Source organism: Xanthomonas sp. DAR 34887 (assembly GCF_041245805.1).
Taxonomy (GTDB): domain Bacteria; phylum Pseudomonadota; class Gammaproteobacteria; order Xanthomonadales; family Xanthomonadaceae; genus Xanthomonas_A; species Xanthomonas_A tesorieronis.
In genome coordinates, this window is sequence record NZ_CP162490.1 from 2,426,447 (window position 1) to 2,483,267 (window position 56,821).

General features: G+C 68.3%; 49 protein-coding genes and 1 tRNA gene (2 of these 50 cut by a window edge). 27 read left to right on the forward strand and 23 right to left on the reverse strand.

Features of this window, described 5'->3' with window-relative positions; translation table 11 throughout:
• A protein-coding gene (gene hutH, locus AB3X08_RS10320; RefSeq protein WP_369938063.1) for a histidine ammonia-lyase crosses the window boundary here: on the reverse strand, positions 1–47 show its beginning. 1,495 nt of this gene lie to the left of the window's left edge; 47 of the gene's 1,542 nt are visible here — the first part of the coding sequence; its start codon is at positions 45–47; its stop codon lies beyond the left edge, outside the window.
• On the reverse strand, positions 44–1,246 hold the full coding sequence (gene hutI, locus AB3X08_RS10325; protein WP_369938508.1) for an imidazolonepropionase: 1,203 nt from the start codon (positions 1,244–1,246) through the stop codon (positions 44–46). Before hutI ends, hutH begins: the two co-directional genes overlap by 4 nt.
• A gap of 87 nt (positions 1,247–1,333) precedes the next feature.
• Between hutI and AB3X08_RS10330 the strand changes: the two genes are divergently transcribed.
• From AB3X08_RS10330 to AB3X08_RS10340, 3 genes are all read left to right on the forward strand, one after another.
• A complete protein-coding gene (locus tag AB3X08_RS10330) occupies positions 1,334–2,707 on the forward strand; it encodes a formimidoylglutamate deiminase (RefSeq protein WP_369938510.1) in 1,374 nt (457 codons plus the stop codon).
• 34 nt (positions 2,708–2,741) lie between these two features.
• Positions 2,742–3,473, forward strand: coding sequence for a histidine utilization repressor (gene hutC / locus AB3X08_RS10335; RefSeq protein WP_369938065.1), 732 nt, complete (start codon positions 2,742–2,744; stop codon positions 3,471–3,473).
• A 172-nt stretch (positions 3,474–3,645) separates the two neighbouring features.
• Positions 3,646–5,634: an SDR family oxidoreductase gene (locus tag AB3X08_RS10340; protein ID WP_369938067.1), complete on the forward strand. Its 1,989-nt coding sequence runs from the start codon at positions 3,646–3,648 to the stop codon at positions 5,632–5,634.
• A 260-nt stretch (positions 5,635–5,894) separates the two neighbouring features.
• Here AB3X08_RS10340 and AB3X08_RS10345 read toward each other — a convergent pair whose 3' ends face one another.
• From AB3X08_RS10345 to AB3X08_RS10355, 3 genes are all read right to left on the reverse strand, one after another.
• A complete protein-coding gene (locus tag AB3X08_RS10345) occupies positions 5,895–6,884 on the reverse strand; it encodes a restriction endonuclease (RefSeq protein WP_369938069.1) in 990 nt (329 codons plus the stop codon).
• Positions 6,885–7,085: 201 nt separating this feature from the next.
• The gene (locus AB3X08_RS10350; protein WP_369938070.1) at positions 7,086–7,718 is read right to left on the reverse strand and encodes a phasin family protein; all 633 of its coding nucleotides are present in this window, start codon (positions 7,716–7,718) and stop codon (positions 7,086–7,088) included.
• 83 nt (positions 7,719–7,801) lie between these two features.
• Positions 7,802–9,076, reverse strand: coding sequence for a patatin-like phospholipase family protein (locus AB3X08_RS10355; RefSeq protein ID WP_369938072.1), 1,275 nt, complete (start codon positions 9,074–9,076; stop codon positions 7,802–7,804).
• Positions 9,077–9,163: 87 nt separating this feature from the next.
• On the opposite strand from AB3X08_RS10355, the gene AB3X08_RS10360 reads away from it, so the two are divergent.
• Positions 9,164–9,883, forward strand: coding sequence for an FFLEELY motif protein (locus tag AB3X08_RS10360; protein ID WP_369938073.1), 720 nt, complete (start codon positions 9,164–9,166; stop codon positions 9,881–9,883).
• A 154-nt stretch (positions 9,884–10,037) separates the two neighbouring features.
• Here the strand turns inward: AB3X08_RS10360 and AB3X08_RS10365 are convergent, their stop codons facing one another.
• Positions 10,038–10,313 (reverse strand): polyhydroxyalkanoic acid system family protein, encoded by a 276-nt coding sequence (locus AB3X08_RS10365; protein ID WP_369938075.1) that lies wholly within the window; start codon positions 10,311–10,313, stop codon positions 10,038–10,040.
• A gap of 119 nt (positions 10,314–10,432) precedes the next feature.
• On the opposite strand from AB3X08_RS10365, the gene AB3X08_RS10370 reads away from it, so the two are divergent.
• Positions 10,433–11,230, forward strand: coding sequence for an FHA domain-containing protein (locus AB3X08_RS10370; RefSeq protein ID WP_369938077.1), 798 nt, complete (start codon positions 10,433–10,435; stop codon positions 11,228–11,230).
• On the opposite strand, the gene msrQ is transcribed toward AB3X08_RS10370, so the two are convergent.
• Both msrQ and msrP read right to left on the reverse strand, forming a co-directional pair.
• Positions 11,199–11,828, reverse strand: a complete 630-nt coding sequence (msrQ, locus tag AB3X08_RS10375) for a protein-methionine-sulfoxide reductase heme-binding subunit MsrQ (RefSeq protein WP_369938078.1) — start codon at positions 11,826–11,828, stop codon at positions 11,199–11,201. The genes AB3X08_RS10370 and msrQ overlap by 32 nt on opposite strands.
• Positions 11,829–11,933: 105 nt before the next feature.
• Positions 11,934–12,902 (reverse strand): protein-methionine-sulfoxide reductase catalytic subunit MsrP, encoded by a 969-nt coding sequence (msrP, locus tag AB3X08_RS10380; RefSeq protein ID WP_369938080.1) that lies wholly within the window; start codon positions 12,900–12,902, stop codon positions 11,934–11,936.
• Positions 12,903–13,053: 151 nt separating this feature from the next.
• Here msrP and serC point away from each other — a divergent pair, with 151 nt between their 5' ends.
• The 4 genes from serC (at position 13,054) to aroA (ending at position 17,254) form a co-directional block, all read left to right on the forward strand.
• Positions 13,054–14,139: a 3-phosphoserine/phosphohydroxythreonine transaminase gene (gene serC, locus AB3X08_RS10385; RefSeq protein ID WP_369938081.1), complete on the forward strand. Its 1,086-nt coding sequence runs from the start codon at positions 13,054–13,056 to the stop codon at positions 14,137–14,139.
• Positions 14,140–14,236: 97 nt separating this feature from the next.
• Complete coding sequence (pheA, locus tag AB3X08_RS10390; RefSeq protein WP_369938083.1) at positions 14,237–15,439, forward strand: prephenate dehydratase; 1,203 nt, start codon at positions 14,237–14,239, stop codon at positions 15,437–15,439.
• A gap of 235 nt (positions 15,440–15,674) precedes the next feature.
• The gene (locus AB3X08_RS10395) at positions 15,675–15,941 is read left to right on the forward strand and encodes a hypothetical protein (RefSeq protein WP_369938085.1); all 267 of its coding nucleotides are present in this window, start codon (positions 15,675–15,677) and stop codon (positions 15,939–15,941) included.
• Entirely contained in the window at positions 15,941–17,254 is a 1,314-nt protein-coding gene (aroA, locus tag AB3X08_RS10400) for a 3-phosphoshikimate 1-carboxyvinyltransferase (RefSeq protein ID WP_369938086.1), read from the forward strand. The genes AB3X08_RS10395 and aroA overlap by 1 nt, the downstream gene beginning before the upstream one ends.
• Positions 17,255–17,340: 86 nt before the next feature.
• Here aroA and AB3X08_RS10405 read toward each other — a convergent pair whose 3' ends face one another.
• Both AB3X08_RS10405 and AB3X08_RS10410 read right to left on the reverse strand, forming a co-directional pair.
• Positions 17,341–17,559, reverse strand: coding sequence for a hypothetical protein (locus tag AB3X08_RS10405; RefSeq protein WP_369938088.1), 219 nt, complete (start codon positions 17,557–17,559; stop codon positions 17,341–17,343).
• Between the two features lie 106 nt (positions 17,560–17,665).
• Positions 17,666–18,328 (reverse strand): energy transducer TonB, encoded by a 663-nt coding sequence (locus AB3X08_RS10410; protein WP_369938089.1) that lies wholly within the window; start codon positions 18,326–18,328, stop codon positions 17,666–17,668.
• 141 nt (positions 18,329–18,469) lie between these two features.
• On the opposite strand from AB3X08_RS10410, the gene serS reads away from it, so the two are divergent.
• The 4 genes from serS to AB3X08_RS10430 all read left to right on the forward strand — a co-directional run bounded on the left by serS (position 18,470) and on the right by AB3X08_RS10430 (position 22,684).
• Complete coding sequence (gene serS, locus AB3X08_RS10415; RefSeq protein WP_369938091.1) at positions 18,470–19,750, forward strand: serine--tRNA ligase; 1,281 nt, start codon at positions 18,470–18,472, stop codon at positions 19,748–19,750.
• A 567-nt stretch (positions 19,751–20,317) separates the two neighbouring features.
• A complete protein-coding gene (locus AB3X08_RS10420; RefSeq protein WP_184410078.1) occupies positions 20,318–21,304 on the forward strand; it encodes a LysR family transcriptional regulator in 987 nt (328 codons plus the stop codon).
• Between the two features lie 129 nt (positions 21,305–21,433).
• Positions 21,434–21,523, forward strand: a tRNA-Ser gene (locus AB3X08_RS10425).
• Positions 21,524–22,036: 513 nt separating this feature from the next.
• Positions 22,037–22,684: a response regulator gene (locus tag AB3X08_RS10430; RefSeq protein ID WP_369938092.1), complete on the forward strand. Its 648-nt coding sequence runs from the start codon at positions 22,037–22,039 to the stop codon at positions 22,682–22,684.
• A 498-nt stretch (positions 22,685–23,182) separates the two neighbouring features.
• On the opposite strand, the gene AB3X08_RS10435 is transcribed toward AB3X08_RS10430, so the two are convergent.
• Positions 23,183–26,776 carry an Rne/Rng family ribonuclease gene (locus AB3X08_RS10435; RefSeq protein WP_369938511.1) on the reverse strand — a complete coding sequence of 1,198 codons (3,594 nt, stop codon included), beginning with the start codon at positions 26,774–26,776 and terminating at the stop codon, positions 23,183–23,185.
• Between the two features lie 403 nt (positions 26,777–27,179).
• Between AB3X08_RS10435 and AB3X08_RS10440 the strand changes: the two genes are divergently transcribed.
• Positions 27,180–28,172, forward strand: a complete 993-nt coding sequence (locus AB3X08_RS10440) for an RluA family pseudouridine synthase (RefSeq protein WP_369938094.1) — start codon at positions 27,180–27,182, stop codon at positions 28,170–28,172.
• Positions 28,173–28,220: 48 nt separating this feature from the next.
• Here the strand turns inward: AB3X08_RS10440 and AB3X08_RS10445 are convergent, their stop codons facing one another.
• The 4 genes from AB3X08_RS10445 to AB3X08_RS10460 all read right to left on the reverse strand — a co-directional run bounded on the left by AB3X08_RS10445 (position 28,221) and on the right by AB3X08_RS10460 (position 31,881).
• The gene (locus AB3X08_RS10445) at positions 28,221–30,026 is read right to left on the reverse strand and encodes a DUF3300 domain-containing protein (protein WP_369938512.1); all 1,806 of its coding nucleotides are present in this window, start codon (positions 30,024–30,026) and stop codon (positions 28,221–28,223) included.
• A 129-nt stretch (positions 30,027–30,155) separates the two neighbouring features.
• Positions 30,156–30,977 (reverse strand): zinc transporter ZupT, encoded by an 822-nt coding sequence (gene zupT / locus AB3X08_RS10450; protein WP_184410074.1) that lies wholly within the window; start codon positions 30,975–30,977, stop codon positions 30,156–30,158.
• A gap of 116 nt (positions 30,978–31,093) precedes the next feature.
• Positions 31,094–31,534: an energy transducer TonB gene (locus tag AB3X08_RS10455; protein WP_369938096.1), complete on the reverse strand. Its 441-nt coding sequence runs from the start codon at positions 31,532–31,534 to the stop codon at positions 31,094–31,096.
• A gap of 5 nt (positions 31,535–31,539) precedes the next feature.
• The gene (locus AB3X08_RS10460) at positions 31,540–31,881 is read right to left on the reverse strand and encodes a 4a-hydroxytetrahydrobiopterin dehydratase (RefSeq protein WP_145706369.1); all 342 of its coding nucleotides are present in this window, start codon (positions 31,879–31,881) and stop codon (positions 31,540–31,542) included.
• A 91-nt stretch (positions 31,882–31,972) separates the two neighbouring features.
• Between AB3X08_RS10460 and AB3X08_RS10465 the strand changes: the two genes are divergently transcribed.
• The gene (locus AB3X08_RS10465) at positions 31,973–32,569 is read left to right on the forward strand and encodes an NfuA family Fe-S biogenesis protein (protein ID WP_003468698.1); all 597 of its coding nucleotides are present in this window, start codon (positions 31,973–31,975) and stop codon (positions 32,567–32,569) included.
• A 16-nt stretch (positions 32,570–32,585) separates the two neighbouring features.
• Positions 32,586–34,289 carry a hypothetical protein gene (locus AB3X08_RS10470; protein ID WP_369938097.1) on the forward strand — a complete coding sequence of 568 codons (1,704 nt, stop codon included), beginning with the start codon at positions 32,586–32,588 and terminating at the stop codon, positions 34,287–34,289.
• A 371-nt stretch (positions 34,290–34,660) separates the two neighbouring features.
• Here AB3X08_RS10470 and AB3X08_RS10475 read toward each other — a convergent pair whose 3' ends face one another.
• Together AB3X08_RS10475 and AB3X08_RS10480 are read right to left on the reverse strand one after the other, a co-directional pair.
• Positions 34,661–35,122 (reverse strand): c-type cytochrome, encoded by a 462-nt coding sequence (locus AB3X08_RS10475; protein WP_369938098.1) that lies wholly within the window; start codon positions 35,120–35,122, stop codon positions 34,661–34,663.
• Positions 35,123–35,129: 7 nt separating this feature from the next.
• Positions 35,130–35,519: a c-type cytochrome gene (locus AB3X08_RS10480; RefSeq protein WP_369938099.1), complete on the reverse strand. Its 390-nt coding sequence runs from the start codon at positions 35,517–35,519 to the stop codon at positions 35,130–35,132.
• A gap of 230 nt (positions 35,520–35,749) precedes the next feature.
• On the opposite strand from AB3X08_RS10480, the gene AB3X08_RS10485 reads away from it, so the two are divergent.
• The 3 genes from AB3X08_RS10485 to AB3X08_RS10495 are packed head-to-tail and all read left to right on the forward strand — an operon-like array spanning position 35,750 to position 43,475.
• Positions 35,750–36,874 (forward strand): efflux RND transporter periplasmic adaptor subunit, encoded by a 1,125-nt coding sequence (locus AB3X08_RS10485; RefSeq protein WP_369938100.1) that lies wholly within the window; start codon positions 35,750–35,752, stop codon positions 36,872–36,874.
• Complete coding sequence (locus tag AB3X08_RS10490; protein WP_369938102.1) at positions 36,874–40,392, forward strand: efflux RND transporter permease subunit; 3,519 nt, start codon at positions 36,874–36,876, stop codon at positions 40,390–40,392. The genes AB3X08_RS10485 and AB3X08_RS10490 overlap by 1 nt, the downstream gene beginning before the upstream one ends.
• Positions 40,389–43,475 (forward strand): efflux RND transporter permease subunit, encoded by a 3,087-nt coding sequence (locus tag AB3X08_RS10495; protein ID WP_369938104.1) that lies wholly within the window; start codon positions 40,389–40,391, stop codon positions 43,473–43,475. The genes AB3X08_RS10490 and AB3X08_RS10495 overlap by 4 nt, the downstream gene beginning before the upstream one ends.
• Before the next feature lie 196 nt (positions 43,476–43,671).
• Here AB3X08_RS10495 and AB3X08_RS10500 read toward each other — a convergent pair whose 3' ends face one another.
• From AB3X08_RS10500 to ykgO, 5 genes are all read right to left on the reverse strand, one after another.
• On the reverse strand, positions 43,672–44,967 hold the full coding sequence (locus AB3X08_RS10500; protein ID WP_369938106.1) for a TraB/GumN family protein: 1,296 nt from the start codon (positions 44,965–44,967) through the stop codon (positions 43,672–43,674).
• Between the two features lie 68 nt (positions 44,968–45,035).
• Complete coding sequence (locus tag AB3X08_RS10505; protein ID WP_369938107.1) at positions 45,036–45,938, reverse strand: carbon-nitrogen hydrolase; 903 nt, start codon at positions 45,936–45,938, stop codon at positions 45,036–45,038.
• Positions 45,939–46,240: 302 nt separating this feature from the next.
• The gene (locus AB3X08_RS10510; RefSeq protein WP_369938110.1) at positions 46,241–47,278 is read right to left on the reverse strand and encodes an agmatine deiminase family protein; all 1,038 of its coding nucleotides are present in this window, start codon (positions 47,276–47,278) and stop codon (positions 46,241–46,243) included.
• 107 nt (positions 47,279–47,385) lie between these two features.
• A complete protein-coding gene (locus AB3X08_RS10515) occupies positions 47,386–47,715 on the reverse strand; it encodes a hypothetical protein (RefSeq protein WP_184410063.1) in 330 nt (109 codons plus the stop codon).
• Positions 47,716–47,843: 128 nt separating this feature from the next.
• Entirely contained in the window at positions 47,844–47,969 is a 126-nt protein-coding gene (gene ykgO, locus AB3X08_RS10520; RefSeq protein WP_005913193.1) for a type B 50S ribosomal protein L36, read from the reverse strand.
• Positions 47,970–48,141: 172 nt separating this feature from the next.
• Here ykgO and cmk point away from each other — a divergent pair, with 172 nt between their 5' ends.
• The 8 genes from cmk (at position 48,142) to galU (ending at position 56,474) form a co-directional block, all read left to right on the forward strand.
• Positions 48,142–48,813, forward strand: coding sequence for a (d)CMP kinase (gene cmk, locus AB3X08_RS10525; RefSeq protein WP_369938113.1), 672 nt, complete (start codon positions 48,142–48,144; stop codon positions 48,811–48,813).
• A gap of 238 nt (positions 48,814–49,051) precedes the next feature.
• Entirely contained in the window at positions 49,052–50,731 is a 1,680-nt protein-coding gene (rpsA, locus tag AB3X08_RS10530) for a 30S ribosomal protein S1 (RefSeq protein ID WP_179564947.1), read from the forward strand.
• 78 nt (positions 50,732–50,809) lie between these two features.
• Entirely contained in the window at positions 50,810–51,115 is a 306-nt protein-coding gene (locus AB3X08_RS10535) for an integration host factor subunit beta (RefSeq protein ID WP_179564946.1), read from the forward strand.
• Between the two features lie 91 nt (positions 51,116–51,206).
• Positions 51,207–51,506, forward strand: coding sequence for a LapA family protein (locus tag AB3X08_RS10540; protein WP_369938116.1), 300 nt, complete (start codon positions 51,207–51,209; stop codon positions 51,504–51,506).
• A gap of 6 nt (positions 51,507–51,512) precedes the next feature.
• A complete protein-coding gene (lapB, locus tag AB3X08_RS10545; RefSeq protein WP_369938118.1) occupies positions 51,513–52,694 on the forward strand; it encodes a lipopolysaccharide assembly protein LapB in 1,182 nt (393 codons plus the stop codon).
• On the forward strand, positions 52,694–53,665 hold the full coding sequence (locus AB3X08_RS10550; RefSeq protein WP_369938513.1) for an MraY family glycosyltransferase: 972 nt from the start codon (positions 52,694–52,696) through the stop codon (positions 53,663–53,665). The genes lapB and AB3X08_RS10550 overlap by 1 nt, the downstream gene beginning before the upstream one ends.
• A gap of 17 nt (positions 53,666–53,682) precedes the next feature.
• On the forward strand, positions 53,683–55,593 hold the full coding sequence (locus AB3X08_RS10555; protein ID WP_369938120.1) for a polysaccharide biosynthesis protein: 1,911 nt from the start codon (positions 53,683–53,685) through the stop codon (positions 55,591–55,593).
• Complete coding sequence (gene galU, locus AB3X08_RS10560) at positions 55,593–56,474, forward strand: UTP--glucose-1-phosphate uridylyltransferase GalU (RefSeq protein ID WP_369938122.1); 882 nt, start codon at positions 55,593–55,595, stop codon at positions 56,472–56,474. The genes AB3X08_RS10555 and galU overlap by 1 nt, the downstream gene beginning before the upstream one ends.
• A gap of 191 nt (positions 56,475–56,665) precedes the next feature.
• Here the strand turns inward: galU and AB3X08_RS10565 are convergent, their stop codons facing one another.
• Positions 56,666–56,821: the final stretch of an acetyl-CoA C-acyltransferase gene (locus AB3X08_RS10565; RefSeq protein WP_369938123.1), read on the reverse strand. 1,050 nt of this gene lie beyond the right edge of the window; the window shows 156 of its 1,206 coding nt (coding positions 1,051–1,206); its start codon lies off the right edge, out of view; it ends in the stop codon at positions 56,666–56,668.

Sequence of the window (56,821 nt, forward strand, 5' to 3'; positions counted from 1 at the left end):
TGCGCCAGGCTCACTGCGCCCGGGCGCAGCACGATCTCGTTGCTCATTGTCCCCTCCAGATGCGCGCATGCAGCGGGTTGAAGCCCATGCGGTAGACCAGTTCGGCCGGTTGTTCGATGTCCCAGATCGCCAGGTCGCACTGCAGTCCGGCGCGCAGTCGGCCGACCTGGTCCTGGCGTGCGAGCGCGCGTGCCGCCTCGCGGGTGAAGCCGGCAATGCATTCGGCCACGCTCATGCGGAACAGCGTCGCCGCCAGGTTCATCGCCAGCAGCGGGCTGGTCAGCGGCGAGGTGCCGGGATTGCAGTCGGTGGCCAGCGCGCGCGGCACGCCGGCGGCGCGCAGTGCGGCGATCGGCGGCAGCTGCGTGTCGCGGGTGAAGTAGAACGCGCCGGGCAGCAGCACCGCCACGGTGCCGGCCGCGGCCATCGCCGCGATGCCGGCGTCGTCGAGGTATTCCACGTGGTCGGCCGAACGCGCGCCGTAGCGCGCCGCCAGCGCCGCGCCGCCCTGGTTGGACAACTGCTCGGCATGGATCTTCAGCGCCAGGCTGTGGCGTTGCGCGGCCTGGAACACCTGCTCGGTCTGCGCCGGGGTGAAGGCCAGATGCTCGCAGAACACGTCCACCGCCTCGGCCAGGCCTTGCGCGGCGACGGCAGGGATCATCCGCTCGCAGACCTCGTCGATGTAAGCCTGCGCCTCGGCACCGGGCGGCACCGCGTGCGCGCCGAGGAAGGTCGGCGATACCGCGACCGGACGCACTTCGCCCAGGCGCCGCGCCACGCGCAGCATGCGCAGTTCGTCGTCCAGGGTCAGCCCGTAGCCGGACTTGATCTCCACCGTGGTCACGCCTTCGGCGAGCAGCGCATCCAGCCGCGGCAGGCTCGCGGCAAGCAGCGCGGCGTCGTCGGCGGCACGGGTGGCGCGCACGGTGGAAACGATGCCGCCGCCGGCGCGGGCGATGTCGGCGTAGCTGGCGCCGAGCAGGCGCTGCTCGAACTCGCCGGCGCGGTTGCCGGCGTAGACCAGGTGGGTATGGCAGTCGATCAGGCCCGGACCGATCCAGCGCCCGCCACAGTCCACGCTGTGCTGCGCGGACAAGGGTTCCGGCAACCGCGCCGCGGCGCCTGCATAGACAATGCGTCCGTCGCGGCAGGCGACCACGCCGTCGCGGACCAGGCCCAGTCCGCCGTCGTCGGCGTCCAGGGTCATCAGGTGCGCGTTGTGCCAGAGCGTGTCGCAGGGCATGGTCACGGGCGGGCTCGTCGGTTATTTTGTATATACAATATTGTGGTCGACGGAGGGTGTCCAGTGCAGACCCTGGCGCAGCAACAGGTGGGCGGGAACGAGCAGGCGAGCGCTTTCTGGTGCGCACAGGCGCTGCTGCCGGACGGCTGGGCACGCGACGTGCGGATCGAGGTGCGCGGCGGGCGCGTCGCCACGGTGCAGTCCGGCGTGGCCGCGGCGTCGGGCGACCGCACGCTGGCGATCGCCGTGCCCGGGCTGGGCAACCTGCACAGCCACGCCTTCCAGCGCGGCATGGCCGGGCTGACCGAGGTCGGCGGCCGCAGCGGCGACAGTTTCTGGAGCTGGCGCGAGCTGATGTACCGCTTCGTGCAGCGGCTGGATCCGGACAGCATGCAGGCGATCGCCGAACAGGCGTATGTGGAAATGCTCGAAGCCGGCTTCACCCGCGTCGGCGAATTCCATTACCTGCACCACGCCGCCGATGGCCGGCCGTATGCCGATCGCGCGGAAATGGCGCAGCGTCTGGCCGCCGCGGCGCGGACCAGCGGCATCGGCCTGACCCTGCTGCCGGTGTTCTACGCGCATGCCGATTTCGGCGGCGCCGCGCCGAACCCGGCGCAGCGGCGGCTGATCCACGACCTGGACGGCTACGCCGACCTGCTCGACGGCAGCCGCCGCGCGTTGCGCGGCCTCGACGACGCGGTGCTGGGCATCGCTCCGCACAGCCTGCGCGCGGTGACTCCGGACGAGTTGGCCGGTCTGCTGCCGCTGTGCGACGGGCCGGTGCATATCCACATCGCCGAGCAGACCCGCGAGGTCGAGGCCTGCCTGGCCTGGAGCGGGCAGCGGCCGGTGCAGTGGCTGCTCGCGCATGCGCCGGTGGACGCACGCTGGTGCCTGGTCCATGCCACCCATGTCGAAGCCGGGGAAGTGCAGGCCATCGCCGCCAGCGGCGCGGTGGTCGGCCTGTGCCCGATCACCGAGGCCAATCTTGGCGACGGGCTGTTCCCGATGCGCGCATTCGTCGAGGCCGGCGGGCGTTTCGGCGTCGGCTCCGACTCCAACGTGCTGATCGACGCGGCCGAGGAACTGCGCCTGCTCGAATACGGCCAGCGCCTGCAGCTGCGCGGGCGCAACGTGCTCGCCGGCGACGCCGCGCAGTCCAGCGGCCGTTTCCTGTTTCAGTCCGCTGCGCACGGCGCGGCGCAGGCGCTGGGCGTGACACAGGGCCTGCAGATGGGCGCGCCGGCCGATCTGGTCGAACTGGATCCCGCGCATCCGGCGCTGTGCGCGCGCAGCGGCGATGCCTGGCTGGACAGCTGGATCTTCGCCGCGCGGCGCGGCGCGGTGCGTTCGGTCTGGCGCAACGGCCGCGAACTGGTGCGCGATGGCCGCCATCATCGCCGCGATGCGGTCGCCGCAGCCTATACGCAAGCGCTGACCGCGCTGCTGGACGCGTGATGTCGCGTCGTCAGACCGCCGTGCAGGAGCGCCGATGAGCCAGTCCCCGCGCGCGGCGACGCTCAACCACCGCATCCGCAGCGACATCGAAGGCCGCATCCGCAGCGGCGAATGGCCGCCCGGCCATCGTATTCCGTTCGAGCACGAACTGATGGCGCACTACGCCTGTTCGCGAATGACGGTCAACAAGGTGCTGGCGATGCTGGCCGACGCCGGCATGATCGAGCGCCGGCGCCGCGCCGGTTCGTTCGTGGCGCGGCCGCATCCGCACATGGAACAGGTGGCGCTGGAGATTCCCGACATTCCGGTCGAGGTCGCCGCGCGCGGCCATGCCTATCGTTTCGAACTGCTCGAACGCTGCCAGCGTGCGCCGCATGCCGCGCTGCCGCAGGAGGCCGACGTGGCTGCCGCCGGCACGCTGCTGTCGCTGCACTGCCTGCACTACGCCGACGGGCGCCCGTTCGCGCTGGAGGAGCGGGTGATCAATCCGGTGGCGGTGCCGGAAGCGCTGCAGATGGATTTCGCGGTCGTCGTGCCCGGCAGCTGGCTGCTGCAGCACGTGCCGTGGACCCGCGCCGAACATCGCATCAGCGCGGTCGGCGCCAGCTCCGCGCAGGCGACGCGGCTGCGGGTGGCGGCCGGCACCGCCTGCCTGCTGATCGACCGCCAGACCTGGCGCGGCGAACAGGCGGTGACCTTCGTGCGCCAGGTGTTTCTCGGCGACACCTACGACCTGGTCGCGCGGTTCTCGCCGGGCACGCGTTGAGCGCCGCACTGCAGGGAAACACGCTGTAGCGCGCGCCGCCGATGCTGCGTTGCCGCACGCTGCGCGCAGGCGCCATACCGCGGCGTGCGTTTGTCCTACCTGCCGCTCTCTGGCAAGTTAGCGCCCAGGACGGGGCGAGGGGCCGCGGCCGCAGCACGAGGGATGGTTCGGCATGACGTATTTCGTTACGGGCGCCACCGGTTTCATCGGCCGTTATCTGATGGCCAACCTGATGCGGCGCAAAGGCCTCATCCACGTCCTGGTCCGCAAGGAGTCGCAACGCAAATTCGATGCGCTGGTGCGCGAGCAGGGCTGGGACGCCAAGCGCCTGGTCGTGCTGCACGGCGATGTCGGCGCCGACTGTTGCGGCCTGGACCAGGCGCAGCGCAAGGCGCTGCACGGCAAGGTCAAGCACTTCTTCCATCTGGCCGCGTTGTACGACCTCACTGCCAAGGCCGAGGCGCAGCGCGTGGCCAATCTCGACGGCACCCGCAACGCGCTGGAGCTGGCGGCGCAACTTGGCGCCGGCGTCTTCCACCACACCAGTTCGATCGCGGTGGCCGGGCTGTACCCGGGCATCTTCCGCGAGGACATGTTCGAAGAGGCCGAAGGCCTGGACGACCCGTACCTGCGCACCAAGCACGATGCCGAAGCGCTGGTGCGCGCGGAAACCCGGATCAAGTGGCGCATCTACCGCCCCGGCATGGTGGTCGGCGATTCGCGCACCGGCGCGATCGACAAGATCGACGGGCCGTACTACTTCTTCCCGCTGATCAAGAAGCTGCGCCAGCTGCTGCCGCCCTGGGCGCCGATGCTGGGCATCGAAGGCGGGCGCATCAACCTGGTGCCGGTGGATTTCGTCGCCGATGCGATGGACCACATCGCGCACAAGCCCAAGCTCGACGGCCACACCTTCCACCTCACCGACCCGGAGCCGTTGCGCGTGGGCGAGGTGCTCAACACCTTCTGCCGCGCCGGCCACGCGCCGGAAATGACCCTGCGGGTCGATGCGCGGATGTTCGCGTTCGTGCCGTCCGGCATCCGCGCTGCGGTCGGCGGGCTGCCGCCGATCCGCCGCTTCACCGGCATGCTGCTGCGCGATTTCCGCATCCCGCGCGAAGTGCTGAAGTTCATCACCTATCCCACGCGCTTCGACAGCCGCGAGACCGAGCGCGCGCTGAAGGGCAGCGGCATCGCCGTGCCGCGGCTGGAAGACTACGCCTGGCGCCTGTGGGACCACTGGGAACGGCACCTGGATCCGGACCTGTTCGTCGACCGCACGCTGAAAGGCAAGGTGCGCGGCAAGGTGGTGCTGATCACCGGCGGTTCCTCGGGCATCGGCCTGGCCACCGCGCAGCGCGTGGCCGAAGCCGGCGCCACCACCATCATCGTCGCCCGCGGCGAGCAGGAGCTGTTCGCTGCGCGCGATGCGATGAACGCCAAGGGCGGCAAGGTGTTCGCCTATACCGCCGACCTGTCCGACCTGGCCGGCTGCGACGCGCTGCTCAAGACCGTGCTCGAAACGCACGGCCACGTCGACGTGCTGATCAACAACGCCGGCCGCTCGATCCGCCGCTCGATCGAACTCAGCTACGACCGTTTCCACGATTTCGAGCGCACCATGCAGCTGAACTACTTCGGCAGCCTGCGCCTGATCATGGGCGTGCTGCCGGGCATGACCGGGCGGCGCAAGGGCCACATCATCAACGTCAGCTCGATCGGGGTGCTGGCCAATTCGCCGCGTTTCTCCGCCTACGTGGCGTCGAAGGCGGCGCTGGACGCATGGAGCCGCTGCGCGCAGGGCGAGCTGTCCGGCAAGGGCATCAGCTTCACCACGGTCAACATGCCGCTGGTGAAGACGCCGATGATCGCGCCGACCAAGATGTACGACAGCGTGCCGACGCTGAGCGTGGAGGAGGCCGCCGACCTGATGGTCAAGGCGATCATCGAGCGACCGAGCCGGGTGGCGACGCGGCTGGGCATCTTCGCCGCACTGGTCAACGCGGTGGCGCCGAAGGCCTACGAGCTGGTGATGAACACCGCCTTCGAACTGTTCCCGGATTCGGCCGCGGCCAAGGGCGACCGCAAGGCGCTACGCGAGGCAAAACCCAGCCAGGAACAGATCGCGTTCGCGGCGTTGATGCGTGGCGTGCATTGGTGAGGAGCCGGGATTGGGAATTCGGGATTGGGGATTCGCAAGAGCGTTAGCTTCTGCGAGTCCATCGTTCCGCTGCTTGCGTCCGGCACGGCAAAGTCGCTTTTACCAATCCCGAATCCCGGCTCAATGTGAGCGGGGATTGGGGATTCGGGATTGGGGATTCGCAAGAGCGTTAGCTCCTGCGAGCCCGTCGTCCCGCCGCTTGCGTCCGGCGCGGCAAATCCGCTTTTACCAATCCCGAATCTCCAATCCCCAATCCCGGCTCAAAACGTCCTACATTGCCGCCAGCGCACCGGCTCGTCGTGGTCGGGGCGCGGGTTGAGCTGGATGCGGACGGTGCGCAGCGAGGGATAGCGCTCCACTTCCTTGCAGATGCGCGGCCACACCTGCGCATCGTCGCCGCTGCGATCGATCACCAGCGTCATCTGGGTCTGCCAGATGCCGCGGATCACCCCGGGCGTCTTGGCCAGGGCCTTGGACACCGACTGGCGGTAGTCGGCCTCGGTGGCGGCGTCGGGTGCTGCGCTGACCGGTTCGGCGTCGGCTTCCGCCACGGTTGCCGGCGCTGTCGCGGCGGCGGGCGGTGCGGCTGCCGGCATGGGGTGCGCAGGAGACGCGGCAGGGAGCGCCGCGACGGAGGCCGCGTCGGCGCTGCGCTGCTGCAGCGCCAGCCCGCCCAGTCCCACCAGCAGGCCCAGGGTCACCGCGGCCAGTGCGGCGATCGCGATATGCCGCTGCGCACGCCGCCGGCTGGCGCCGATCACGCCGTCCTCCAGTTCGCTGGGCAGGTAGCGCTTGAGCATCGGCCAGATGCGGCGGCCATCGAGGATCTCCACCGACTGCTTGTCGGCCGCGGCGATGCCGTCGCGCTGCACCTTGCCCTCGGTGACCAGGATGCCGCCCTGCGCGCCCATCAGCCGCGCCGCCGCGCCCAGTTCGTTGACCGCGGCCGAGCCGATTCGGTAGGCGCGGCCGTGCTTGCACGACAACAGCCAGCGCCCGTCGCCGCGGGTCATCACGAAATCGCTCTGCGGTTCCTGCGAAGCGTCCTCGTCGGCCACCGCGTCGTGCAGGTCGCGTTGCTCGCGCATCGCGCGCCGCACCATGTGCGAGAAATCGCGCCAGTGCAGTCCGGCCAGGGCATGCAGCCCGGCGGTGGTCTCGTTCTCGCGGCGCCGAACCACCCACAGGTAGAGCGTGGCAGCGAGCCATGCTCCCACTGCCAAGACCGTTGCCACTATCCAGGAAAACATGCTCGCACCCGCGGAACGCTATTCGATGACGCCAGTTTATCGCCAGCGTGTCACAGCGCCGGCAAGGCGACAGCGGGGAACGGCGGATAGGAGAAGACCCGCCAGTCCGAAGCCGAGAGGGGAGGGGAGCAAACGGTCTTCAGATGGACTGGCGGGTCCGTCCCGATTGTCGGAAAAAAACTGCTGCTTTGCAACAAAACCTCAATCCGCCGCTGCCGGCGCCGCTGCGCGCTTGCGGCTGGCGCGTTTCGGCGCGGGCGCGGCGCTGGCCACGACCGGACCGGCACGGCGGCGCGCCGGCGCCGCCTGCTTGGCCGGGCGGGATTTGGGTGCGGCGGTCTTTGCCGCCTTCTTGGCTGCCGGCGCCTTGGCCGGCGCCTGGCGTGCGCGGCGGCCGCTGCCGAGGTTGCGCAGTTCGGCGTTCAAAGCGTCTACGCGATCGACCAAGGTGCCGAGGTCTTCGCGGCTGGGCACTTCCAATCTGCGCAACGCGCGTTGCACCCGGTCCTCGAACACCTTCTCCAACCGGTCCCAGGTATCGGCGGCGCGTTCGCGCGCCTGGCCGACCCGGTTCTCCACCACGTCGCGCACCGCATCCACGCCGCCGCCGGCCAGCTTGCGCGTGCTCTGTTCCAGGGTCAGGCCTTCCTTGACCAGGGTTTCGAACAGCTTGCCGCCTTCGGCCTGGGCGCGGCCGAACGCGCCGACCCCGGCCAGCCACACCTGCTGCGCGGATTCGCCCAGGCGCTTGGACGGCTTTTCCGCCTGCGCCTGCAGGCCCTCGTCGGCGGCGGCAGTCTTCTTCTTGCGTGCGGATTTCTTCAGGGTGGCCATGACGGTGCGGTTCCTTCGGCGGTTGGGTGGCTGGATTCGAGACTCACGGCGTTGGTTAGAGTAATCACACCAACGGCGGCGTCTCAGTCGGCGGAAAGCGGCGGTGCGCGCCGCGTGCGGCGGGTGGCGCGGCGCCGGGCGATGACTTGGTCGACGTCGTCGAGCGCGCGACGCAGGCGCGCGGTGGTTTCGGTGGTGCGCCCTGGCTGCACGTCCACGCCGTCGAGGAAGGTGCGTTGGCGATCGTTGAGGATGTCGTGGCGCAGCGCGATGCCGTGCGCGGCCAGCATCGGCTCCAGCACGTCGGCATTGCGGCGCAGGTCGGCGAGCGTGTTGCGATAGGCCAGCTGGCACACGCGGTGGCGTGCGGCATAGCTGAAAAGATTGGTGAAGAACAGTTCGCTGTTGTCGGCGTTGGGCTCGAACACCAACTGGTCCACCCGCGGATACTGCCGCGCGTATTTCTCCAGCCCGACCTGCATGCGCGATTGCAGCAGGGTGCGGAAGGTCTGCGACAGCACCGCCGGCAGGCCGCCGTTGAGCAGCCGCGCACGGTCGATCTGGCCATTGCGGCGCGGCGCGTGGGTGGCGTCGTAGGGCACCAGCGGGTTGATCCCGATCATCAGGTCGATGCCGCGCTCCAGCAGGGTGGAAGCGTGCATCGTGCGCCGCAGCGCGCCGTCGACGTAGTGGCGGCCGCCGATCTCCACTGGCGGATACAGCCCCGGCAGCGCGGCACTGGCCTGCACCGCCAGCGAGATCGGCACCTGGTCCATGCCGGATTCGCCGAAACGCACGGCGCGGCCGCTGTCCAGATCCACCGCGACCACGAACAGATCGGTGTCCAGGGCGCGAAAGTCGTTGCTGCGGCCGCGCCGGCTGAACACGTCCTGCATGAAGCGCTCGACTCCGGCGTTGTCGAACAGGCCGCTGGGCACCAGCCCGCCGAAGCGGGTGATCAGGTCCGACCAGCGGGTCTTGCGCGGCTCGGTCAGCAGGTCGTGCCACCAGCCGTAGGCGAGCTTGGGCAGGGTCGCGGCGCGGCGCAGGTATTCGTAGACGTTGGGGCGCAGGAAATCCTCGGGCCGGAAGTGCGCATCGTCGCTGTTGCCGGTGACGAAGATCCGGCAGATCTCGGCGCTGCTGATGCGATTGGCGAGGCCGGCGGTCAGAAACGCGCCAGAGCTGACGCCGACGTAGCAATCCAGCCGGGTCAGGTCGAGCCCATCCAGGGCTTCGTCCAGCGCGCGCAGCGCGCCGAGTCCGTACATGCCGCCGATCGGGCCGCCGCCGGCGATGGCCAGGCCGATACGGCCGTGGGAACGGGGGCGTGGCGAGGCGCTGTGGAGGGAAAGCATGCGCGGTCCGCGAAGGGCGTTGGCCGGAGTGTAGCCGAGCGGCATGATGCTTGCGGTCACGCGCGACGACCAGCATCATCGGCGCTCATGGCGCGCAGCAATCCCGTCCTGGAACGACTCGGCCGCCGTCTGGCGTGGCATCAGGCCGTGCACGATCCGGTGCACGAGCCGCGCAATGCGCTGCGCTGGCTGCAGGAACTGCGGCGCTGGCAGACGCAGCGGCTGGAGCGCAGCTTCGAGCACTTTCTGGAGGACCCGCAGCGGCGCCCGGCGGCGATGTTCTTCCTCACCGACGTTTATGGCGACCGCGATTTCAGCCGGCGCGATGCCGACATCGTCAAGGTGCTGCCGATGATGCAGCGGCTGATGCCGGCCACGCTGCTGGACACCGTCGCCGACGGCATCGAGCTGGGCGTGCTGACCCACGCGCTGGACCTGCGCATGGCCGAGGCGCTGCAGGCGCTGGCGCCGCGCCGCAAGCGCCTGGACGACGAGCTGTACGCCGAGGCATACCGGCGCACCGGGTTGCGCCGCCTGCGCCTGCATCAGATCGACCTGATCGCCAGCGTGGGCCTGGGCCTGGCCGCCGCGGTGCACACCCCGGGCGTGCGCATGCTGCTGCGCTTTGCACGCGGCCCGGCCAAGGCGGCGGGATTGTCGGAACTGCAGGGGTTCCTGGAACGCGGTTTCGACGCGTTTTCCAAGCTTGGCGATGCCAAAGGTTTCATTGGCGATATCGAGACCACGGAGCGCCAGGTCTCGCGGCGCCTGTTTGCGGGACACCCGGAGCCGTTCGCTTTCGACTGAGTGGGCGGGACCATGGCCCCCTTTTCGGGGGGAAGGTGCCCCGAGGGGCGGATGAGGGCACAAGCGAAGCCTCGTGCACCCAAACTCCGCGAGACGCTTTCGCGCCGCACCCTCACCCCAACCCCTCTCCCGGTGGGAGAGGGGCTTTTGCTGCTCAGCCTAGCTTTTCCGCCAGCACGCGGCGGATCTCGCTTTCCACCGTGCCCTTCAGCGCCGACAGCAGGAACCCCAGCTCGGCGGTGACATGCACCTGCTTGGGCAGCAGTTCGATGCGGCCGTCCACGCCGGAGCGCGAGAACAGCAGCGCGTCGCCCTCCCAGCGCGATTCCAGGTCGAAACGTTCGGACAGCTTCTTGGCGGCGTCTTCGATCGCCTTGCGCGCCTGTGCGGGGGTCTTGCCGTGGTCGTGGCGAATGTCGATGCTGGACATGCTGGCTCCTGTGCGGGCATGCGGCCCGCGGAAAAGATCAGGCATTGTGCGTGTGCGCGGAGTGTTGTCCAGCGGTGGCGCGCTTCTTCAAGCGCGGGCAACCTGCTAGGCTCCCCGCCGTGCCCGACCTGCAAGTCCATTTCAGCAACCGCCAGCAACCCGACCGGCCCCTGCGCGCGGGCGTGCACCGCATCGTGCGGCAGGCGTCCGGGCATGTGCGCGTGGTCGACGACACCCAGGGCGCGCTGCTGCTGGCGCAGTTCTGCCTGGACCGGCGCGGCCTATGGCTGCAGGTGGCCAATGGCGCCCGCGGCATCCACGTGAACGGGCGGCCGGTGCGGCGCATGGCGCTGTTGCGCGCCGGCGACGCGGTCTATGCCGACGGCGTGGAAATGGTGGTGTGCGGCGTATGCGAGCCGCTGCAGCGCCTGCCCGATGCGGCGGAAGGCGAAGGCGACGATCCGCGGCTGGTGCTGCGCGGGGTCGGTGGCCAGCACCATGGCCGCAGCTACACCCTGGACCGGGTGCGCAGCATCGGCCGCCTGCGCGACTGCGACATCTGCATCGACGATCCGGCCTTCGCCGAGCGCCATGCGCGCCTGGAGCGCCATGGCGACCGCGTGCTGCTGCGCGGGCTGGGCGACGCGCAGACCCAGGTCAACGGCCATGCGGTACGCGATTGCTGGCTGCAGCCGGGCGATCAGCTGGTGTTCGACACGCAGCACCGCTTCGTGCTGGAAGTGCCGCAGGCCGCACCCGGCGAGCCGCTCAAACACGATCCGGCGAGCGCCCCGCTGGCCGCCGCAGCGGAGCCCGCGCCACGCCCGGCCACCGCGTTGCGCTGGCCATGGCTGCTGCTCAGCGCCTTGCTGCTGGCGGCCGCGCTCAGCGGGCTACTGTGGTTCGGCGCGCGCTGAGCGCCCGCCAGCCGCGCCAGCCCAGCAGCAACGCCAGGATCGCCGCGTACAGCAGCGGCTCGCGGATGTCCGATTTCACCAGCCACCAGAAGTGCAGCACCGCCAGCACGCCGATCGCGTAAATCGCCTTGTGCAGCTTGCCCCAGTTGCGCTTGAGCCGGCGCATCCAGCCCTGGGTGGAGGTGATCGCCAGCGGGATCAGCAGCAGCCAGGCGACGAAACCGACGGTGATGTAGGGACGCTTGACGATGTCCTCGAAGATCTGCGTCCAGTAGCCGCGCAGGTCCAGGCCCAGATACACGCCAAGGTGCACGCAGGCGTAGAAGAACGCATACAGCCCGAGCATGCGCCGGAACCGCAGCAGTACCGATTGCCCGCTCAGCTGCCGCAGCGGCGTGATCGCCAGCGTGAGCAACAGCAGGCGCAACGCCCACAGCCCGGTGCGGTGTTCGATCTCGGCCACCGGATCGGCGCCGAGCGCATCGCTGCCGCTCTGCCACACCTGCCAGAACTGCCAGCCCAGATAGGCCAATGGCGCCAGCGCGAGCGCATGCAGCAGCGTCTTGGCCGCGATCAACGAAGCGGATGTCTTAGCCATGCGGTCTCAGCAAGTCGGCGGCGGCGAGGCAGATCGGACGCGAGCGCGACGGCCTCACAGCCGCCGCGCGCTTCCAATCCCCAATCCCGAATCCCCAATCCCGGCTCAATACCATTTCTTCAGATCCATCCCCGCATACATCCCCGCCACCTGCTCGGCATAGCCGTTGAACGGGCGGGTCGGGATGCGTTCGGCGAACAGCTTGCTGGCCTTGCCGGCGATGCGGCGTTCGGTCTTCTGGCTCCAGCGCGGATGGTCCACCGCCGGATTGACGTTGGAGAAGAAGCCGTATTCGGAGGCCTGCAACTCGTGCCAGGCGGTCTCGGGCATGCGCTCGACGAAGCGGATCTCCACGATCGACTTGATGCTCTTGAAGCCGTATTTCCACGGCACCACCAGCCGCAGCGGCGCGCCGTTCTGCTGCGGCAGCGGCTTGCCGTACAGGCCGGTGGCGAGCAGGGTCAGCGGGTTCATCGCCTCGTCGATGCGCAGGCCTTCCTTGTATGGCCAGTCGATCGAGCGGTAACGGATGCCAGGCATCTGCTGCGGATCGGCCAGCGTGGTGAACGCCACGTACTTGGCCTTGGCGGTCGGTGCGAAGCGCTTGAGCACAGCGGCCAGCGGCACGCCCAGCCACGGAATCACCATCGACCAGCCCTCGACGCAGCGCAGCCGGTAGATTCGCTCTTCCGGGGTGTTGCCCTTGAGCAGGTCGTCCAGCGCCAGCGTGCCGGGCTTTTCGCATTCGCCGGAGACCTTTACCGACCACGGCGCGGTACGCAGGGTCTTGGCCGCCTTCGACGGATCGGTCTTGTCGGTCCCGAACTCGTAGAAGTTGTTGTAGCTGGTCACGTCCTCGTAGCGGGTCAGTTCTTCGCTGGTACGAAAGCCGCTGCGCGCCTGTTCCGGCGTCACCACGGCCTTCGGCGGTGCCGGCGGCTCGGCCTCGGCGCAGCCGACCAGGCTTATCGCCGGCGCCAGCGCCAGGGCCTGCAGCAGGCGCCGCCGGTCGCGGTAGACCGCCTCGTCGGTGATCTCGCGGCTGGGGATGTTGAGCGCATCGCGCAATGACATGGCTGACTCCTGGAGGGGAAGGGCGACCGCTGGTGACTTCTGCTAAAGACTACGCTTGCGCCGGGCCAATGGATGCAAATGCAACCTAAATTGCCCGGGCCGCAAGCTGGTGCGCTGCGGCATACTAGGCGTCCTGTCCGATAGGTGCCCCATGACACGCGCGTTCAATTTCAGTGCCGGCCCCGCTGCATTGCCGGAATCGGTCCTGCGCCAGGCGCAGGCGGAGATGTTGGAGTGGAACGGCGTGGGTGCCTCGATCGTGGAATTGAGCCACCGCGGCGCCGAGTTCATGGCGGTGGCGGCCGAGGCCGAGGCCGACCTGCGCCGCCTGATCGGCATCTCCGACGACTACGCGGTGCTGTTCCTGTCCGGCGGCGCCACCACCCAGCAGGCGCTGCTGGCGCTGAATTTCGCCGCGCCCGGGCAGACCGTGGACTACGTGGTGACCGGGCACTGGGGCAAGACGGCGATCAAGCAGGTCACCCCGTACGCCAGCGTGCATGTCGCCGCCAGCAGCGAGGCCGGCGGCTTCCATGACATCCCGCCACGCGCGAGCTGGCAGCTCAGCGCCGATGCCGCCTACGTGCACATCACCGCCAACGAGACCATCCACGGCGTGGAATTCCGCGACGCGCCGGACGTGGGCGAGCTGCCGCTGTTCGCCGACTTCAGTTCCAGCATCGCCGCCGAGCCGATCGACGTGTCCAAGTACGCGGTGATCTACGCCGGCGCGCAGAAGAACCTGGGGCCGGTCGGGGTGGCGGTGGTCATCATCCGCAAGGACCTGTTGCAACGCAGCGGCCAGCCGCGCGCCGACATCTTCGACTACCGCTCGCATGCCGCGCGCGATTCCATGCTCAACACGCCGCCGACCTGGAACTGGTACCTGGCCGGGCTGGTGTTCAAGTGGATGCTGGCCGAGGGCGGGGTGGAGGAGTTCGCGCGCCGCAACCAGGCCAAGTCGGCGCTGGTCTATGCGGCGATCGACGGCTCCGGCCGCTTCTACCGCAACGACGTGGTGGCCGATGCGCGCTCGCGGATGAACATCCCGTTCTTTCTGCCGGACGACACGCTCACCGCGCGCTTCGTCGCCGAATCCAAGGCCGCCGGATTGCTGGCGCTGAAGGGCCACAAGGCGGTCGGCGGCATCCGCGCCTCGCTGTACAACGCGATGCCGGTGGCCGGAGCGCAAGCGCTGGTGGACTTCATGCGCGACTTCCAGCAACGCAACGGCTGAGCCGTCCCCACTGTAGGAGCGGCTCAAGGTGGCCTCGGGCCATCAGCCGCGACCGGATGCCTCATGGGCGCTCCGGAACATCGAGGAACCACGATCCATGGCCGCAAAGCCGAACAAATCCCGCAGCGCCGACGCCGAATCGAGCAAGCCTGGCAAGGTGACCAAGCCGACCAGGCCGGGCAAGCCGACATCGACGGCCGTCGCCAAGCCTTCCGCTGCAGCGCCGGCGCTGGCCGACGTGCGCGCCAAGATCGACGAGATCGACCGCACCATCCAGGCGCTGATCGCCGAGCGCGCGCAGTTCGCCCACCAGGTCGGCAAGGCCAAGGGCAAGCTCGCCGCGGCGGTGGACTATTACCGCCCCGAGCGCGAGGCGCAGGTGCTGCGCATGGTGGTGGACCGCAACCAGGGGCCGCTCAGCGACGAAGTGCTGGTGCATGTGTTTCGCGAGATCATGTCCGCGTGCCTGGCGCAGCAAGAGCCGCTGAAGATCGGCTATCTCGGCCCGGAAGGCACCTTCAGCCAGCAGGCGGTGCTCAAGCATTTCGGCCGCTCGGCGGTGGGCCTGCCGATGGCGACGATCGAGGAAGTGTTCCAGGAAGTGGAGAGCGGCAACGCCGATTTCGGCGTGGTGCCGGTCGAGAATTCCGGGCAGGGCACGATCCAGGTCACGCTCGACATGTTCCTGACCTCGAATCTGAAGATCTGCGGCGAGACCGAGCTGCGCGTGCACCAGTATCTGCTGTCGCGCACCGGCCGGCTCGATGCGATCGAGCGCATCTATGCGCATCCGCAGTCGTTCGCGCAGACCGCCGGCTGGTTGCGCGCGCATCTGCCGAAGGTGGAGAAGATCCCGGTGTCGAGCAATGCCGAAGGCGCGCGGCGCGCGCGCAATGCGGAGGATGCGGCGGCGATCGGCGGGGAGAGTGCGGCGCATGTGTATGCGCTGAAGAAGGTGATCATGAAGTCGATCGAGGACGACGACGACAACACGACGCGCTTCCTGGTGATCGGCCGGCAGATCTTTCCGCCGTCGGGGCACGATCGTACGTCGGTGTTGGTGTTCATCCACGACAAGCCGGGCGCGCTGTTCGATGTGCTCAGTCCGTTCGCGCGGCATGGGATCAGCATGAACCGGATCGAGTCGCGGCCGTCGCATCAGGCGAAGTGGGAGTACGGGTTCTTCATCGATCTGGCCGGGCATGTGGAGGATGAGGCGATGAAGCAGGCGCTGGCGGAATTGAAGGCGCATTCGGCGCAGATCAAGGTGTTGGGGTCTTATCCGGTGGCGGTGCCTTGAATCTGATGGTTTGGTTGTGCGGCTGAAGCCGGAAGCTAAAGCCAGAGCCAGAGTCAAAATCTAGAGCCAGAATCTAGAGCTAGAGCTAAAAGCAAAGGCTTTCGCGCGGTGCGCGACTTACTTTTCTTTGAACGGCCAAAGAAAAGTAAGCAAAAGAAAGGCCGCCCCAGTCAGGTCGCCCCGCGCTGCGCGCGGGGTCCGCGAGCAACCTGGGATTTTTCGATGGCACATCCATGTGCCAACGAAAAACGACGCGCATCCTGCGCGTCGCCCCTGCGGGGTTTTTCCCAGGCCGCTCGCCGACCCTCAATGGGGACCCCTGAAAAGCAAACTGCAACAGCAACAACACAAGCAAAGGCAAGGCAAAGGCAAGAGCAGTAGCAGCAAGGTCAACAGCAACAGCAACGGCAACAGCAACGGCAACGGCAACGGCAACAGCAACGGCAACAGCAACGGCAGCGGTAGCCCGCGGGGCGATGGCTGGCACTTTCAGGAATCGTGATGAGCAACGCGCAATACTGGATCGCAACCAAGGGCTCTGCATTGCAGGGGACGTTGAATGTGCCGGGCGACAAGTCGGTGTCGCATCGGGCGGTGATGTTCGCGGCGCTGGCCGATGGGGTGTCGCAGATCGATGGGTTCCTGGAGGGTGAGGACACGCGGTCGACCGCGGCGATCTTCGCCAAGCTCGGGGTCAGGATCGAAACGCCGTCGCCGTCGCAGCGGATCGTGCACGGCGTCGGCGTCGATGGGCTGCAGGCGCCGCACGGAGAGTTGGATTGCGGCAATGCCGGCACCGGGATGCGGTTGCTGGCCGGTCTGCTCGCGGCGCAGCCGTTCGACAGCGTGCTGGTCGGCGACGCGTCCTTGTCCAAGCGGCCGATGCGCCGCGTGACCGAGCCGCTGGCGCTGATGGGCGCGCGGATCGATACCGATGCCAACGGTGTGCCGCCGCTGCGTATCCACGGCGGGCAACAACTGCACGGCATCGCGTTCGCCTCGCCGGTGGCCAGTGCCCAGGTCAAGTCGGCGGTGCTGCTGGCCGGGCTGTATGCCGATGGCGTCACCTCGGTGCAGGAGCCGCATCCGACCCGCGACTACACCGAGCGCATGCTGTCCGCGTTCGGCGTGGAGATCGCGTTCGAACCCGGTCAGGCACGCCTGCGCGGCGGCCAGCGGCTGCGCGCCACCGACATCGCGGTGCCGGCCGATTTCTCCTCGGCGGCGTTCTTCATCGTCGCCGCCAGCATCGTTCCCGGCTCGGACATCACCCTGCGCGCGGTCGGCCTCAATCCGCGCCGCACCGGGCTGCTCGCCGCGCTGCGGCTGATGGGCGCGGACATCGTCGAGCACAACCACAGCGAACACGGCGGCGAGCCGGTGGCAGATCTGCGCGTGCGTTACGCGCCACTGCGCGGCGCGCAGATCCCCGAAGCGGTGGTGCCGGACATGATCGACGAGTTCCCGGCGCTGTTCGTCGCCGCTGCGGCCGCGCAGGGCCAGACCGTGGTCACCGGCGCGGCCGAGCTGCGGGTCAAGGAATCCGATCGCCTGGCTGCGATGGCCACCGGGCTGCGCAGCCTGGGCATCGTGGTCGACGAAATGCCAGACGGTGCCACGATCCATGGCGGCAAGCTGGGTGGCGGGGTGATCGAAAGCCACGGCGATCATCGCATCGCGATGGCGTTCGCGATTGCCGGCCAATTGGCCGACGGCGAGGTGCGGATCAATGACGTGGCCAACGTGGCGACCTCGTTCCCAGGCTTCGACGCGCTGGCGCGCAATGCCGGATTCGGGTTGGTCGCCGCCGATTGAGACATGGCCGCGGCCTGAAAGCAGGCCGCGGCGTCGATTGTGCGTATCAGGTCGCCACGCGAGTGGCGAATCTGGCAAGTGCGCGGCTACGGAGCGCGCGGCGGATCGTTGGCAGGCGTTGCCGGCGCCGGGGAATTGGCGGGAACTTCGTTGCCGCGATCATGGCTTAGCCACGAGCCACCGGCAGCCAGCACCAGCGCGACCACAAGAATCCAGGCCCAAGGCGATCCGCGATGGGCACGCGAACGCACTCCGGCCTCGGTATCCCGCGTGTACAGCTCCTGGGTCTCGTGCGGTCTGGACATGGTCGTGCTCCTGCGTCTTTGGGACGCGACCAGTCTTGCCTCGATCCTGTTCAAGGTGTGTCAGCCGCCCGTGAACGCGCGGCGCGCGCCGCACGTTGGGTTCAGCTTACTGAGCCGGCTTGAAATCGAACGGGATCTCGAGGCTGCCGGCAACCGCCTGGCCCTTCTGCTGCGCCGGGCGGAAGCGCCAGCGGCGCACGGCCTCCATCGCGGCACGATCCAGGTCGCGCGAGCCGCTGCGCTTGACCAGAGCCACGCCGCCGGGATTGCCGCTGGCGTCCACTTCGACCCGCACCACCACCGTGCCGCTGTCGCCGCGGCGCAAGGCCGCCGACGGATAGCGCGGCGGCGGTTGCCCTTCCAGCGGCACCGGACGGTCGCCCGGCGCCAGCGCGGTGGCATTCGTTCCCGCAGCCGCGCCGTCGATGCTGCCGGGGGCCGGCGCCATCGCGTCGGCGGGGGGCGGGGCAGCAGGCGGTGCCGTCTCGACCAGTTTCGGCGCATCTTCTGCTGCCGGCGGCTTGGCCTGCGGCATGTCGCTGGCGCCGCTGCCGGCGGGCAGGGGCTCGGGCAGCGGCTTGATCTCGGTCGCATCCTGCTGCACCTGCGCCGGCTGCGGCTTGTAGAAGTCGTTGTCCTTGCGCCCGACCAGCCACACCGCCAGGAACAGCAGCAGACCCGCACAGAAGGCGATGCTGACGATCACGAGGAGGCGGCGCGGCAGGCGCAGCACGATGCCGGTATTGGAGGACGGAGGCGACGTGGACATGGGACTCACCGTGGGGAACCACTGGATTCTGGCATAGCCGCGGTTAATCGGGTGCGCAGCGGGGCAGGGCATCTCCGTTTCGGCAAAAGCGCGGCCGACAGGCGATAATGCGCGGCTCCGATCCATCCACGTGCCGCGCCCATGCTCGATCCCGTCCTGCTCCGCCAACAGCCCGCCGACCTCGCCGCGCGCCTGCGCACCAGCCGCGGCTATGCGCTGGACGTGGAAGCCCTGGAAGCCCTGGAGGCCGACCGCAAGCGCATCCAGGTGCGGACCCAGGAACTGCAGAGCCTGCGCAACAGCCGTTCCAAGGCGATCGGCCAGGCCAAGGCCAAGGGCGAGGACGTGGCCGCGCTGATGGCCGAAGTCGCTGGATTCGGCGACGAACTGAAGGCATCCGAGCAGCGCCTGGACGAGATCCGCGCGCAGCTGGAGACGCTGGCGCTGGAGATTCCCAACCTGCCGCAGGCCGACGTGCCGGCCGGCAAGGACGAAGCCGACAACGTCGAGGTGCAGCGCTGGGGCACGCCGCGCACCTTCGATTTCGAGGTCAAGGATCATGTGGAACTCGGCGCGCGCCACGCCTGGCTGGACGGCGAGACCGCGGCCAAGCTGTCGGGCGCGCGCTTTACCGTGCTGCGCGGACCGATCGCGCGCCTGCACCGCGCGCTGGCGCAGTTCATGCTCGACCTGCATACCGGTCCGCACGAATACCAGGAAACCAATGTCCCGGTGATCGTCAACGCCGACAGCCTGTACGGCACCGGCCAGTTGCCCAAGTTCGAAGAGGACATGTTCGCCACCCAACTCGGCGAGCAGAAGCGCTACCTGATCTCCACCTCGGAAATCTCGCTGACCAACCTGGTCCGCGACGAGATCGTCGAGGCCGAGCGCCTGCCGCTGCGCATGACCGCGCACTCGCTGTGCTTCCGCTCCGAAGCCGGCAGCGGCGGCCGCGACACCCGCGGCATGATCCGCCAGCACCAGTTCGAGAAGGTGGAACTGGTCAGCATCTGCCGTCCCGAGGACAGCGCCGCCGAGCACGAGCGCATGACCCGCTGCGCCGAAGTGGTGCTGGAGACGCTTGGGCTGCCGTACCGCAAGGTGCTGCTGTGCACCGGCGACATGGGCTTCTCGGCGACCAAGACCTACGACCTGGAAGTCTGGTTGCCGTCGCAGCAGACCTACCGCGAGATCTCCTCGTGTTCCAACTGCGGCGACTTCCAGGCACGACGCATGCAGGCGCGCTGGCGCAATCCCGCCACCGGCAAGCCGGAGCTGCTGCACACGCTCAACGGCTCCGGCACCGCGGTCGGCCGCGCAATGATCGCGGTGATGGAGAACTACCAGAACGCCGATGGCTCGATCGACGTGCCCGAGGCGCTGCGTCCGTACATGGGCGGGATCGACCGCATCGGTTGAGCCTCGGGCCTTGCGCACGCAGGCGCGCGGTGACCGGTCTTGCGGCGGTATTCGGCGCTATCCGGGGCGACTTCAGCCGCGACGAGCGTTGCCGAGAAAGCTTGGTCCGACTGAGGTCGATCCCGCAGATACCGCTCGTGGGCGAAAATCGCTGCGGTTTTTGGCGCCCTTTGTTTAGCCGCTGTGCGGACGCCATGGCGGCGTTCGTCCACTCCAGACAATTTTCCAATCCGACCTGTTATCCCAGGCACCTCGTACGCCTGCATTCGGGACCAGATACGTCCGTGCACATATCCGCGCACTGGCAACCAAGACGCCCTTTGCCGCTCCATGCTTGAATCGCAGCAAGCTGACCTGGCAGCCATTTGCCGACTCAAAGCGCATGGACGGGGCAGGGCGCTCGCCTGATCGAAGCGCAGGCCGCCGCGTCGTTGCTGCCGGAACGCCACCCCGGCTGCGCTCGGAACGCGCTGTGACTGGCCGGCGGCCGGTTGCACAGCCAGAATCGTTGTAGGCGTAGAATGACCCCAACGCGATCTCATCCATCGTTCTAAATATCGAAAGAACATGCACGATCTCAACGACCTGTACTACTTCGCGATGGTGGTCGATCACGGCGGTTTCGCCGCCGCCGAGCGCGCCCTGGGCATTCCCAAGTCGCGCCTGAGCCGCCGCATCAGCCAACTGGAAACCGATCTGGGCGTGCGCCTGCTGCAGCGTTCCACACGCCGTTTCGCGGTCACCGACCTGGGCATGAGCGTGCACCGCCACGCGCAGACGATGCTGGCCGAGGCGCAGGCCGCGCGAGAGGTGGTGGACCGGCTCAGCGCCGAGCCGCGCGGCCTGGTCCGAGTCAGCGTGCCGGTATCGCTGGCGCAGATGCAGCTGCCCAAGCTGCTGCCGATGTTCCTCGACCAGTACCCGAAAGTGCGCCTGCAGTTGAACATCAGCAACCGCCGCGTGGACATCATCAACGAAGGCTACGACGTCGCGCTGCGCGTGCGCTCGCGCCTGGACGACGACGGCAGCCTGGTGATGCGCAGCTTCGGCCAGGTGCAGGAACTGCTGGTCGCCAGCCCCAAGTATCTGGACCGCGCCGGCCGTCCCAAGGATCCGGAAGAACTGGCCTCGCATGTGACCTTGAGCATCAGCGAAGACGAGGCGCGGCAGCGCTGGGAATTGCACGGGCCGGCCGGCGAAGTGCGCCGCGTCGACCTGCAACCGCGTGTGGCCGGCTTCGACTTCCCGCTGCTGCAGTCGATGGTCAAGGACGGCTTCGGCATCACCTTGTTGCCGGAAACGGTCTGCGCCGAGGCCGTGCGTAACGGCGAACTGGAAGTGGTGCTGCCGGAATGGTCGCTGCCGCAGGGCATCTGCCACGCCGTGTTCGCCTCGCGTCGCGGCCTGCTGCCGGCGGTACGCGTGTTCATCGACTTCCTCGCCGAGCACCTGCCGCGCCAGATCGAGGCCTCGCGCCTGGACTGCAGCGGCTGCCCGGAGCGGATCAAGGTCAAGCACTCGACCCTGGGCGCGATGGCGGTCGAGGCCGGCTGAGCAAAACCGGCGCGGCCGTGCGAAAATGCGCGGCCGCAGCGTCGCAGGCAACGCGGCGCGCCGCTCTGAAGTGCAGGCGTCCGCCAGGCAATCTGGCGTACGGCGTCGGCGGTCGATGTAGGTGCAATCGGAGAGATGGCCGAGCGGTTTAAGGCACCGGTCTTGAAAACCGGCGAAGGGTCAAACCTTCCGTGGGTTCGAATCCCACTCTCTCCGCCAATGCGTTACCTTCCGCGCATCTTCGTCCATGTTGCGTGTCCCTGCATCGGGCGTCGGTCGTCGATCCGCTGCGATGCAGGCTTGCAGATAGTTGCGGCGTGCGACGCGGTTATTGCCGGGAGGCAAAGGCGGCAATCGTCGGGAAATTCCTATTCGACGCGTTACTCGCCCAGTGAATGTATGTCCGGATTCCGGACAGGCCGGGTAAGGAAAATCTGACCCGATATCAGGCTTTGCCCTGATATCGATGTCGCTCGCCGGACCGGATACTGCGCCTGCCTGACGCAGGTACCGCCGCGCTTTCCTAGAGGAGCGAACAGGCTGGTCACTCGCCCTGCGTGCCGAGCCTTGAGTAAGCTCGGTGTGGTGTTTTTTCAGCAGGATGACAACGCAGCGCTGCTAGCTGAGCAGGCTGTGAAATTCACATGATTTTGTCTACAAATTTCGGTTGCCCTGAATAATTCACGCCGCTAGTCTGACTATGCGGCGTTCGCTGCGTTGGGGTTATACGAGATGGCCATTAGAGTTTTTTTGGTCGACGATCACGCTCTTGTCCGTACCGGCATGAAGCTGATCCTTTCGAATCAGACCGATATCGAGATCGTCGGTGAGGCCGAGAGTGGCGAGACCGCGCTGCCGCAGATCCGCCAGCTCAAGCCGGACATCGTGCTCTGCGATCTGCACATGCCGGGCGTCAGCGGACTCGAGGTCACCGAGCGCATCGTCAAGGGCGACCACGGCACCAAGGTCATCATCGTGTCGGTGCTGGAAGACGGTCCGCTGCCCAAGCGTCTGCTCGAGGCGGGTGCGTCCGGCTACGTGGGCAAGGCGGGCGATGCGCAGGAACTGCTGCGCGCAGTGCGCGACGTGGCAATGGGCAAGCGCTATCTCGGCGCGAACATCGCGCAGAACCTGGCGCTGGCCAATCTGGAGGGCGGCGGTTCGCCGTTCGATGCGCTGTCCCCGCGCGAACTGGAAGTCGCGCTGCTGCTGACCCGCGGGCTGCGCCAGGAAGATATCGCCAAGCGCCTGAGCCTCAGCGCCAAGACGGTCAATACGCACAAGGCGCGGCTGTTCGAGAAGGTCGGCATCCACGACAACATTGCGTTGGCGCGGCTGGCGACGCAGTACGGTCTGCTGGATCCGGCGCACCCGTTATAAGCGCAAGCTTTCCAGTTGGAGTTGAAAAAAGCGACCTGATGGGTCGCTTTTTTTGTGCTGCACCGTCGGCGACTGCCGCGGCTGGGCGATGCGTTGACGGTTGTATTCCTGGTTGGATGGGGGGCTTTTCCGTTGCTTGTTTGAGTCATGTGGACTCGATTCGGTCACGAGTGGTGCTGTGCTGCAAGGCCTGTGTCCTTGCAAAAAGCTGGCACGCCTGCGAGGTGGTGCTTGCGGATGGCGTGTGTCGCGGCTGAAGCCGCTCCTACAGGATCGGGCGGTGCCTTCTTCGGCGCTTGTTGGGCGCTGTGGATGGGTGCGACGTGGCTTGTCGGTGTCGGCGCCTTGCCCATGCGTTCATCGATCCTGCGTTGCGCAGACGAAGAATCGCGCTCAAGCCGCGTCTGCAACGTTCGCTGGAAAGCTGCAAGACGCGCCGGTGGCGCAAAAAAAAGCGGCCCGAAGGCCGCTCCTTTGTGCTGCGAAGACCGGCGCCGATCAACTGGCGCGGTCCTTGTGCTCCTTGTCGTCGTTTTCGCCTTCGCCTTCGCCGGGCTTGCTGGCGTGCGGCTGGTGCTGGGCGACGATGACCGGCGCGTCCGCCGGAGCGGCGGGCGGCGCATCGAACAGGCCGTTCCCAGCCGCTGCGACAGGTGCCGGCTCGGCATCGCCGATCTGGCGGCTTTCGGCGCCATCCGATACCGGAGCGGCGGCGACCGGCGCGTGCACCGGCGTCGGTTCGGCCGCGGCGGCCGGCTGCTGTTCCTGGAAGGCGTCCAGCAGGGTGGTCTGCACCGGCATGTAAGCCGGCTTGCTGGGCGCTTGTTCCTCGGCGAGCGGTTGCTGCGTCGTCGTGGCGTCCTGCTGCGGCTCGCTATCCGTCGTGGATGCCGTCACCGGCTCCTCGACCGGCACGGCCGACGCTGCAACAGTTTCCATTCCGGCGTCGCGCTTGGTCGTGGCGACCGGGACGGGCTGCTCGACGATCGGCGCCGCCGTCGGCTGCAGGACGTCCTCGATGGTCTCCGGTGCCGCCGTTTCGGAAACGGCCGACTCGGTGACGACCGGCGACGGCGCAGGCTTCGCGGCAGGCACCACCTCGGAACGCGCCGCCGGTGCCTCGCCGGCGGACGGCAGCGGAGCCGCCGCTACCGGTGCCACCCTCTCTGCCTGCGCGGTGCCGACCGGTGCCGCGTCGACCGCTGCCGATTCGGCGACGGAAGGCGCAGTTGCGATCGCTGCGGCCGCAGCCGGCGGCGCGGCCTGCACCGGTACGGTGTCGTGCTCGGCCTGTGGCGCTGCGGTTGCAGCGACCGGTGCGGCCTGCGCCGGCGCCACATCGCCTTCGACCTGCGGCACTTCGGTTGCAGCGGCGACGGCCGAAACCGGCGCGCCAGCGTTCTGCTCGTGCCGCGGTTGGCGCGGCTCGCGCTTCTCACGCGGCGCGCGCGGCGCTTGCTGCGGCTTGGCCTCGGTGGCCTCGGCCGGCGCTGCGTCGTCGTCGAAGTCGAACTCCGGCTGGCTGCGGCTCGGCACCGGCGCGGTTTCGCCGTCGCTGTCGCTGTCGCCTGCATCCAGGTCGTTGTCGTCGAACGCCGCACCTTCGCTGCCGCTGCCGGCTTCGCCGTTGCCACGACGACGGCGACGGCCGCCACGACGACCGCGACGGCGACGGCCACCGGCCTCGCCATTGGCGTCGTCGGCGTCGCCGTTCTCGCCGACCGGCACCGCCTGCGCGGTTTCCGCTGCGCTTTCGCGCGCATCGACGCTAGCCGGCGCCGGGTTCGGCTGCGCTGCGACCGGAGCCGAGGCCGTGGTGTTGGCCTCGCTTGCCGGCGCATCGTTGCTCAGCGCGACGGCACCGCCGGCCACGGCCGCGGCCGCGATCGTGGTGGCGTCCTGCGCCGCGGCGGCAGGTGCGGCGACCGGTTTGGCGGCGACCTCGTCCTGGCGCGGCTGGCGCTGCGGCTTGTCGCTCGGCACGGCGGCCTGCGCCGGGTCCTGCTGCGGCTTGGGCTGACGCGGCGGGTTCTGCGGCTGCTGCTGCTTCGGTGCCTTCGGCTGCTGTTGCTGCGGGTTCTGCTGCTGCGGCTTGGCCTGCTGCGGCGCCTGCTCGTTGCGCGGCGGCTTGGGCGCAAGGTTCTGCTGGCCGCCCTGCGCGTTGCCGCCACCGTTACCCGGACGACGCTCGTCGCGGCGCACGTTGCCGCCGTTGCCGCGCGCGGCATTGCCGCCCTGGCCACCGTTGCGGTTGCCGCCGTCGCGACGCGCATTGCGGTCGCCGCGGTCGTTGCGGTTGCGGTTGCCGTCGTGGGCGCGCTGGCGCTGCGCCGGCTCGTTCGCCACCGGGGCCGGCGCCGGGCTTTCGCCGGCACCGAAGATCCGCTTCAGCCAGCCGACCACACCGGTGGCCGGGGCCGCGACCGGCGCGGGGGCCGGAGCCTGCACCTGCACGGGCGCAGCAACCGGTTCCGGCGCCTCGACCACTTCGCGCACCGGGGCCGGCTGCGAGTGCTTCACATTGGTCACCGCGGGCGCCGGAATGTTCAGCTGCGCCTTGGTCAGCGCATGCACCGGCAGCTTGCGCGGGGTATTGCGCTGGTAGCTGGGCTTGGCGCTTTCCTCGCCGAGCTCGTTCTCGCGCAGGCGGGTCACTTCGTAGTGCGGGGTGTGCAGTTGCTCGTCGGCGACGATGACGATCGGCGCATCGTGGCGCTTCTCGATCTCGCTGAGCGCGCGGCGCTTCTCGTTGAGCAGGTAGTTGGCGATCTCCACCGGGGCCTGCACCAGCACCTGTCCGGTGTTCTCCTTCATCGCATGCTCTTCGGCGACGCGGATGATCGACAGCGACATCGACTCGACGCTGCGCATGCGGCCATGGCCGTCGCAGCGCGGGCACACGATCTGGCTGGACTCGCCCAGCGACGGACGCAGGCGCTGGCGGCTCATTTCGAGCAGGCCGAAGCGCGAGATGCGGCCGATCTGCACCCGCGCGCGGTCGTACTTGAGCGCGTTCTGCAGGCGGTTCTCAACCTCGCGCTGGTGCTTGTTGGAGGCCATGTCGATGAAGTCGATGACCACCAGGCCGCCGAGGTCGCGCAGGCGCAGCTGGCGCGCCACCTCTTCGGCGGCCTCCAGGTTGGTCTGGAACGCGGTGTCCTCGATGTCGCTGCCCTTGGTCGCGCGCGAGGAGTTGACGTCGACCGCGGTCAGCGCTTCGGTCTGGTCGACCACGATCGAACCGCCGGAGGGCAGGCGCACGCTGCGCTCGTAGGCCGCCTCGATCTGCGATTCGATCTGGAAGCGATTGAACAGCGGGATGTCGTCGGTGTAGTGCTTGAGCTTGCGCAGGCTCTGCGGCATCACCTGCTGCATGAACTCCTGGGCATCGCCGTACATCTCGGGGGTATCGACCAGGATCTCGCCGATGTCGGCGCGCAGGTAGTCGCGCAGGGCGCGGATGATCAGCCGCGATTCCTGGTAGATCAGGAACGGCGCCGGCTTGGCCAGCGCGGCCTCGGCGATCGACTTCCACACCTGCAGCAGGTAGTCCAGGTCCCACTGCAGTTCTTCGGCATCGCGGCCGACGCCGGCTGTGCGAATGATCACGCCCATGTCGTCGGGGATGTTCAGCTTGTCCAGCGCTTCCTTCAGCGCGGCGCGGTCCTCGCCCTCGATCCGGCGCGAGACGCCGCCGGCGCTGGGCGAGTTCGGCATCAGCACCATGTAGCGGCCGGCCAGCGAGATGAACGTGGTCAGCGCGGCGCCCTTGTTGCCGCGTTCTTCCTTGTCCACCTGGACAACGACTTCCTGGCCCTCGCGCAGCAGTTCGCGGATCGTCGCCTTGTTATGGTCGACGCCGGCCTGGAAGTAGTCGCGGGAGATTTCCTTCAGCGGCAGGAAGCCGTGGCGCTCGCCGCCGTATTCGACGAAGGCGGCCTCGAGCGAGGGTTCGAGCCGCGTGATCCGGCCCTTATAGATGTTGGACTTCTTCTGTTCCTTGGACGGCTGCTCGATGTCGATGTCGTACAGGGTCTGGCCGTCCACGATGGCCACACGCAGTTCTTCCGCCTGCGTGGCGTTGATCAGCATTCGCTTCATTGTTGCGTTCCTCGCGCTGCTACCGCGCGGAACGCCATGGGGTTTCGCTTCTGGTCACGCTTCGCCGCCCATCGCGCAGGCGCGGGGAGGGCGGCTTGGGTTTCCAGCGCTACGACACCACGGCGAGCCGCGGGAGCGCTTCTTTCTTTTAGGTGGTTCAGGACCGGCGGCGACTCCAGCCAGGCTGGGCGCCGCACGGGGCATGTTCAGCGCGGACGCTTGTGGCGTCCGGCGATGGCCGGGTAGGCCGGTGAGCCGCTAACATGGCCGCCCCGGGGGCGGTGGTCGCGCACTGTGCCGGAATCGTCGCAAGCCGGGCTTCTGGCCCTGAGCTAACTTCCAACGAAATCAAACCCTTATCTCGCCCCCCGAGTGTAACAGAATAAACTGCCTGATGACTTCTTCCCCGATCCCTCCCAAGCCGCGCGACGTCGCGACCAGCGCGGTGCGCATTCTCAAGGTCCCGGAAGACAGGGCTGGACAGCGTGTAGACAATTTCCTGCTCGGTGAGCTCAAGGGCGCCCCGCGCAGCCTGATCTACAAGCTGATGCGCAGCGGCCAGGTCCGGGTCAACGGCGGCCGCACCAAGGCCGAGCGCAAGCTGGAGGCGGGCGACGAGGTGCGCATCCCGCCGGTGAAGCTGCACGAGGAGGGCGAGAAGACCGCGCCGCCGGACGCATTCATGGCCCGGCTGGAGGCGGCGATCGTCTATGAAGACGCGCGCCTGCTGGCGCTGAACAAGCCGTCCGGGGTCGCCAGCCATGGCGGCAGCGGAATCAGCTTCGGTGCGATCGAGACCCTGCGCGCGTTGCGCCCGAACCAGACCCTGGAACTGGTGCACCGGCTGGACCGCGACACCTCCGGGTTGCTGATCGTGGCCAAGAAGCGCTCGGCGCTGACCGAGATGCAGGCGCTGATGCGCGAGGACGACCGGGTCGAGGGCCGCGGCATCAGCAAGCGCTACCTGACCCTGCTGGTCGGGCGCATGCCCGACGGGGTGATGAGCGTGGATGCGCCGCTGCACATCGGCCTACGCCAGGGCGGCGAGCGCCACGTACAGGTGAACCCGGGCGGCAAGGCGTCGTTGAGCCATTTCCGGGTGCTGGAGCGGCGCGGCGGGCATTCCTATTGCGAGGTGCGGATTGAGACCGGCCGTACCCACCAGATCCGCGTGCATGCCCAGCATCTGGGCCATCCGGTCGCCGGCGACGACAAGTACGGCGATCCGGCGGTCAACAAACGCCTGCGCGAGCAGATCGGGCTCAAACGCCTGTTCCTGCATGCCGCGTCGCTGGAATTCACCCTCGACGGCGGCAAGACGCCCTATCTATTGAATGCGCCGCTGGCCGATGAGCTGGCCGAGGCGCTGAACCGCCTGGGCGGCTGACCCGGGCGCGGCCGGGCGGCGCTGTCGCGCGCCGCCCGCCGGTGCCGGCTATCCGTTGTGCTTGTCGTGGTCGTGCTGGTGGTGCGGCTCGGAATGGGCTTGTGGCGGATGCGGAGCGGGCCGCGGCTCGGCCGCGTGCATCGGCTCCGGCCGCGGTGTGGCGATCCGGGCCATGCGCTGCTCCTGCATCGGCGGGCGCTGCTGTGGCTCCTGTCGCGGCATGGCCTGAACGCGCTCAGGAAACTCCCGCATCGGTGCTTCCCGATGCGCAGGCGCCTGCTGCTGCGCAGTGAAGGCGGCGACCTGGCGCGGCGCCGGCCGTGACGGCTCGGGCTGTGCGTAGCGGGCCTGCTGCGCACGCGGATCCTCGCGGCGCGGTTCCGGCATGGCCATCGGCCGCGGCTGCGCCGCATGCGCCATCTGCATGGTTCCCGTCGGCATCGGCGCGTTGGCGCGCGGCGCCTGCGGCATGTCGCGGCGCTGTGCTGCGGCAGCGTTGGCCATCGGCATGGCGTGGCGCGGATCGGCCGCGGACATCGGCATCGGTGCGCGCGGCGATTGCGCGAACGGCAGCGGCGCACGCGCGTCGCGTGCGGCAGCCATCGCGGTGGGGCCGTTCGGTCCGGGCAGCGGCGGCCGTTGCGCCGCGTTCGCGACGACGGGGCGGCCCGGTTGCAGCATTCGTTCGTTGAAATGCGGCGCTGACAGCTGTGCATAGTCGACCGGGCGGCGCGGCGCTGCCGCCGGCGCGAACTGCGGCGCGGGGCCGCGCGCGTTCTGCGCCAGATGCGGGGCCATGGCGGCGGCCGCTGCCGCTGCAGGCATCGCCGCCAGTGCCGCCTGCTGCGGGAAGCTGCGGCTGTCGTTGTGCACGAAGCTGCGCGCGTCGATCCGGTTGTTGGTGATGGTGTTGTTGATGATGGTGGTCCGCGGCGCGTAGACACGGTTCTGGTAGACCACGTAGTGCGGCGCCGACGGCGGGGCGTTCCAGTTCATGCCCCAGCTGTTCCAGCCCCAGCGGTGCCAGGCCGGTTGCGGTTCCAGCCAGCCCAGTGGGCCGTGGTGGTGGTGTTCCAGCGCGTCGCCGACCAGGATGCCGACGCCGAAGGAGATGATGCCGGCGGTCACCAGGTCGCCTTCGCTGTAGTAGTGCGGACGGTAGCGATACTCGCGATACACGTCGACCGGCGCGCCGTAGACCACGTCCGGATCGTAGCGCGGCACGTAGACGACATCCGGCTGCGCCGGTTCGATGACGATGGTCTGGCGCGGCGGGGGGATCCGCTCGTCTGCGTAGGCCGGTTCCACCACCGTGCGTTGCACCACCTGCACCCGTTGCTGCGGCGTGCTGCGCAGATGGCCCTGCGCCTGCGCGCGCCCGCGCATGACCTGGATCGCGTCCAGCACCTCGTTGGGATCGTGCGCATAGGCATCGCCGAGCGCGCGGGTCCAGTCGCTGTTGCTGGCCAGTTGGTCGACCACGTCGGGAAAGGCGATCAGCGCCTTGACGCTGGGATCCCAGGGCTGCGACGCCGCCGCCTGCAGGCGGTCCGCCGCGGCCAGGCCGCTGTTGCTGCGCAGCCAACCCTCGGCATCGCCGACCTGGTCCGGATACACCGAGGCGGCCAGAGTCTGCGCGAGCAGCTTGTCGGGAAACAGCGCGATCGGCGCGACCAGCTTGTACAACTGTTCGGCGCTGGGCGGCACGTAGGGCGCTGGTGCAGGTGCGGCGGCGGTTGCGGCCGGTGCCGGTGCAGACGTCGGTTGCTGTTGGCACGCACTCAGCGCCAGCATGCTCACGGCGGTGACCAGCGCCAGCGTCAACTTGGTTGATGGCAGGGAGCGGATATCCATGCTGCACCTTTTCGACGTGGCATTCGGAAGTTGCGCGCAGGATGCGCCGTGTTGCATGTCTGCAAGCTTTCTGCGAAGCGCCGCAATACGGCCGCGCCAGCATCGGTTCAGCCAGCCGCCGCCGTCGGCTCAGGGCGTGGTGGACAGGCGGAACAGCACTAGGCTCAGCGCCAGGGTGGCCATGCCGGCGACCAGGCCGTACACGGTTTCGTGGCCCTTCGCGTAGCGCTTGGCCGCCGGCAGCAATTCGTCCAGGGCCAGGAATACCATCACCCCGGCGATGACCCCGAACACCGAGCCGAAGATCGCCTCGGAGAGGAACCGCGACAGCGCCACGTAGCCGATGATCGCGCCGATCGGCTCGGCCAGTCCCGACAGCAGGCTGGCGGCGAAGGCATAGGATTTGCGCCCGGTGGCGTAGTGCACCGGCACCGCGATGGCGATGCCTTCGGGAATGTTGTGCACGGCGATCGCGAACGCCAGCGGCATGCCGACGGTGGGGCTTTCCAGGGTGGCGAAGAAGGTCGCCAGGCCTTCGGGAAAGTTGTGCGCGGTGATCGCCACCGCGGTCAGCAGGCCGACGCGCTTGACGTAGGCGCGGTTGTCGGCACGGAACAGCGGATCCTGGGCATTGAGGCTTTCGTGCGGATTGGGCACCAGCCGGTCGATCACCACGATCAGCGCCACGCCGGCCAGGAACGCCAGCGTGGCATAGGCGTAGCCCAGGCGCGGATCGAAGGCGTGGCTGAAGGAGGCGATCGACTTGCCGAGGATCTCGGTCAGCGACACGTACACCATCGCACCGCCGGCGAAGGCCAGGCCGAAGGCGAGCAGGCGCGGATTGGGGCCTTTGGTGAACAGCACCAGCACGCTGCCCAGGCCGGTGGCCAGACCGGCGGCCAGGGTCACCGCCAGGGCGACCCAGACGTTGTGCCACGGAATATCCAGCATGCGCCAGGCGGCTCCTGTGTCGAGACGACAGATGAAAGCGGGCGCGGGGCTGGCGCAGTGTGAAGGCGGCGCCGCGCCGCGGTCGGCGCTGCGTGCGCAAACGGCCGGTGGCCCGCTCAGTTGGCGTGGTGCGCCTGCGCGTCGAGCGCGAAGCAGCGGTCCGGCCGCGGTTGCGGCGGGTTGAAGTTGACCGGCACCTGGATGGTGCGCGGCACCGGCTTGCCCTCGCGCGTGGCGGGCTTGAAGAGCCACTCGCGCACGCGCTGCTGCGCCGAGGCGTCGAGCTTGGGCTGGCCGCTGCTGCTGACCAATTGCACGTCGGTCGGCTTGCCCTGCACGCCGACCACCACACTCAATACCGCCTTGCCGCCGAGCCCGGCGCAGGCCAGTTCGATCGGGTAGTCTGGCGGCGGGGTCTGTACCGCGGCGACTTCGGTCGGCGCGGCGACCACGCTCTGGGTCTGCGATTGCCCGGACTTGCCGCAGCCGCCGAGCAACAGGGCGGCGGCGACAGGCAGGCAGGCGGCGAGGAGGGAACGGCGGGAGGCGGCGGGCATGAGGGTCATTCCGGTAGGGCCGAGGCTTTGGCGGCGCAGATGAAGTCGTTTTCGCTGAGGCCGCCGACGTCGTGGGTGGAATAGCGCACCACCACGCGGTCGTAGTGCACGCCCAGGTCGGGGTGGTGGTCTTCGCGGTGGGCGATCCAGGCCAGCGCGTTCACGAACGCCAGGGTGCGGTAGTAGTCGGGGAAACGGAACGTGCGGCTGATCGCCATGCCGTTCTCGACCAGCTCCCAGCCTGGCACCTGCGGCAGCAATTCGGCCAGACGCGCCTGGGTGAGCTTGTACTCGCTGCCCTTGCAGGGCGAGCAATGGGCCTGTGCCAGCGGGATCAGATCGTTCATTCTTGTAGCCTCTGCGGCAGGGCAGCTGAACGCGCCGCCGATTGGGAAAGTTCGCGATGAGCCGGTCGCGTGGAAGCGCTAGAATAACCGCATGATCCAGATCTCCGACAACGCGCAGACCCATTTCCGCAAACTCCTCGAACGCGAGGCCGTGCCCGGCATGGGCGTGCGCCTGAGCGCGGTCGACCCCGGTACCGCACGCGCCGATGCGCGGCTGGAGTTCGCCGAACCGGCGGACCTGGCCGGCGACGAATGGGCGATCGATTGCGCCGGCTTCACCCTGTATGTGGCCGCCGACAGCGTCGGCTGGCTGGACGGCGCCGAGATCGACTACGTCACCCAGGGCACCGGCCAGCAGTTGACGATCAAGGCGCCGAAGATCAAGGGCGAGGCGCCGGGCGAGGCCGCCTCGCTGGTCGAGCGGGTGCGCTGGGTGGTCGAGAACGAGGTCAATCCGCAGCTTGCCCAGCACGGCGGCCGCGTGGCGGTACAGGAAGTGTCGGCCGAGGGCGTGGTGCTGCTGCGCTTCGGCGGCGGATGCCACGGCTGCGGCATGGCCGACGTGACCCTGAAACAAGGCATCGAAAAGACGCTGATGGGACGGGTGCCGGGCATCACCGCCGTGCGCGACGCCACCGACCACGACAGCGGCAGCGCCCCGTACATCCCGCGCGATTCCGCGGCCTGATTCCTCCGCCACGCCGGTGACGCGCGCCGCCGACATCCTCGCCGCGCTGTTGGCGCGCTCGCCGCGCAAGCTGCTGCGCGATCGCCGCACCGGCCTGCCGTACGGCTGGGCGCACTGGATCTCCTCGCAGCCGGCCAGGCCGCGCCCGTTCGTCGCTTCCGAGTTGATAGCGGCGCTGCCGCAGCCGGCACCGGCGCCGACCGCGCGCCTGCCGGCACTGAGTCCGTGGCAGGCGTTTCGCCGCCTGTGGTGGCAGCACTGGGATCCGGCCCCGTACGACCAGCGCTGGTGGCGGCGGATCGCGGCGCTGGTCAGCCTGGCCTTGCATCTGTTGTTCGCGCTGTTCCTGCTGTGGGTCGCCTTCGTGCGCCTGCTGCCGCCGCGTCCGGACGCGAGCGAGGCCGGGCGCGTGCAAGTGGAATTCGTCGGCCGCGGTACCCCGGCCGAGACCGGTGGCGGCGCCGCCGAGCAGGATCCAGCGGCCGCAGCCACCGCGCAGCAGGCCGCAGCGGCAAATGCGCAGCGGGCCGCTGCGACGACTGCTGCCACCCCGCCCAAGACCGCAGCGGCGGCGCCTGCCGCTTCCGCCACGCCGGCGGCGAGCGCTGCGCAGGCCGTGACCAGTCCACCGCCGCCGCCCCCGGATCAGCCGCTGCAGGTCACCGAGACCGCCCAGCCGAGCAGCGATTTCGTGCTGCCGCCGCCCAGCATGCGCGAACCGACGCTGACCGTGCGCGAGATCGCGCCGCCGAGCGTGCAGGTGCCCGAGCGCGAAGTCGAAGTGGTCACCGAGGTGCCGCGCGTGGCGCAGATCCAGCCGCGCGAGCTGCCGGTGCCGCGCCCGTCCGAGCCACAGGTGCAGATACGCGAGCGCGAAGTGCCCGAACCGCTGCCGCAGGTGCAGGTGCAGATGCCGCAGATCCGCACGCGTGATCCCGCACCGGCGCTGCGTACGCCGGCGGCGCCGCAGGTGCGACAGATCGAGCTGCCGACGCCGGCCACTGCGGCGACGCCGACGCCCACCGCAGCGGTTCAGCCCGAGGCGACGGCCAGTGCACCGGCGGCCGGCGCGGCCTCGGCGCAGACGGCGGCCCCGACCGGTACCGTGGCGCAAGGCAAGACCGAGACGCGAACGCCGGCTGGCAGCGGTGCCGCGCCGCCTGGAAGCCAGGCGACTGCGCCGGGCAGCGGTCCGGCCGCGGTCGCGCACGACGGCGGCTGGGCGACGCCGCAGCGCGGCGACGACTGGGGGGCAGCGTCGCGCAACCGCGCCGGCGACGCGGGTGCCGGCGCCAGCCAGCGCAACGGCATGTTCAACGGCGATGGCAGCGTGCGCGTGCCTGGCGGCGAAGGGCAGGGCAAGGCACCGCCGCGCGGTGCGCCCGGCAGCGAGACCGACAGCTGGTCGCGCGACCAGATCGCCAATGCCGGGCAGTGGCTCAAGCGTCCGCCGTACGACTACACGCCGACCTCGTTCGACAAGTATTGGTTGCCGAACGCGACGCTGCTGGAAGAGTGGGTGCGGCGCGGCATCAAGACCGTCAACATCCCGATTCCCGGCACCACCAGCAGCATTTCCTGCGTGGTCTCGATCCTGCAGCTGGGCGGCGGCTGCGGCATCACCGATCCGAACCTCAACGATCAGCCCGCCGGCGCGCGGCCGCCACCGGCGGTACCGTTCAAGCCGGGCCTGCAGGAAGACAACGGCAGCGTAAAGTAGGCGCGGAACCGCACACATTTGCGCGGTGGCTCCAGCCAGCGGCAATTGCCGCATGCATGCGGCAGCAATCCGCCGGCATGCCGACGCCTGCAACTGCAGGTGCGGCCATTCTGCAGTTAGGCTTTTCAGCGCAGCAGAAGCTATCGGTAACGCGACAGATTGCCGAAACCGGCGTAACGCCGCATTGCGCTCGCCGCGTCTAGAGAAGGAAGACTCGCTGCCGACACGCGGCAGATCGTGCTCAGCCCAATGGGCGTACAGCGCTTCTCGGCAGGCCGGCACGAAGCTCGCCATCTGACGCCGGCGATTCCACGTTTGCCGCACCGACCAGCGGCGAGAACCGACGCCGGCGAGACGCCGGCGCCTCGCGGTCACTTCAGGCCGTGCAGATCGTGCAGCTGAGTGGCGCGCGATCCGAAATACGCCGCCAGGTCGGCGATGTCCTGGTCGCTGAGCGGCGCCGCCTGCGGGGTCATCAGCGGGTGCTGGCGGTCGCCGGCGCGGTACGCCTGCAAGGCGTGCGCGACATAGTCGCCGTACTGGCCGCCCAGCTTGGGATAGCTCGGGTCGATCGGCGCGTTGCCGTCGGCGCCGTGGCAGTCGATGCAACTCTGCCCGGTGGCCTTGCCCTTGGCAAGGGCCAGTTTCTCGCCGGCGGCGGCACGGCCGCTGGGCAGGCCGGCGGACGAGCCGGACCCATGCTCGCCGCTGGCGTGGCCGGGATCGCCGGCGGACTGGCTGGTGGATTCCACCTGCGATTGCGAACACGCCCCCAGGCACAGGGCAGCAAGCAGGACGATGGCGGGACGCAATGCGTGCGCGGCTTTCGGCATGGGATGGCTACTTGAGGGTGGTCAGGTAAGCGGCGATGTCGGCGATATCCTGGTCGGAGAAGCTCTCCGCCTGGGCCTGCATGGTCGGATGCTTGCGCTTGCCGAGCCGGTATTCGGTCAGCGCCTGGGTCAGGTACTGCGCCGACTGGCCGCCAATCTTGGGAACGCGGTAGCTCGGGTAGGCATTCTTGTAGCCGGTGATGCCGTGGCAGCCCTGGCAGGTATAGGTCAGCACTCTGCCGTTGTCGGCATGGCCCACGGCGGCAGCGGGCGCGGCCGGTGCGGCGGCTGGGGCAGGGGCGGCGGGCGCCGGCGCGGTCTGCGCCACGGCCGGGACGACCCCGAGAGAAACGAGTACGGCCAAAGCAAAACAAGCGGCTAGCGGCTGCGTGCGCATGGTTTCGTGGTCCGGAGGACGGGACTGGGAGTTCCGGCGTGGGGGAACACGGAACGACCCGAGTATAGCCTGGCCTTTCGCGGCTCCGAAACAGGCCGTCGAGATCCTCCATGCACGCGGCATGCGATGGGCCATGACCTGCACCATGACCTTTGGCTCATTCACCTTGGCGTCAGCAGGTGATCTACTTACCTACAACACCATTCACGCCATCCACCAGGGACACGACGATGACGCGATATTCCACGCGCCGACGCACCGCCAGCTGCGCCGCCGCGCTGTTGATCACCTCCACATTGCTGCTCGGTGGCTGCAAGCCGGCCGCCGGCGATGCGCAGGCCAAGGCCAAGGAAGCCGAGAAAGCGCCCGACGCGGTGCCGGTCGAGGTGGCCAAGGCCAGCCGGCGCGCCGTGGCGGCCAGTTACAGCGGCACCGCGGCGCTGGAGGCGCGCGCCGAATCGCAGGTGGTGGCCAAGACCTCCGGCGTGGCGCTGGCGGTGCTGGCCGAGGAGGGCCAGCAGGTGCGCGCCGGGCAGCCGCTGGTGCGGCTGGATCCGGACCGCGCGCGGCTGGCGGTGGCGCAGAGCGAGGCGCAGCTGCGCAAGCTGGAGAACAACTATCGGCGCTCGGAGCAGTTGGTCGGCCAGCAACTGGTCAGTGCCGCCGATGTCGACCAGATTAAGTACGACCTGGCCAACGTGCGCGCGCAGCATCAGCTGGCGTCGCTGGAACTGTCCTACGCCACGGTGGTCGCGCCGATCTCCGGAGTGATCGCATCGCGTTCGATCAAGACCGGCAACTTCGTGCAGATCAACACGCCGATCTTCCGCATCGTCGACGACTCGCGCCTGGAAGCCACGCTCAACGTGCCCGAGCGCGAGCTGGCCACGCTCAAGGCCGGGCAGCCGGTGACGCTGCAGGCCGATGCGCTGCCGGGCAAGCAGTACCAGGGCAAGGTCGATCGCATCGCGCCGGTGGTGGATTCGGGCAGCGGCACGTTCCGCGTGGTGTGCGCGTTCGAGGAAGGCGCCGAAGCCTTGCAGCCGGGCATGTTCGGGCGCATCCGCATCGACTACGACCAGCGCGCCGATGCGCTGGTGGTGCCGCGCCTGGCGCTGCTCGACGACGGCGATCCGGCGGTGTTCCGGGTCAGCGCCGGCAAGGTGACCCGGGTGCCGGTGAAGCTGGGCTATTCCGAAGGCCCGTGGGTGGAGATTCGCGACGGCCTGCAGCCCGGCGACCAGGTGGTCACCGCCGGCAAGGTCGCCCTGCGCGACGGCAGCCGCGTGCAGGTGATCGCGCCGCAGCGCGAGGTCGCCGAGGTCGGCGGCGGCGCCGCGGTCGGAGCGCACTGATGACCAGCGCAGGTTCCGATCACGGCAGCGATCCGCACGAACACTCGCCGCCTGGCGTCCGCGGCGGCGGGCTGGTCGAATTCGCCACGCGCCGCCGCGTCACCATCGCGATGGCCACGGTGACGCTGCTGCTGTTCGGCGTGATCGCGCTGAACAGCCTCAAGGTCAACCTGCTGCCCGACCTGAGCTACCCGACCCTGACCGTGCGCACCGAATACACCGGCGCGGCGCCCTCGGAGATCGAGACGCTGGTGACCGAGCCGGTCGAGGAAGCGGTCGGCGTGGTCAAGAACCTGCGCAAGCTCAAGTCGGTGTCGCGCACCGGGCAGAGCGACGTGGTGCTGGAGTTCGCCTGGGGCACCAACATGGACCAGGCCAGCCTGGAAGTGCGCGACAAGATGGAGGCGCTGGAGCTGCCGCTGGAAGCCAAGGCGCCGGTGCTGCTGCGCTTCAATCCCTCCACCGAACCGATCATGCGCCTGGTGCTGGCGAGCAAGGCGACGCCGGCCAGCGACGCCGATGCGGTGCGCGCGTTGACCCAGTTGCGCCGCTACGCCGACGAGGACCTGAAGAAGAAGCTGGAGCCGGTGGCCGGCGTGGCCGCGGTCAAGGTCGGCGGCGGGCTGGAAGACGAGATCCAGGTCGATATCGACCAGCAGCGGCTGGCGCAGCTGAGCCTGCCGATCGACAACGTCATCACCCGGCTCAAGGAAGAGAACATCAACATCTCCGGCGGGCGCCTGGAACAGGGCTCGCAGCGCTACCTGGTGCGCACGGTCAACCAGTTCGCCGACCTGGACGAGATCCGCAACCTGTTGCTGACCACCCAGGGCGCGGGCAGCAGTGCCGCCGATTCGGCGTTGCAGCAGATGTACGCGATCGCCGCCTCGACCGGTTCGGAAGCGGCGCTGGCCGCGGCCTCGGCCGCGCAGAGCGCCTCGTCCAGTTCCACCACCACCATCGCCAATGGCATGCCGGTGCGGCTGAAGGACGTGGCCGAGGTGCGGCAGGGCTACAAGGAGCGCGAGGCGATCATCCGCCTGGGCGGCAAGGAAGCGGTGGAGCTGGCGATCTACAAGGAAGGCGACGCCAACACCGTGTCCACCGCGGCGGCGCTGCGCAAGCGCCTGGAGCAGCTGAAGACGCAGATCCCGCCGGACGTGGAACTGACCACGCTGGAAGACCAGTCGCGCTTCATCGAGCACGCCATCGGCGACGTCAAGAAGGACGCGGTGATCGGTGGCCTGCTGGCGATCCTGATCATCTTCCTGTTCCTGCGCGACGGCTGGAGCACGTTCGTGATCAGCCTGTCGCTGCCGGTGTCGATCGTGGCCACGTTCTTCTTCATGGGCCAGCTGGGCTTGAGCTTGAACGTGATGTCGCTGGGCGGCCTGGCGCTGGCCACCGGCCTGGTGGTGGACGATTCGATCGTGGTGCTGGAGAGCATCGCCAAGGCGCGCGAGCGCGGCCTGAGCATCCTCGATGCGGCGATCGCCGGCACCCGCGAAGTCAGCATGGCGGTGGTGGCCTCGACCCTGACCACGATCGCGGTGTTCCTGCCGCTGGTGTTCGTCGAGGGCGTGGCCGGGCAGCTGTTCCGCGACCAGGCCCTGACCGTGGCGATCGCCATCGCGATCTCGCTGGTGGTGTCGATGACCCTGATCCCGATGCTCAGTTCGCTGAAGGGACGCCCACCGCTGGCCTTCCCGCCCGAACCGGAGCAGCCGCACTGGCAGCCGCAGCGCGGCTGGCTCAAGCCGGTGGCCTGGGGCCGGCGCGGTGCCGCCGCGGCGGTGCGCGGCGGCTTCTTCGGCGCGGCGTGGCTGGTGGTGCGGCTGTGGCGCGGCGGCGTGGCGGTGGTCGCGCCGGTGATGCGCAAGGCTAGCGACCTGGCGATGGCGCCGTACGCGCGCGCCGAACGCGGCTATCTGCGGCTGCTGCCGGGTGCGTTGGCACGACCGTGGCTGGTGCTGGGCCTGGCGGCGCTGGCGTTCGCGGCGACGCTGGCGGTGCTGCCGATGCTCGGTGCCGACCTGATCCCGCAATTGGCCCAGGACCGCTTCGAGATGACGGTGAAACTGCCGGCCGGCACGCCGTTGCGGCAGACCGATGCGCTGGTGCGCGAACTGCAGGAAACCCACGGCAAGGACGCCGGCGTGCAGGCGCTGTATGGCGTCAGCGGCAGCGGCACCCGGCTCGATGCCAGCCCCACCGAAAGCGGCGAGAATATCGGCAAGCTGACCATCGCCATGGCCGGCGGCGGCAGCGCGCAGTTCGAGGCGCAGCAGAGCGAGCGCATGCGCGCGACGATGCGCCAGCATCCGGGCGTGCAGGTCGGTTTCAGCCGCCCGGAGCTGTTCAGTTTCTCCACGCCGCTGGAAATCGAGCTGCGCGGGCAGGATCTGGAGACCATCCAGCACGCCGGGCAGAAGCTGACCGCGATGCTGCGCGGCAACGGCCACTATGCCGACGTGAAATCGACGGTGGAAGAAGGCTTCCCGGAAATCCAGATCCGTTTCGACCAGGAGCGTGCCGGTGCGCTGGGCCTGACCACGCGGCAGATCGCCGACGTGGTGGTGAAGAAGGTGCGTGGCGATGTGGCCACCCGCTACAGCTTCCGCGACCGCAAGATCGACGTGCTGGTGCGCGCGCAGCAGAGCGATCGCGCCAGCGTCGACAGCATCCGCCGGTTGATCGTCAATCCGGGCAGCAGCAAGCCGGTGACGCTGGACGCGGTCGCCGACGTGGTCGCCACCACCGGTCCCAGCGAGATCCACCGCGCCGACCAGATCCGCGTGGCGATCGTGTCGGCCAACCTGCGCGACATCGACCTGGGCGGCGCGGTGCGCGAGGTGCAGGACATGGTCGCGCGCGAGCCGCTCGGCGCCGGCGTCGGCATGCACATCGGCGGGCAAGGCGAGGAACTGGCGCAGTCGGCCAAGTCGCTGCTGTTCGCGTTCGGCCTGGCGATCTTCCTGGTGTACCTGGTGATGGCCTCGCAGTTCGAATCGCTGCTGCACCCGTTCGTGATTCTGTTCACCATCCCGCTGGCGATGGTCGGCGCGGTGCTGGCGCTGCTGCTGACCGGCAAGCCGGTGTCGGTGGTGGTGTTCATCGGCCTGATCCTGCTGGTCGGGCTGGTGACCAAGAACGCGATCATCCTGATCGACAAGGTCAACCAACTGCGCGAGGAAGGCGTGGCCAAGCGCGAGGCGCTGATCGAAGGGGCACGCTCGCGCCTGCGCCCGATCATCATGACCACGCTGTGCACGCTGTTCGGCTTTTTGCCGCTGGCGGTGGCGGCAGGCGAGGGCGCCGAAGTGCGCGCGCCGATGGCGATCACCGTGATCGGCGGCCTGCTGGTGTCCACGCTGCTCACGCTGGTGGTGATCCCGGTGGTCTACGACCGCCTGGATCGCCGCGCCGACGGCTATTACGCCGAACGCGGGCAACGCGCGCGGCGGCGCCTGCAGGCGCTGGGCCACGGCACTGGCGATGGCGCGGGTGAACCGGCATGAGCGTCGCCGAGTTCAGCATCCGCCGTCCGATCACCACCATCATGTGCTTCGTGTCGCTGGTGGTGGTCGGATTGATCGCGGCGTTCCGGCTGCCGTTGGAGGCGCTGCCGGACATCTCCGCACCGTTCCTGTTCGTGCAGTTGCCGTACAGCGGTTCGACCCCGGACGAGGTCGAGCGCAACCTGGTGCGGCCGACCGAGGAAGCGCTGGCGACGATGACCGGGATCAAGCGCATGCGCTCGACCGCGACCGCCGACGGCGCCAACATCTTCATCGAGTTCTCCGATTGGGATCGCGATATCGCCATCGCCGCCTCCGACGCGCGCGAGCGCATCGATGCGATCCGCGCCGACCTGCCCGACGATCTGCAGCGCTACCACGTGTTCAAGTGGTCCAGCAGCGACGAGCCGGTGCTGAAGGTGCGCCTGGCCGGCGCGGCCGATCTGACCGGCGCCTACGACATGCTCGACCGCGAGTTCAAGCGGCGCCTGGAACGCATCCCCGGCGTGGCCAAGGTGGAGGTGTCCGGCGCGCCGCCGAACGAGGTCGAGATCGCAATCGCGCCGGACCGGCTCAGCGCGCACAACCTCAGCCTCAACGATCTCAGCGAACGCCTGGGCAAGCTCAATTTCTCGCTGTCGGCCGGGCAGATCGACGACCACGGCCAGCGCCTGCGGGTGCAGCCGGTCGGCGAGCTGCGCGACCTGCAGGAACTGCGCGACCTGGTCATCGACAACAAGGGCCTGCGCCTGGGCGACATCGCCGAAATCCGGCTCAAGCCGACCCGGATGAACTATGGCCGGCGCCTGGACGGGCGCCCGGCGGTGGGGCTGGACGTGTACAAGGAGCGCAGCGCCAACCTGGTCGAGGTGTCGCGCGCGGTCTTGGCCGAGGTCGAGCAAATCCGCAAGCAGCCGGCGCTCAGCGACGTGCAGGTGAAGGTCATCGACAACCAGGGCAAGGCGGTGACCTCGTCGCTGAGCGAGCTGGCCGAAGCCGGCGGGGTCGGCCTGCTGCTGTCGGTGACGGTGCTGTTCTTCTTCCTGCGCCATTGGCCGTCGACGCTGATGGTGACCCTGGCGATCCCGATCTGCTTCACCATCACCCTGGGTTTCATGTATTTCGCCGGGGTGACCCTCAACATCCTGACCATGATGGGCCTGCTGCTGGCGGTGGGCATGCTGGTGGACAACGCGGTAGTGGTGGTGGAGAGCATCTACCAGGAACGCGAGCGCATGCCCGACCAGCCGCAGCTGGCGTCGATCATCGGCACCCGCAACGTGGCCATCGCGTTGTCGGCCGGCACCCTATGCCACTGCATCGTGTTCGTGCCGAACCTGTTCGGCGAAACCAACAACATCAGCATCTTCATGGCGCAGATCGCGATCACCATCTCGGTGTCGTTGCTGGCCTCGTGGCTGGTGGCGGTGAGCCTGATCCCGATGCTGTCCGCGCGCATGCGCACGCCGGCGCTGGTCCGCTCCGAGCGCGGCCTGATCCCGCGCCTGCAGCGCCGCTATGCCGGGGTGCTGCGCTGGTCGCTGGCGCATCGCGGCTGGAGCGTGGCCGCGATCGCGCTGATCACCGCGCTCAGCGTGGTGCCGATGCTGCAAACCAAGAAGGACATGTTCGGCGGCGACGGCGGCGAGCAGATCTTCATCGGCTACCAGTGGAAGGGATCGTATACGCGCGAGCAGCTGTCGGCGGAAGTCGCCAAGCTCGAGCGCTTCATCGACGCGCGCCGCCAGCGCTACCACGTCACCCAGGTGTATTCGTGGTTCAGCGAAGTGGAAGGCAGCAGCACCACGCTGACCGTGGACCTCAAGCAGGTGCGCGACCTGCAGGCGTTGATGGAGCAGATCCGCAAGGAGCTGCCGCGCTCGGCGCTGGCCGATTACAGCGTCGGCAGCAATGGCAACGGCAATGGGCAGGGCAGCGGCGCGCAGAGCGTGCAGGTGCAACTGGTCGGCGATTCCACCCAGACGCTGCGCGCGATCGCCGACGACGTGGTGCCGCTGCTGGCGCGGCGCAAGGAATTGCGCGACGTGCGCGTGGACACCGGCGATCGCACCACCGAACTGGCGGTGCGCGTGGATCGCGACCGCGCAGCGGCGTTCGGCTTCAACGCCGAGCAGGTCGCCAGCTTCGTCGGCCTGGCGCTGCGTGGCGCCTCGTTGCGCGAGTTCCGCCGCGGCGACAACGAGGTGCCGGTGTGGGTGCGCTTCGCCGGCGCCGAGGAGACGACGCCCGAAGATCTGGACAGCTTCAACGTGCGTACCAAGGACGGGCGCAGTGTGCCGCTGCTGAGCCTGGTGGACGTGCAGACGCGGCCGGCGGCGACCCAGATCGGGCGCACCAACCGCCAGACCACGCTGACCGTCACCGCCAACCTCGGGCTCAAGGTCACGCCGGCCGAGGCCAAGCAGGCGATGGAGGACACGCTGAAGGGCGTCAGTTTCCCGGCCGGCTACCACTACAGTTTCGACGGTGCCGATGGCCAGGACGAGGACAAGGCCGGCCAGCAGATGATGTTCAACCTGCTGATCGCGTTGTTGATGATCTACGTGGTGATGGCCGCGGTGTTCGAATCGCTGCTGTTCCCGGCGGCGATCATGAGCGGCGTGCTGTTCTCGATCTTCGGCGTGTTCTGGCTGTTCTGGATCACCGGCACCAACTTCGGGATCATGGCCTTCATCGGCATCCTGGTGCTGATGGGCGTGGTGGTGAACAACGGCATCGTGATGATCGAGCACATCAACAACCTGCGCCGGCGCGGGCTGGGCCGCACCGAGGCGCTGGTGGAAGGCTCGCGCGAGCGCCTGCGGCCGATCATGATGACCATGGGCACCGCGATCCTGGCGATGGTGCCGATCTCCTTGACCACCACGCAGATGTTCGGCGACGGCCCGGCCTACTACCCGATGGCGCGCGCGATCGCCGGCGGCCTGGCGTTCTCCACCGTGGTCAGCCTGCTGTTCCTGCCGACCATCTATGCGATCCTCGACGACCTCAGCACCGGCGTGGCGCGGCTGGTACGCCGCGCCCGCGGCGGCCGCGGGGTGCCGGCGCCGCTGTTGTCCTGATCGGCGGAGCGATGCCGCGCGCCGGAATGGCCGGGCGCGCTGGTCGTCCGCTGCATCGCGCGGAAAACGTTGTGGGAGGGGCTTCAGCCCCGACGCCTCTACCGAGAAGGCGTCGGGGCTGAAGCCCCTCCCACATGTTTAACGTCACGGGTGGCGATGCAACGGGCAGGGCGCATGGCGCTGCCGCCGCGGCGGCTCAACCGGCCAGCTTGCCGAAGATGCGGAACCCCGCAAGCCACACGCCGACCATGCTGCCGAGGTTGGTCAGCAGGAAGGTCAGCACCACCCGCGAGACGCGGTTGCGGTACCAGCCGCGCAGGTTCTGCGCGTCGTCGCGCAGCGCCAGGAAGTCGCCGTACGCCGGCTTGCGCATGTGCACCTCGACCAGTGCGCTGAACGCACCGGCGGGCACGCCGGGCCGGAACGGCTTCAGCGGCGCGGCGATGGCGCCGGCGACGATGCTCAGCGGATGTCCGCCGGCCAGCAGGCAGCCCAGCCCGGCCAGGCCGCCGGTGAACAGCACCCACTGCAGCAGCAGGTCGGTGCCCAGCGCGAATCCGCCACGCCAGTAGCCCCAGGCGACGCCGCCCAGCACCAGCGCGGTCAGGGTCAGGGTGATCCACGGCACCTTTTTCTTGGTCGGCACGTCTTCCAGCGCCTTGCGCAGCGTGGCCGGATCGTCCTGATCGTCCTGCAGGTGCCTGGCCAGGCCGGCCAGATGGCCGGCGCCGACCACCGCCAGCACCTCGCGGATGCCGTCGGCACGTGCGCCGTCGAGATAGTCCGGGGTCGCGATCGGGGTCTGGCTGGGCGCGGCCCGCTGCGCGTGTTCCTCGCGCAGGCGAGTGGCCATGTAGCGGTCGCGCTCGGCGATGATGGTGTCGTACAGCGCCGGGCTTTCGCTGGCGAAGTCGCCGAAGCTGGCCTCGAGCATGTCGCCCTGCTTGAGCTTCTCGATCTCCGCCTCGCCGACCTCGTCGGAGGCGAACAGGCCGCCGAGCAGGCCGCTGCCGAGCTTGAGCTTGCCGAAGAAACCGAGCCGGCCGGAAGCGCGCTTGAAGGTCAGCCCGACCTCGCGGTCGATCAGGTACACCGGCAACTGCCGCTCGCGCGCCAGCAGCACCGCGCGCTTGAGTTCGGCGCCGGGTTCGATGCCCAACTGTTCGGCCAAGCGCCGCTGGTAGGCGGCCAACGCCAGGTTCGCGGCGAACAAGGCGACCCGGCCCTTGCGGATCACCTGCACCAGGTCCAGCTTGGTCAGCGCGTCCGGATCGGTGAGCGCCTGCAGCCGCTGCGGGTCCAGCTCCACCGCGACCGCGTCGAAGCGGCCGCTGTCGATCGCCCGTTCCACCGCAGCGACGCTGGCCAGCGAGACGTGGGCGGTGCCGAGCAGGGTGTAGCGCACGCCATCGCGCTCGACGATGCGGTACGGCTGGCCGGCGAACAGGGCGTCGTCGCCGGCCTGGGAAAGTTCGTTCATTCCATCACTCATCGAAGGGCGCCTGGTCGGCGCCGGGGTGCGGCGGGTCTTGGGCTTGCAGCCGCCGCAGGTGCGGCGCGTCAGTCGATATAGCGCTTGAGCAGATCGCCATAGGCGTCGATGCGACGGTCGCGCAGGAACGGCCAGATTCGCCGCACGTGCTCGCTGCGCTGCAGGTCCACGTCGCAGACCAGCACGGTCGGTTCGGCGCCGGCTTCGGCGACGAACTCGCCCTGCGGGCCGAGCACGTGGCTGTTGCCCCAGAACTGGATGCCGGCCGCGCCGACCACGCCATCGGCCGCCAGTGGCGAGGGCTCGTGGCCGACCCGGTTGCAGCTGAGGACCGGCACGCCGTTGGCCACGGCATGGCCGCGATGGCTGAGAATCCAGGCATCGCGCTGGCGCTCCTGCTCGGCCTGCTCGTCGCTGGGATCCCAGCCGATCGCGGTCGGATACAGCAGCAGTTCGGCACCGGCCAGCGCCATCAATCGCGCCGCTTCCGGATACCACTGGTCCCAGCACACCAGCACGCCGAGGCGGCCGACCGAGGTCTGGATCGGGGTGAAGCCGAGATCGCCCGGGGTGAAGTAGAACTTCTCGTAGAAGCCCGGATCGTCCGGGATATGCATCTTGCGGTACTTGCCGAGCAGGTTGCCGTCCTTCTCGAACACCACCGCGGTGTTGTGGTACAGGCCGGCGGCGCGGCGCTCGAACAACGACGCGACCAGCACCACGCCATGGCGCTTGGCCAGCGCGCCGAGGCGCTCGGTGCTGGGGCCGGGAATCGGCTCGGCCAGGTCGAATTCGTCCACCGACTCGTGCTGGCAGAAGTAGGCGCCGTTGTGCAGTTCCTGCAGCAGCACCAACTGCGCGCCCTGCGCCGCGGCTTCGGCCACGCGCGATTCGATGACCGCCAGATTCGCCGCGGCATCGCCATGGTTGCGCTCCTGGATCAGCGCGACGGAAAGAGTGTTTCGGCTCATTGCGGAAGGATGGTCGGCGAAAACGCGCATGGTAACGCGGATGGTGCCGCGGCAGGTTCCCGGCAGATGAATGCCGCCCGGCGTGGCGCGGACAGGGTTTGTAGCTCGGCGTCGAGCGCCAGCGCGATGCGGCGCCGATGCAGGCGGGTGCCTGAGTTCCGTTAGGGGCCGGATGCCGGTGGTCTGCCGCTATCGCCGCCTGGGAAGCGATGTCCTCCGACGGCGCGTATGGCGATTGCTGCGGGGGCGTGCGAGGCCGCGAAAGCCTGCAGCCGTTGTGTACGCCTTCGCTCGGACGCGGATCAGGCGGCGAGCGCGCCCTCGGGCAACTGCATGGTGATGCAGTGCAGGCTGCCGTTCTGCCAGATCAGCGCACGGCACGGAATCGGCACGATCTCATGCTGCGGGAACGCCTGTGCCATCACCGCCTGCGCCTGCGCATCGGCCGCATCGCCATAGGCCGGCATCAGCACCGCGCCGTTGACGATCAGGAAGTTGGCGTAGGACGCGGCCAGGCGCCGGCCGTGGTCGATCACCGGCTGCGCCCACGGCAGCGGGAACAGGCGGTACGGGCGACCGTCGGCGGTGCGCAGCGCAGCCAGCTCGGCACCCATCGCCTGCAGCTCGGCGTAGTGCGAATCGCCGGCGTCGTCGCAGGCCTGGTAGACGATCGCGTCCTCGCTGGCGAAGCGGGCGAGGGTGTCGATATGCGCGTCGGTGTCGTCGCCTTCCAGGTAGCCGTGGTCCAGCCACAGCACCCGCTGCTGCGCCAGCCAGTCGGCCAGATCGTGGCTCAGCGATTCGCGCGAGCGCTGCGGATGGCGTTCGTGCAGGCACTGCCAGGTGGTCAGCAAGGTGCCGGCACCGTCGCTGTCGATCGCGCCGCCTTCCAACGCGAAATCGATGCTGCGCACCTCGCTGTCCTTGAACAGCTGCTGCGCCGCCAGTGCGCTCACCAACTGGTCGTCGCGGCTGGCCTGGAACTTGCCGCCCCAGCCGGTGAAGCGGAAGTCCAGCAGACGGAAACCGCCGCCGGCGCGGGCCAGGGTGATCGGGCCGGAATCGCGCAGCCAGGTGTCGTCGTACTCGGCCTCGACGAACTGCACGCGCTGCATGTCCACCCGCGCCGAGCGCAGCCGCGCCTCGGCGTAGATCTGCAGGTCGGCATCGGCGACGCAGATCAGCACGCGCTGGTAGCGCACGATCGCCGCGACCAGCGCGATATAGGTTTCCTCGACCTCGGCCAGGCGCTCGGCCCAGTCGGTGCCGGCATGCGGCCAGGCGATCAGGATGGCGGACTGGGGCTCCCATTCCGCGGGCAGGCGAAGGCGATCAGTCATTGCAACCATTACTCACATGCTGCCCAAGCCAAAGCTCAGGCTTTTCATTTTTGATCCCCGCACATGGATGTGCGGGCTCTTGCGAGGGACTCGCATACCGACTCGCACTAACGAATCGCAGGCTTGGGCCCAACCTCGTTGGCATCGGCCTTGTTGGCGACCACGTCGACGACCTTGTGCTTCTCGAAGTACACGGTGAAGGCCGGATACACCCAGCGGTTGATCGTCGGCCACTGCCGCTTCTGCCCGCCGCGCGGTTCCAGCTTCTGCTGCGGGGCGCCGTAGCGCGCCTCGACCTCGCCCATGCTCAGGCCGCGCGCAGGCATCGCCGCCACGGGTTCCTGCTTGACCCGCTCGACCAGCAGGGTTTCGGCGTGGGCGCTCCCGGCCAGGCCCAGGACGACCAGCAGCGGCAGTGCGGACAGACGGTGCTTCATCACGGTGTGCTCCCCAGAGGACGAACGGCGATTACAGCAAATTTCGGCAACAAAAAACCGCCCGAAGGCGGCTTTCGTCGATGGCCCGCAACCGTGCGCGCGGTGCCGCAGGGCGGGCCGTCGTCGGATCAGCGCTGGCGAGCCTTGAAACGCGGGTTCGACTTGCAGATCACGAAAACCTTGCCGCGGCGGCGGACCACCTTGCAGTCGCGGTGACGGGTCTTCGCCGACTTCAGGGAGGACAGGACTTTCATGGCACACCTCGGCGTAAACTTGTTGATTGGAGAAGGGAACGGCGTGGCGAAACCACGTCGCTGGATCAGTAAGCCGGCGAGTATAGCCTGGTTTTCTTCATGGTTTCAACTGCTTGCGCCAGTCCGGCCGGCGCCGGGGCTACAATGCGCCGCCCCCCGTCCGAGGAACCGCATGAACGACCCCGCTCCCGTCCTGACCATCGATGGCCCTTCTGGGGCCGGCAAAGGCACCGTCAGCCGCATCGTCGCCGCCAAGCTGGGCTGGCACTACCTGGATTCGGGGGCACTGTACCGGGCGGTCGGCGTGGCCGCCAGCTGGGCCAACCTGGACATTTCCGATGCCGCGGCGCTGGTCCGCTGCACCTTCGATACCCGTGTCGCCTTCGAGGAAGTGGCCGGCGGCGGCCTGCGGGTCAGGATCAACGAGGTCGACGCCACCGACGAGCTGCGGCTGGAGACCACCGGTGCGGTGGCCTCGGCGATCGCCGCCATTCCGGAGGTGCGCGCAGCGCTGAAGCAGCGCCAGCGGGCGTTCCGGCGCCCGCCGGGGCTGGTCGCCGACGGTCGCGACATGGGCACGGTGATTTTCCCGGACGCCCCGTACAAGGTGTTCCTGACCGCCAGTGCCGAGGAGCGCGCCATGCGCCGGCATAACCAGTTGAAGGAAAAAGGAGTTTCCGTTATATTCGACGACCTGCTGCGCGAGATCATGGCCCGCGACGCACGCGATGCCCAACGTTCGGTGGCGCCCCTGAAGCCGGCAGACGATGCCGTCCTCCTCGACACCACCGGCATGGACATCGACCAGGTGGTCGGCCGCGTCCTGGAATTGCTGCCCGCCTGAGGGTCGCGCCGGGAGCAGGGCAGCAGCATGGGGCCGCTTCGGCGGCATCCAGGCGATGTACCCGCAATACGCTTCACCCGTAGTGCCGCAATACCGTTGTTCCACGCTCCGCCGCGCAATGTCGCGCTGCGGTTTTTCCCATTTCACACCCGGCCGCGGTTTGGGCCGACTAACCAGGTGGGCGGTTGCTGTTTCCAGAAGAAACGCGCTGTCCGTGTGTCCACTAGAGTAATTTCAAATGACCGAATCTTTTGCCGAACTGTTCGAAGCCAGCCAAACCAATCTGGCCAAGCTGAAGCCGGGCTCCATCGTCACCGGTACCGTCGTGGAAGTCCGCGGCGACGTGGTGGTGATCAACGCCGGCCTGAAGTCCGAAGGCATCGTGCCGATCGAACAGTTCCGTAACGACGCTGGCGAGATCGACGTCGCCGAAGGCGACCTGGTCAAGGTTGCCCTCGACTCGCTCGAGAACGGCTTCGGCGAAACCGTGTTGTCGCGCGAGAAGGCCAAGCGCGCGATGGTGTGGGACGAGCTGGAAGAAGCGTTGGAGAAGAACGAGACCATCACCGGCCGCATCAGCGGCAAGGTCAAGGGTGGTTTCACCGTGGACATCAAGGATGTCCGCGCGTTCCTGCCGGGTTCGCTGGTCGATGTGCGCCCCGTGCGCGACCCGGCCTACCTGGAAGGCAAGGAGCTGGAGTTCAAGCTCATCAAGCTGGACCGCAAGCGCAACAACGTGGTGGTCTCGCGTCGTGCGGTGGTCGAGAGCGAGCACTCGGAAGAGCGCGAGCAGCTGATGGACAAGCTGCAGGAAGGCGCGATCCTGAAGGGCGTGGTCAAGAACCTGACCGATTACGGCGCGTTCGTGGACCTGGGCGGCATCGACGGCCTGCTGCACATCACCGACATGGCCTGGAAGCGCGTGCGCCATCCGTCCGAAGTCGTGAACGTCGGCGACGAGCTGGACGTGCGCGTGCTGAAGTTCGACCGCGAGCGCAACCGCGTGTCGCTGGGTCTGAAGCAGCTGGGCGAGGATCCGTGGGACAACATCGCGCGTCGTTACCCGGCCAACAGCCGCGTCTACGGCAAGGTCTCCAACGTCACCGATTACGGCGCGTTCGTCGAGATCGAGCCGGGCGTGGAAGGCCTGGTGCACGTGTCGGAAATGGACTGGACCAACAAGAACGTCAACCCGTCCAAGGTCGTGCAGGTCGGCGACGAGGTCGAGGTCATGGTCCTGGACGTGGACGAGGAGCGTCGCCGCATCTCGCTGGGCATGAAGCAGGTCGCCGCCAATCCGTGGGAAACCTTCGCGGCCACCCACAAGAAGAACGACAAGGTGTCGGGCCAGATCAAGTCGATCACCGATTTCGGCATCTTCATCGGCCTGGACGGCGGCATCGACGGCCTGGTGCACCTGTCGGACATCAGCTGGAACACTACCGGCGAAGACATCGTGCGCAACTTCAAGAAGGGCGACACGCTGGAAGCCGTGGTGCTGGCGGTGGATCCGGAGCGCGAGCGCATCAGCCTGGGCGTCAAGCAGCTGGAGCAGGATCCGTTCGGCCAGTACATGGCGGCCAATCCGAAGGGTTCGAAGGTCGAGGGCGTGGTGCGTGAAGTGGACGCCAAGGGCGCCACCATCGACCTGGCCGACGGCATCGAGGGCTACGTCGCCGCGCGCGACATCGCCAACGAGCGCGTCGACGATGCGACCCAGCACCTGAAGGTCGGCGACAAGATCGAAGCCAAGTTCGTGGGCATGGACCGCAAGGGCCGCACCCTGCAGCTGTCGATCAAGGCCAAGGACGATGCCGAAATGCGCGAAGTGCTGGAGGAATACCAGTCCGCGTCGGGCGGCACCACCCAGCTGGGCGCGCTGCTGCGTGCGCAGTTGAACGGCAACAAGTCCGAGTAATCCGCCACACGCAGCGTTTCTGGCACGGCCCGGTCGATCCGGGCCGTGCCGGGTTGCGACCCCACCGCACGAATCCGAATGACCAAGTCCGAACTGATCGAAATCCTGGCGCGCAAGCAGGCGCATCTGAAGGCGGACGACGTCGACCTGGCGGTGAAATCGCTGTTGGAAATGATGGGCAGCGCGCTGTCCGGCGGAGACCGCATCGAGATCCGCGGTTTCGGCAGTTTTTCCCTGCATTACCGGCCGCCGCGCCTGGGACGCAATCCCAAGACCGGCGAATCGGTCGCGCTTCCCGGCAAGCACGTGCCGCACTTCAAGCCCGGCAAGGAATTGCGCGAACGCGTCAGCGGCGTCGTTCCGGTCGAGTCCGATACGCCCTGATACGCCCCGAGCCTGCGCCGTCGCGTCCCGGACTTTGCCGGAACCTGCGCCTGTTCGGCTAATCTAGTGTCTCCCGACGCTGGAGAGCTTCATGAAAATTGCCCGTCTGCTGATATTGCTGGTGTTCCTGCTGGCCGGTCTGGTCATCGGATCGCTGAATTCGCAGCAGATCGTCATCAATTTCGGTGTCGCCGGCATCAACACCACCTCCGGCATCGCCATCATCGTCTCGCTGTTCGCCGGCGTGGTGATCGGCGCATCGCTGGTGTTGGCCACGTTGGTGATCCCGCTGTACGCCAAGCTGCGCCGCGCCAACAAGGCCGCGATCGCCGCTGCCGCGCCGGTCGTCGCACCGGTACCGACCTATACCCCGCCTGTGGACGGACGCTGATCTTCGATGGACTTCCTGACCGAGTGGTTCTGGTTCTTCCTGTTCCTGCCGCTGGCGGCGCTGAGCGGATGGGTGATCGGCCGCCGCGGTGGCCAGCGCCACGGCGACACGCAGGTCAGCCGGCTTTCCAGCACGTATTTCCGCGGCCTGAACTACCTGCTCAACGAAGAGCCGGACAAGGCGATCGAACTGTTCCTGCACATCGCCGAGCTGGACAAGGAAACCTTCGAGACCCAGGTCGCGCTCGGGCACCTGTTCCGCCGCCGCGGTGAAGTCGACCGTGCGATCCGCCTGCACCAAGGGCTGGTGCAACGCTCCGATCTCAGCGATCCGCAGCGCGTGCAGGCCTTGCTGGCATTGGGCGAGGACTACATGAAGTCCGGCCTGCTGGACCGGGCCGAGACCGTGTTCACCGAGCTGGCGCAGATCGACCAGCGCGCGCCGCAGGCGCTCAAGCACCTGATCGGCATCTACCAGGCCGAGCGCGACTGGGAAAAGGCGATCGACAATGCCACCCGCTACGAAGAAGTGACCGGCGAGCCGATGGGCAAGCTGATCGGGCAGTTCGAATGCGAACTGGCCGACCGCTATCGCGCATCCGGCAAGCCGGAATTGGCGCGTGAAGCGATCGCGCGCGCCTACCAGGCCGACGCCACCTCGGTGCGCGCCGGCATCCTGGAAGGACGCATCGACGTGGACGGCGGCAACGACGAGGCGGCGATCCGCGCCTTCGAACGCGCCGCGCGCCACGATCCTGACTATCTGCCGGAGATCATGCCGGCGCTGATGGACTGCTATCGCCGCCGCGGCAACGATCTCAGCGGCGCGCGCGCGTTCCTGTCGGAGATGACCGAGCACTATCGCGGCATCGCCCCGGTGCTGGCGCTGACCCGGCTAATGGAGTCGCAGGAAGGCGTGTCTGCGGCACGCGCCTACCTCGGGCGCCAGCTGAAGGATCGGCCCTCGGTCCGCGGCGAGTCGGCGCTGATCGACCTGACCCTGGCCGAGGGCGCCGATTCCACCGCCACCCTGCAGGATCTGAAGCACATCACCGATCAGTTGCTGGTGCGCAACCCCAGCTATCGCTGCACGCGCTGCGGCTTCGGCGCGCGTACCCATCACTGGCAATGCCCGAGCTGCAAGGAGTGGGGCACGGTCAAGCCCTTGCTCAACTACGCGGTGGTGTGATGCAGGGAGCAGGGTGGGCGCTGCTCGCCACGCTGGCGACGTTCAGCGCGGTCGGGACCTGGTTGTCGCGCCGCTATGCCCTCAAGCGCAAGCTGATGGACGCGCCCGGCGAGCGGCGCAGCCACACGGTGGCGACGCCGCGCGGGGGCGGTGTGGCGATCGTGGCCACGGTGCTGGCGGGGTGCGCGTATGCGACGCTGCTTTGGCCGCAACAGGGCGTGACCATCGCGGCGTTCGCCGGCGGACTGGTATTGGTTGCCGGCATCGGCTGGTGGGACGATCACCGTCCGCTGTCGGCCGCGCTGCGGCTGCTGGTGCATGCGCTGGCGGCCACGTTGCTGGCTGGCCTTGTCTACCGATTGCACCAAAATGCCTGGCTCGCCGCGCTGACCTGGCTGGCGACGATCTCGCTGATCAACATCTGGAACTTCATGGACGGCATCAATGGCTTGGCGACCAGCCAGGCGATGCTGGTCGCACTGGGTTTCGCTCTCTTGTTGCCCGTGCCGCTGCGCTGGCCGTGCTGGGTGCTGATCGTGGCCTGTGCCGGCTTCCTGCCGTTCAACTATCCGCGGGCACGCATCTTCCTCGGCGACGTCGGCAGTGGCGCATTGGGATATCTGGTCGCGGCGCTGTTTGCGCTCTGCAATGTTGCGACCGAGCTCACGGCATGGTTGCTGTTGATACCGATATCCGCATTCGCCATCGACGCAGGCTTCACGCTGCTGTCGCGCATGCTCGCCGGCGAACGGTGGTGGCAACCGCATGCGCAACATTTTTACCAACGGTGGGTACATACAGGCAGGAGCCACACGGTTGTGACCTTCGCCTATGCCCTGTTCAGCATTGTCGCGATTACAATCGCCTGGTTCGGTGGAACGTTAAGCACCGCGGGGCAGGTTGGGTTGGCGTTTGTCTGGTACCTGGCGGCGAGCGCACTTTGGCTGACTTTGCGTAAGGGATTGCGCTGAACTCTCATGGATAACTGATGCTTTCGATTCGCGACCGCTTTACCGAGCTATTCCCCAAGGTCTCCGTGGTCGTGCACGATCTGGCGATCGTCTGGATCTGCTGGCAACTGCTGCATGCGGCGCGCTATACCATTCTGCCCGGCGAGCATCCGTTGCCGTTCTGGAACCTCAATACCGCCATCGTGCTGCTGGCGCAGGGGCTGGTGTTCTGGAAGGTGGGGCTGTATCGCGGACTATGGCGCTTCGCCAGCGTTCCGGACTTGTTGAATATCTTCAAGGCAAGCTTTTACGGGCTGGTCGCGATCGTGCTGGGGCTGGCGTATAGCCGCTTCGATTCCATTCCGCTGTCTGTGCTGATGGTCTACCCGTTCGCGTTGTCGGCATTGCTCGGCGCGCCGCGGCTGCTGTACCGCGCATGGAAGGATTACCAGATCGCGCATTCGGACGAGACCGCGCGGCGCGTGCTGATCGTCGGCGCCGGCCGTGCAGCTGAGGCGCTGGTCCGCGACCTGCGCCGTTCGGGCGCTTACAACCCGGTCGGCTATGTCGACGATGCCGGCCATCTGCATGGCGCCAAGCTGCAGGGCCTGCCGATCCTGGGCCGGATCGACGAAGCCGGCGCGATCGCCAAGGAAACCGCGGCCAAGCTGCTGGTCATCGCGATCCCCTCGCTGGATGCAGCCGGCATGCAGCGGGTGGTGGCGGTCTGCGAAAGCACCGGGCTGCCGTTCCGCACCGTGCCGCGCCTGCTCGACGTGCTCGAAGGCCACTTTCTGCCGGGCGAACTGAAGGAAGTCGCGATCGAGGACCTGCTCGGGCGCAAGCCGGTGACGCCGGACTGGAAGCTGATCAAGGGTTGGCTGTCCGGACGTACGGTGATGGTGACCGGCGCAGGCGGATCGATCGGTTCGGAGTTGTGCCGGCAGTGCGCGCGTCATGGCGCACGCAAGGTGGTGCTGCTGGAGATCGACGAACTGGCGTTGATCACCATCCACGCCGATCTGCATCGCACCTTCCCGGACCTGGAGATCGAGTGCGTGCTCGGCGACTGCGGCGATCCGGCGGTGACCCGCCATGCGATGCGCATCGCCGAGCCGGACGCGGTGTTCCATGCCGCCGCCTACAAGCAGGTGCCGCTGCTGGAGCGGCAGTTCCGCGAGGCGGTCCGCAACAATGTGCTGGCCACCGAGAACGTGGCCCGCGCCTGCGTCGCCGCCAAGGTCTCGACCTTCGTGTTCATCTCCACCGACAAGGCGGTGAATCCGGTCAACGTGCTGGGCGCCTCCAAGCGCTATGCGGAGATGGTGTGCCAGTCGCTGGACGACCAGGCGGTGGGCACGCGTTTCGTCACCGTGCGCTTCGGCAATGTGCTGGACTCGGCCGGCAGCGTGGTGCCGTTGTTCCGCGAGCAAATTCGCCAGGGCGGCCCGGTCACCGTGACCGATCCGCAGGTGACCCGCTATTTCATGACCATTCCCGAAGCCTGCCAGCTGATCGTGCAGGCCGCGGCGTCGGCCTCGCACGGCGCGATCTACACGCTGGACATGGGCGAGCCGGTGCCGATCCGCCTGCTCGCCGAGCAGATGATCCGCTTGGCCGGCAAGCAGCCTGGGCGCGACATCGCCATCGTCTACACCGGGCTGCGCCCGGGCGAGAAGCTGCACGAGACCTTGTTCTATTCCGACGAGAACTACCGTCCCACCTCGCATCCGAAGATCCTGGAGGCCGGTGCGCGCAGTTTCTCGCGCGAGAGCGTGTTGCAGGGCCTGCAGCAGCTGCGCGCGGCGGTGGCCGACTACGACAGCGATGGCATCGAGAAAGTGCTGCGCACCACCATGCCCGAATTCGCGCCGCTGCGACAACAGGCTGGTCAAGATAGCTCCGCTACAATCGTCCCATTCCCCGCACGCGAGGCCAGAAGGCTCTGATGAGCAAGAGAATCCGCAAAGCAGTTTTTCCGGTTGCAGGTCTGGGTACCCGCTTCCTTCCCGCCACCAAGACGGTGCCCAAGGAAATGCTGCCGATCATCGATCGGCCGTTGATCCAGTATGCCGTGGACGAGGCGATCGAGGCCGGTTGCGACACCCTAATCTTCGTCACCAACCGCTACAAGCACGCCGTTGCGGATTACTTCGACAAGGCCTATGAGCTGGAGCAGAAGCTCGAGCGCGCCGGCAAGCTCGAACTGCTGGAAATGATCCGCAACGTGCTGCCCCCCGGCGTGCGCGCTGTCTTCGTGACCCAGGCCGAAGCGCTGGGCCTGGGCCACGCGGTGCTGTGCGCCAAGTCGGTGATCGGCGACGAGCCGTTCGCGGTGCTGCTGCCCGACGACCTGATCTGGAACCGCGGCGACGGTGCGCTCAAGCAGATGGCCGATCTCAACGAGGCCAGCGGCGCCAGCGTGATCGCGGTGGAGGACGTGCCGCACGAGAACACCGCCAGTTACGGCATCGTCGCCACGGACGCCTTCGACGGCCGTAAGGGCCGCATCGCCCAGATCGTCGAAAAGCCCAAGCCGGAAGACGCTCCCAGCGATCTGGCGGTGGTGGGCCGTTACGTGCTCAGCCCGAAGATCTTCGAGCTGCTGGAAAGCACCGGGACCGGTGCCGGCGGCGAGATCCAGCTGACCGATGCGATCGCCGCGCTGTTGAACAGCGAGCAGGTCGACGCCTATCGCTTCGAAGGCACCCGCTTCGATTGCGGCACCCACCTGGGCCTGGTCGAGGCGACCATCCGTTTCGCGCTGGAGAACAAGAAGCTGGCCAAGCCGGCGCGCGCGAAGCTTACGCAGATGCTTGCCGAAGAGTGAGCCTGGCGCCGTGGCGGCGCATCCTGCTTGAAAACGAAAAAGGCAGCCGGGAGGCTGCCTTTTTCGTTCCGACGTATTGCATGTGCCCTGGCTACGATCCCGCGTGAGTGGGGGCGCCGCTAGTCCCGATGCGTCACACGCAGGCTGGCGGCGCGGCGCTGGTATGCGTTCGCGCCGCCCCATGGGTGCGGTTACAGCGCCTCGATGATCCCGGCCGCGCCCATGCCGGTGCCGATGCACATGGTGACCATGCCGTACTTCTGCTGGCGGCGGCGCAGGCCGTGCACCAGGGTGGCGGTGCGGATCGCGCCGGTGGCGCCGAGCGGATGGCCGAGCGCGATCGCGCC

Coding starts and splice junctions, on each gene's coding strand:
- serS (WP_369938091.1), top strand. CDS start 18,470: ATGCTCGATCCCGTCCTGCTCCGCCAACAGCCCGCCGACCTCGCCGCG.
- AB3X08_RS10540 (WP_369938116.1), top strand. CDS start 51,207: ATGAAAATTGCCCGTCTGCTGATATTGCTGGTGTTCCTGCTGGCCGGT.
- AB3X08_RS10345 (WP_369938069.1), bottom strand. CDS start 6,884: ATGTTTTCCTGGATAGTGGCAACGGTCTTGGCAGTGGGAGCATGGCTC.
- AB3X08_RS10340 (WP_369938067.1), top strand. CDS start 3,646: ATGACGTATTTCGTTACGGGCGCCACCGGTTTCATCGGCCGTTATCTG.
- AB3X08_RS10485 (WP_369938100.1), top strand. CDS start 35,750: ATGACGCGATATTCCACGCGCCGACGCACCGCCAGCTGCGCCGCCGCG.
- msrQ (WP_369938078.1), bottom strand. CDS start 11,828: ATGGCTAAGACATCCGCTTCGTTGATCGCGGCCAAGACGCTGCTGCAT.
- pheA (WP_369938083.1), top strand. CDS start 14,237: ATGGCCGCAAAGCCGAACAAATCCCGCAGCGCCGACGCCGAATCGAGC.
- AB3X08_RS10435 (WP_369938511.1), bottom strand. CDS start 26,776: ATGCTGATCAACGCCACGCAGGCGGAAGAACTGCGTGTGGCCATCGTG.
- AB3X08_RS10500 (WP_369938106.1), bottom strand. CDS start 44,967: ATGAGTGATGGAATGAACGAACTTTCCCAGGCCGGCGACGACGCCCTG.
- AB3X08_RS10490 (WP_369938102.1), top strand. CDS start 36,874: ATGACCAGCGCAGGTTCCGATCACGGCAGCGATCCGCACGAACACTCG.
- AB3X08_RS10460 (WP_145706369.1), bottom strand. CDS start 31,881: ATGAACGATCTGATCCCGCTGGCACAGGCCCATTGCTCGCCCTGCAAG.
- serC (WP_369938081.1), top strand. CDS start 13,054: ATGACACGCGCGTTCAATTTCAGTGCCGGCCCCGCTGCATTGCCGGAA.
- AB3X08_RS10355 (WP_369938072.1), bottom strand. CDS start 9,076: ATGCTTTCCCTCCACAGCGCCTCGCCACGCCCCCGTTCCCACGGCCGT.
- AB3X08_RS10535 (WP_179564946.1), top strand. CDS start 50,810: ATGACCAAGTCCGAACTGATCGAAATCCTGGCGCGCAAGCAGGCGCAT.
- zupT (WP_184410074.1), bottom strand. CDS start 30,977: ATGCTGGATATTCCGTGGCACAACGTCTGGGTCGCCCTGGCGGTGACC.
- AB3X08_RS10465 (WP_003468698.1), top strand. CDS start 31,973: ATGATCCAGATCTCCGACAACGCGCAGACCCATTTCCGCAAACTCCTC.
- AB3X08_RS10405 (WP_369938088.1), bottom strand. CDS start 17,559: ATGTCCAGACCGCACGAGACCCAGGAGCTGTACACGCGGGATACCGAG.
- AB3X08_RS10365 (WP_369938075.1), bottom strand. CDS start 10,313: ATGTCCAGCATCGACATTCGCCACGACCACGGCAAGACCCCCGCACAG.
- AB3X08_RS10455 (WP_369938096.1), bottom strand. CDS start 31,534: ATGCCCGCCGCCTCCCGCCGTTCCCTCCTCGCCGCCTGCCTGCCTGTC.
- AB3X08_RS10445 (WP_369938512.1), bottom strand. CDS start 30,026: ATGGATATCCGCTCCCTGCCATCAACCAAGTTGACGCTGGCGCTGGTC.
- lapB (WP_369938118.1), top strand. CDS start 51,513: ATGGACTTCCTGACCGAGTGGTTCTGGTTCTTCCTGTTCCTGCCGCTG.
- AB3X08_RS10555 (WP_369938120.1), top strand. CDS start 53,683: ATGCTTTCGATTCGCGACCGCTTTACCGAGCTATTCCCCAAGGTCTCC.
- cmk (WP_369938113.1), top strand. CDS start 48,142: ATGAACGACCCCGCTCCCGTCCTGACCATCGATGGCCCTTCTGGGGCC.
- AB3X08_RS10360 (WP_369938073.1), top strand. CDS start 9,164: ATGGCGCGCAGCAATCCCGTCCTGGAACGACTCGGCCGCCGTCTGGCG.
- AB3X08_RS10515 (WP_184410063.1), bottom strand. CDS start 47,715: ATGAAGCACCGTCTGTCCGCACTGCCGCTGCTGGTCGTCCTGGGCCTG.
- AB3X08_RS10505 (WP_369938107.1), bottom strand. CDS start 45,938: ATGAGCCGAAACACTCTTTCCGTCGCGCTGATCCAGGAGCGCAACCAT.
- AB3X08_RS10495 (WP_369938104.1), top strand. CDS start 40,389: ATGAGCGTCGCCGAGTTCAGCATCCGCCGTCCGATCACCACCATCATG.
- AB3X08_RS10475 (WP_369938098.1), bottom strand. CDS start 35,122: ATGCCGAAAGCCGCGCACGCATTGCGTCCCGCCATCGTCCTGCTTGCT.
- AB3X08_RS10410 (WP_369938089.1), bottom strand. CDS start 18,328: ATGTCCACGTCGCCTCCGTCCTCCAATACCGGCATCGTGCTGCGCCTG.
- AB3X08_RS10430 (WP_369938092.1), top strand. CDS start 22,037: ATGGCCATTAGAGTTTTTTTGGTCGACGATCACGCTCTTGTCCGTACC.
- rpsA (WP_179564947.1), top strand. CDS start 49,052: ATGACCGAATCTTTTGCCGAACTGTTCGAAGCCAGCCAAACCAATCTG.
- AB3X08_RS10350 (WP_369938070.1), bottom strand. CDS start 7,718: ATGGCCACCCTGAAGAAATCCGCACGCAAGAAGAAGACTGCCGCCGCC.
- galU (WP_369938122.1), top strand. CDS start 55,593: ATGAGCAAGAGAATCCGCAAAGCAGTTTTTCCGGTTGCAGGTCTGGGT.
- AB3X08_RS10550 (WP_369938513.1), top strand. CDS start 52,694: ATGCAGGGAGCAGGGTGGGCGCTGCTCGCCACGCTGGCGACGTTCAGC.
- AB3X08_RS10510 (WP_369938110.1), bottom strand. CDS start 47,278: ATGACTGATCGCCTTCGCCTGCCCGCGGAATGGGAGCCCCAGTCCGCC.
- hutI (WP_369938508.1), bottom strand. CDS start 1,246: ATGCCCTGCGACACGCTCTGGCACAACGCGCACCTGATGACCCTGGAC.
- ykgO (WP_005913193.1), bottom strand. CDS start 47,969: ATGAAAGTCCTGTCCTCCCTGAAGTCGGCGAAGACCCGTCACCGCGAC.
- hutC (WP_369938065.1), top strand. CDS start 2,742: ATGAGCCAGTCCCCGCGCGCGGCGACGCTCAACCACCGCATCCGCAGC.
- msrP (WP_369938080.1), bottom strand. CDS start 12,902: ATGTCATTGCGCGATGCGCTCAACATCCCCAGCCGCGAGATCACCGAC.
- aroA (WP_369938086.1), top strand. CDS start 15,941: ATGAGCAACGCGCAATACTGGATCGCAACCAAGGGCTCTGCATTGCAG.
- AB3X08_RS10440 (WP_369938094.1), top strand. CDS start 27,180: ATGACTTCTTCCCCGATCCCTCCCAAGCCGCGCGACGTCGCGACCAGC.
- AB3X08_RS10420 (WP_184410078.1), top strand. CDS start 20,318: ATGCACGATCTCAACGACCTGTACTACTTCGCGATGGTGGTCGATCAC.
- AB3X08_RS10480 (WP_369938099.1), bottom strand. CDS start 35,519: ATGCGCACGCAGCCGCTAGCCGCTTGTTTTGCTTTGGCCGTACTCGTT.